Source organism: Bacillus sp. AFS037270, from assembly GCF_002585305.1.
The window spans coordinates 1-57671 of the sequence record NZ_NUNF01000010.1; the positions used below are offsets into that span (position 1 = coordinate 1).

A 57671-nucleotide genomic window follows, 5' to 3' on the forward strand; every position below is an offset into this window, starting at 1 on the left:
TTTATAGAGTCTGTTTTTTTTATTTCTTCTTTTAAAAACAAGGAGCCCCACTCACGAATGAGTAGGGCACATGTAAACAAGTAAATCAAATGGTAAACAAAGTGTATCACATAATAACGAAATGTCCTAATTTGAATGGGAGGCTGAAAAGCTTGCTCGTTTTATTTACTACCTTTATCGAACCAATCAAATGCCATGTGAAAAAGGGAACCTAACAAAATCAGGATACCCCCAGACACAAGCAGAAAATACAATTTTCTTATTCATTTTACTTCTCGGATGAATATTAATACACATTACGATGATAATTTGTCACCAGAGGGATAAAATCATGTCCACTTGTAACAGGTTCTTTTGTTTTTATACATAAAACCAGTTTATGTTAATGTCCCTATAATAATTAGGGAAAAATAAAAGGAAACATTACATACTAGAAGGAGATAAGGATGACAGAACTATCGAGAAACAAACAGAAAAAATTATCAAAAACTAATGTTTTAAAACGTGTTATTGCTATTTTTATCGGGGCTGTTTTGATGGCGACAGGATTAGAGATTTTCCTTGTCCCGAACAATGTTATAGACGGGGGGGTAACTGGTATATCCATTATGCTTTCCCATATTTCTGGATTACCTTTAGGATTATTTATTTTCATTCTCAACTTACCGTTTTTTTATTTAGGTTATAAGCAAATTGGAAAAACATTTGCGATATCATCAGTCTTCGGTATTATTGTTCTTTCTATTTTCACATCGCTCTTTTATCCCATCCCAGCTTTTACAGATGACATTCTTCTAGCTACAATTTTTGGGGGAATAATTTTGGGAGTTGGGGTAGGACTAGTTATTCGTTATGGCGGAGCCTTGGACGGAACTGAAATACTTGCGATATTAATTAATAAAAAAGTACCTTTTTCTGTTGGTGAAATCATAATGTTTTTTAACCTTTTTATTTTAGGTGCAGCAGGATTTGTTTTCACATGGGATAGAGCAATGTACTCCATACTTGCCTATATAATTGCGTTTAAAACAATAGATGTAGTTGTTCTAGGTTTGGAACAATCAAAATCCGCATGGATTTTTAGCAATAAGAATAAAGAAATAGGAGATGCTATACTTGCTAGGTTGGGGCGTGGTGTAACCTACATGAATGGTGAAGGTGCATATTCAGGAGATGACACAAAGGTGATTTTTTGCGTCATAACACGTCTAGAAGAAGCAGAACTTAAGAATATCGTTGACGAAATTGATACGACTGCCTTTTTGGCTATAGCTGATATAGCAGAAGTAAGAGGTGGAAGAAATAAAAAGAAAGACATACATTAATTAGGCTGAGAATACTTTTCGATATATTTATTAGGTATTAGATATTTTGTATTTAAAGATATACATCAGCAACATGTTTGTGAATAAATGTACTTAAACTCCCTCAGTTTAATACATTTTTCTCTCGAATACTAGCTATCGGGGTGCTTTACTTTAATAAACGATGATCGTCTAAATGGCGGTCATTTTTTTTATGGTCCCTAGACAAAACATTCGATTATGTAGACAAACTGTTTGGTAAACGGAAGAGAGACGAATGAGTATGGATCAATAGATTAATGGGGGTACCATATTACAAACGAAGGGGATTTCTTTTAACGTCATGTGCCTGATGATGGACGTCTATGGGTGGAATCCAGAACCTTGACGAATTACAACTACTGATTTTACTCGGTTCAATTAAGGGTATCACTATGTCTAAATCTAGCAAATGTAACGTGCTAAAATCGTTGAGAAAACCAGTCGTATCAAGGGTTGGAGGCGTACGGGTCTTAAGAGCAAGTATATGACGTAAGTGATGTAACCAAAGCTTATCAGCTTTAGTAACATCTATAGATATTCACGGTAAGATTATTTGAGAAGACTGCTCTAAGCAGGATTCAACTGAACGGTAGTGAAGTTTATTGCAACGTTTATTGCTGCAGAACGGGTTGAGTATGTAATATCTCTTTTGGTTGATGAAAGTATATGTGCAGTCTATAATATCTTTCTCTCAATAATGACAGTAATCATTCACAGCTTGCTACCACGTAGTACTAACTCATCCATAGCCATATTTCATCGTATTTTCATACCCCTTTTTGAACCTAAGTTATGACACCTTCTATACCTTGATAAATACAGACTCTACAATTACGAACCAAAACTTAAAAGTTATGAACCAAATTATTTTTCGATAAAATTAATAAGACTTTAAAATATTTATTTTAATGTATAGAGAAAATTATTATCTGAAATGCACAGAAATGGTAGTTCAATAAAAAAAATCGGGGGCAATATGGAAAACCAAAAGCAATGTAAAATATGTAAACAGTTCAAACCTTTCAGCGAGTTCAATGGAAATGCTAGTTGCAAGGATGGACATTCGTATACATGTAGAGAGTGTATACCAGTAACAGTGTTTAGAGAAGGTTCAGGACCATTCGGACATGTTAAATTACTGTATAAAAAGGGTACGGAATATTACTTATTGGGAGAAGTTAATGGATGCAGGATTGATAAAACTTTTCCTTATAAAAATAACGGGGCGTATTATGCTTGTGAAGAATATTATAAGTTAGAATCAGATTCTAAATTTGGAGTAGGTAAATGGAAGCAATGTGGTTTCTGCGAAAAATACAAACCAATTACAGAGTTCGAAGAAGATGATGAACAAAATGACGGGTATTCACGTATTTGCAATCAGTGCGAAGAAGTGGAAACGGAAAATCGAAAAAAATATAATGAAAAAATCGCAAGGGAAGGTCTTTATTGTACTTATTTTACTTATTACAGAGATGCAGAAGGTACGGGATGGCATAATGTAAACGTAAAAGCTGATGGCACCGTATTAAGAAATAGTGCAATAGTTAAGCAATCCAGAAACAAACAGACCCCCATCAGTTCTAGTCAATCGAAAAGAGGTTTTTTAAGGCAAATAATGGACATATTCAAGGAACGCTAAGAATAGGGGCTACCCTATCATGAACAAAGCCCTGATGCCATATCGACTCTTGCCTAGTGTAATGCACACATGTTCGTCAAATCCCGAACCCAGACTAGATACACATAGGGCTAAGACTGAGGAAAACGGATCATAAAAACCGTCACTAAATATCTCTTAGTCTATAATTTCTTTGGTAAAGCTTACAATGTTCGTCTATATATACCTAGAATAATTAATGAACGTTTACAAATTGAAATTAGTAAGTTTATAGACTTTAAAACAAAACGTTTTAAACCGTTCATTATTGTGTACTTTTATAGACGATACCGTTGGTATAGAACCGATAATAATCGATATAGAAAACTAATTAGTTGTAGCCACATTATCATAAGTAAAGGATGGATTGTTTTTCGCTGTTCGCTTGATATTGTCTGTATATTTAAATCAAATTTTTATATAATTTTATAAAAAGTAAAGTAATTGTGATAAGGACTGATATTGATGGTAATTCTTCCTCAAAAAGTCACACTTCAGTGGTCACCAACTAATAAAAAACACTTCCAATCAATTGGATATCGATATACTAAAATGTTTGACTATTTAACAGTTGATGTAGAGGATTTACCTCATCAAACTAGAAGTTATGTTAAAGTAATTTGTGATTACTGCAAAAAAAAATATGATATGCAATATCGGCATTATATTTCTCGTGTTGTGCAAGGTCTTATCAAAAAGTGTGCGTGTAGAAGTTGTATGTACATTAAAACTAAAGAGATTCTTTTAATTAAACAAAATAAAGGTACTTTGGAAGAAAACGAAGTTGGTTACTACTCTTTTAGGGAAAATAGATTAAAAGAGATTGACTTATACATAAAACAATATCGAACTGTGGATGGAATGAGCAAAAATAATGAGGGACAAAAAATCCTCGATAGAATGAATTACTATAGAGACGATATTGTTGAATTTATTCAGGAGTTAGGATACAGCTGGGAATCCATAAGTGAGAAGCCTAAACTTAAACCTATAGCCGAGAGAGAAAGAAAAGACTGGTCTGAATACTATAATAATTTTTCAATTTTAGAACAGGACATTAATCTCTTTATAAAAAAACATGGGCATTTTCCTACCAAATTAGAATTTAAGGAAGAATTAGGGATTGAACAAAAGGTATTAGATAAACATGGTGGTATCAATAATATAAAAAAATTAATGGACTACAATGATAGTAGCCAATTTAGGGACGATAATGGTTGGTACAATTCTTCTTCGTATGAATATATGGTAGCGCAGTTTCTAATACATAATGACATTCACTACAAAAGAGAACAAAAGCCTTTTCCATGTGAAGGTAATTTTAGAAGTGATTTTACCTTTTATCCAGAGGAAGGTAAGGAGATCCATGTTGAAGTTTGGGGTGGATACCTTACTGGAAAAAACGGACGAACATATAAAGAAACAAAAAAACTCAAGATTGATCTTTATAATAAATACAGTGATAAAATGGAACTGATATCAATAGAACCTGAAACATTTAAATGTAACTATGATAAAATTCAAGAAAACCTTAAATTGATTTTTCAGCCAATAGCAGATAAAAGGTTAAAAAGTATCGAAAAAGAAATATTTATTCCTACGGCTATAATGACGGATGAAGAAATTTTGGATGAATTTAAGTCATATATAAAGAATGATGTTATTCCTTTTACACATGATCTAAGATATCAGCTGTATATAGAAATTATAAAACGTAATGGTAATTACCAGACATTTCTTCTTCAAAATGGATATAAGCCATTAGTTATGCGGCAAGGATATACAAAAGAAATGATTTTTGAGGCATTTAAGAAGATACTCAATAAAAGAGGAGATATTAAAATATCTTATTTACAAAAGGAATTTAGTGGCATGGCTGCTTATTTATATAGAAAAAGGGAATATGCATTTGAAGATTTAAAAAAGGAATTCCTTGAGAAAGTAGAAAACAATTTGATTATAATAGATACAAATATTGAATAAGGATTTAAAAATCTAAAATTGATGAAAATAGTACTTCTATGAGCCACATCCCCCTAATTTGTCTTTAACACGCAAGATTATTTTGTATAGAATGGATACCAATATAAAGAGTAATGAGCCACCCTATCATAAGAGGACGGGGGCGTTCAAAAAGCATTATGCCTGGTGATGGACGAACATGTACGTCAATTCTCGAATCCTTGAGGAGGCGAACGTAGTAACGCCACTCCGTCTCATCGAAAGCAGTCAATATACATAGCCAAATTCGTTCTAAAAATTTTACGGTAATCGTAAACTTTGGGGGTCTATGCATAACCGTCCATAGTTGATATAATGTATGCCAACAGTTAATCGTGCGAATGAACTTTTTCGTCTTTAGCAATCGAAAGTAAGAAAACGTTGAATGGACGGCATATCTCGTACATAATTTCGTAATGGAATTTTTAGCACGACTCAAAATCGTGTTCCTTCTGGAATGTCGGTTTGAAACCAATCAAATAGAAGCAGAGCGGATTACGGCAACAGAGACAATGAGAAGAGCGGATATGAAACGAACCACATTCTATAAATTAATGAAGGAATTCGAAGAGCAAAAGAAACAGGCGAACTGATGATGACGGTTCGCTTTTCGTTTTGATTTAAATCAGCTTACTTACCCTTTAGTTTCCATTAAATTTACAGTTAGATTCTGATAGTATTGTGTTGAGGTGTTAATATGTTTATATCGCCAATGCTACTGAAAAAATCGGATCAACCGTTCGATTCCGATGATTACATTACGGAACTGAAATTGGATGGTATCCGTTTAATATATTCTGTTGATGAGGCAGGAAAAGCACGTTTGTATTCATGACACAATAACGAAATCACATCGAAATTCCCCGAACTTCACAATTTAGACATTCCGCCAGGTACCGTGCTTGATGGTGAACTAATCGTTAGTAATAAATATGGTAAACCTGACTTTGAAGCCGTAATGAGTAGGTTTATGAGTTCTAAGGATAAGACACCAGTTACCTTCGTAACCTTTGACGTGATCCAGCACAAAGGTAAACGGATCACAAACCTACCTTTACTTGAACGTAAAGAAGTACTTGCAGAGATAGTCACTGAGGATAATACGTTGATAGCTAAGACGCAGTTCGTTGAGGGTCACGGTGAAGCTTATTTTAACGCTATTAAGGAGCAAGCCCTCGAAGGTATCGTATTAAAACGTAAGGACTCACGTTATGAAGTCGGCAAACGCTCAAATTCATGGCTAAAGGTAATTAACTATCAATATTTAGATGTCTTTGTCGTTGGGTATCGTAAGCAGCCAAAGGATTTCGGTTTCCTATTAGCATTCGAAGATGGACGTTATGCAGGTGTAATGGAACTAGGTGTTTCTGTGTCTGCACGAAGGTACGTTTATGGAATGTCGATAATCCGTGAAGAAAATGATTTTGCGTTTATTGAGCCGATTAAGTGTCGTGTCAAATATCGTAATTTAACAAAGGCGGACTTATTACGTTTTCCGAGTTTTGTTGAGTGGATTTAGCGTCCACTCTTTTTTATTACGTTAATATTGTATTTTAGCGGCTTTTCTTCCTAATATATACCGTGTTATAATGAAACGGTCGAAAGTTCGGCAAATGACCGTATCAGTGCCAGTTCCAAAATGCGTTCATATAGCGGTTTGTAGCTGTTCAGAGCATACGCCTTCTAAGCGTACGGTCGGGAGTTCGAATCTCTCCTGGGACGCCATTTTCTTGTACCATGTCTAAACTACATACCAAACACTCAAACTCACCAACGTGGTGAGTTTTTTTTGTATTCTAAATATGCTACACTATTTTTCAATACACTTAGAAGGACGGATTATATGAAAAAACGGGAACAAGTGAAACGAAAAGATAATATAATCTACTTTCCCGGACTCGACAAACGATTAACAGACAAAGGTCTGGAAAGCCTAGAAAAGAAAAAATTTCATGAAGCGATTCCCCTATTAGAAGAGGCAAGGGAGCTCGATCCAGATAATGAAAACATCTTAATCGGGCTTGTCCTTGCCTATTTTGAAGCAGGTGCATTTAAAAAAGCAAAGGTACTCGCAAATGAGATGCTGTTAAAAGGAATCGGCGACTATTTTCAGATGGTCGACTTGTATCTGACGGTCCTTATCCAGCTGCACGAATATCGGGAAATTGTGGCAACCATTGAAGCGCTCTTAGATGAAAAGGAAATCCCACCTGAGAAACATGACCATTTTTTAACAATCTTGCAATTTAGCCGCCGGATGGCAGAAGGTCGTGAACAGCAAGATAATGAACAGGAAGAAGACTCTGAGGTTTCGGCCTTAAATCTACTTGAAATCGATGATATTAACGAACAAATGATCATAGTAGCGAATCTGGCCGACAAAAACATCCGTCCCTATCTAGATGAAATCACAAACTATTTAAAATTCGAGGCGGGACATCCATTTATAAAAACGCTTGTTTTAAATCTATTAAAGGAACAAGAAATAAATCGAGAACTAATAGTAAAGAAATTTGCGATCGAAAAAAAGGTCATTCCAATAAAGCTCCCTGAAGTCAGAGAGCAGCCCAAAATGCTAGCAGTAAAGGCATTACTAGCAGAGCATTTAGAAAGTAACAATCCTGGTCTATATGAAAATGCTCTAAGTATCGTAGAGAGAACATTTTTAATTAGTTATCCATTTGAACTCGAGCCGAATTCCGCAGAAGCCTGGGCCGCAGCTTATGATATGCTCGTGCAAGAATATTTAGGAATGGACGCGGAAATTAGCAAAATAGCACGAAATTACGGAGCTGAACCGGTTGAAATTGAAAATGCTAGAGTGCAAATAGAGACAATTGAGAAAAATTCTTATCCTAATATTTAGGTCTTGCTGTTGAAAGAAGGCGAACCTATGTTATAATGTAGGGGTTGCATTGTGTAAAAAACTATATTTTACATTTAAAAAATAGGGAAATGACTTGATAGACAAGACATTTTTCGACTCGACTCAAATTCGTTATCGAATGAAAAGAGAATAGATTTGTTGGAGGGAAAAAAAGGTATGACAACAAAATGGGAAAAATTAGAAGGAAACCGCGGTGTCCTTACTGTAGAAGTAAGCGCTGAAGAGGTAAACAAAGGCCTAGACGCGGCATTCCAAAAAGTGGTTAAGCAAGTAAACGTTCCAGGCTTCCGTAAAGGAAAAATGCCTCGTGGCATGTTCGAAAAACGTTTCGGTGTAGAAGCTCTTTATCAAGATGCATTAGATATCCTTCTTCCAGAAGCATACGGCAATGCGATTGACGAAACAGGAATCGAGCCAATCGACCGTCCTGATATCGACATTGAGCAAATGGAAAAAGGTAAAGAACTTATTTTCAAAGCAACTGTACAAGTGAAGCCAGAAGTTAAATTAGGTGAGTACAAAGGCTTAGAAGTAGAAGAAATCGATACTACTGTAACTGATGAAGATGTTGCGAACGAATTAAAAACAATGCAAGAGCGTCAAGCTGAGCTTGTTGTTAAAGAAGACAGTGCAGCTGTAAATGGTGATACCGTTGTTCTTGACTTTGAAGGATTCGTTGATGGCGAAGCATTCGAAGGCGGAAAAGCTGAAAACCATTCATTAGAACTTGGTTCAGGTTCTTTCATCCCAGGATTTGAAGAACAATTAGTAGGCGTAAAAGCTGGCGAATCTAAAGATGTGGAAGTAACATTCCCTGAAGAATACCATGCTGCTGAGCTTGCTGGTAAACCTGCAGTATTCAAAGTGACTGTTCACGAAATCAAAGGAAAAGAACTTCCTGAATTAGATGACGAGTTTGCTAAAGATGTAGACGATGAAGTTGAAACTTTAGATGCATTAAAAGAAAAAATCAAAACTCGTTTAGAAGACAGCAAGAAGCATGAAGCAGAACATAACCTACGTGATACTTTAGTGGAAAAAGCTGCTGAAAATGCTGAAGTTGAAATTCCTGAAGTAATGGTTACGACTGAAGTAAACCGCATGCTTCAAGAGTTCGAACAACGCCTGCAAATGCAAGGTATGAACCTTGACCTTTACTTCCAATTCTCAGGTCAAGACGAAAATGCCTTACGTGAACAAATGAAGGAAGATGCTGGAAAGCGTGTGAAAATGAACTTAACGCTTGAAGCAATCGCTAAAGCTGAAAACCTTGAAGTAACAGAAGAAGATGTGAACGCAGAACTTGAAAGAATGGCTGGCATGTACAATATGCCTGTTGATACTATTAAACAAGCTCTTGGCGGCCTTGATGGTATTAAAGCAGATCTTCAACTTCAAAAAGCAGTTAACTTCTTAGTTGAAAATAAAAAATAATTAAAAGTTGGACAAGGCGCGATATTTATCGTGCCTTGTTTTATACATTTTTTCAATTACATATTATAATAAAGACAGGGAAACCTTTTTAATGTTTCCGCTACTAATAATTTTAACTTTTTTACAATGGGCAGGAAAAAACGCAATCCATAGCGAATAAATATTTCCATAGCATTTTAAGATTTATTTTTTAAATTTATGGTTATGATTAATGAGTACATATTTTTTTTAAAACGAATTCCACAAACAAAAACGAGAAAAAGAAAACATAATCGTTAAAGCGTTTTATTTCCAGTCCAATAGTCAAATGTGTTACAATGCAAAATACATACCATTAAAAGAGAGAAAAAACTCGGACTTGTTTGTGTAATTCACGAGCTTCAATAGGGTTTTAACACGTGTTAAGGGGTGAAAGAATTGTTTAAATTTAATGATGAAAAAGGACAGTTAAAGTGTTCCTTCTGTGGCAAAACACAGGATCAAGTTCGTAAATTAGTTGCCGGGCCGGGAGTATATATATGTGATGAATGCATCGAGCTTTGCACGGAAATTGTTGAAGAAGAACTTGGAACAGAAGAAGAAGTAGAATTCAAAGACGTACCAAAACCAAAAGAAATCTGTGAGATTTTGAATGAGTACGTTATTGGTCAGGATCAGGCCAAGAAATCGTTGTCTGTGGCGGTTTACAATCACTACAAGCGTATCAATTCTAATAGCAAAATTGATGATGTTGAGCTTTCAAAAAGTAATATCTGTATGATTGGGCCGACTGGTTCGGGTAAGACGTTATTGGCGCAAACATTAGCACGTATCTTAAATGTACCATTTGCGATTGCCGATGCTACTTCACTTACTGAGGCTGGTTACGTTGGTGAAGACGTTGAAAATATTCTTTTAAAATTAATCCAAGCAGCAGATTACGATGTAGAGAAGGCCGAAAAAGGCATTATTTACATCGATGAAATCGATAAAATTGCCCGTAAATCGGAGAATCCATCGATTACTAGAGATGTTTCCGGTGAAGGCGTTCAGCAAGCTCTATTAAAAATTCTTGAAGGTACCGTTGCAAGCGTTCCTCCTCAAGGTGGAAGAAAGCATCCGCATCAAGAATTTATCCAAATCGATACGACGAACATCTTATTTATTTGCGGTGGAGCATTTGACGGAATTGAACCAATTATTAAACGCCGTTTAGGCCAAAAGGTTATTGGCTTCGGTTCAGATGTCAAGCAAGTAGATATTGGCTCAAAAGAACTTCTCTCCAAAGTATTACCTGAAGACTTGCTTCGTTTTGGATTAATTCCAGAATTTATTGGCCGTCTTCCTGTTATTGCAAGCCTTGAGCAGTTAGACGAGGCTGCATTAATTGAAATCTTAACAAAACCAAAAAATGCACTTGTGAAGCAATATCAAAAAATGCTTGAAATCGATGATGTGGAGCTTGAATTTGAAGAAGATGCTCTAACTGAAATCGCGAAAAAAGCAATTGAGCGGAAGACGGGTGCCCGTGGTTTACGTTCGATTATTGAAGGGATTATGTTGGATGTCATGTTCGACCTTCCTTCACGCGAGGATATCACGAAGTGTATTATTACAAAAGAAACCGTTGTTGATAACAGTGTTCCGAAGCTAGTATTAGAGGATGGAACTGTTGTGGTAGAAGAAAAATCTGCATAAGTGATTAAGGCCTGGCTTTTAAAGCTAGGTCTTTTTTTGTGGATTTATCCCATTAAATGGAAAATTAGCCAATTGTGTCTTAAAATGAGCCAAAGATCATTAATTATGAGCCAATTCCCTAGAAAAATAGGCCAATCCCCATGAAAAATCAGCCAATAGCCTCAAAAAATCGGCCAAAGGCATCAAAAATAAAGATAGATCCCTTCCCCAGAAACGATTTGTTTTTACATTGTTGGTTTATTCCGCCAGTCTAAAGGAAATACTTCTTACTATAGATGAGTACTAGTTGTAGGAGGGAAAAATATGAGTTGGACGGGGATTGCCTTATTTATACAGCTGTTTTTCGGTATTATTATAGGGCTGTATTTTTGGAATTTACTGAGGAGCCAGCGTACCCAAAAAGTCTCCATTGATCGGGAATCCCGTAAAGAGATGGAACAGCTTCGCAAAATGAGATCGATATCCTTAACAGAACCGTTATCTGAAAAAGTTCGTCCTACCAGCTTTAATGATATTGTAGGCCAGGAAGATGGAATAAAATCATTAAAAGCAGCATTATGCGGGCCAAACCCGCAGCATGTGATTATTTATGGACCTCCCGGGGTCGGAAAAACAGCAGCTGCCCGCCTTGTCCTCGAGGAAGCCAAAAGGAATAAAAAATCACCATTTAAACAACAATCCGTTTTTATTGAGTTAGATGCGACAACCGCTCGATTTGATGAAAGAGGAATTGCGGATCCGCTAATCGGTTCGGTTCACGACCCGATTTATCAAGGTGCCGGGGCAATGGGACAAGCAGGGATTCCCCAGCCAAAGCAGGGGGCTGTCACAAATGCCCATGGTGGAGTGCTGTTTATTGACGAAATTGGTGAATTACATCCGATTCAAATGAACAAACTGTTAAAAGTTTTAGAGGATCGTAAAGTTTTTCTTGAAAGTGCTTATTATCATGAAGAAAATACGCAGATTCCAACCCACATCCATGATATTTTTAAAAATGGCCTTCCAGCCGACTTTCGTTTAATCGGGGCCACTACGAGAACGCCAAGTGAAATTCCACCAGCGATTCGCTCGCGTTGTATGGAAGTATTCTTCCGTGATTTAAATCAGGAAGAAATTGTCACCGTTGCAAAAAAAGCAGCTGATAAAGTGAATATGGAAATAAGTGAGAAGGGTGTAGACACCTTATCTACATATGCAAGAAACGGCCGGGAAACGGTCAATATGATCCAAATTGCAGCAGGACTTGCGATAACAGAAGATCGAAGCTTTATTAAGGACGAAGATATCGAGTGGGTCATTCATTCTAGTCAAATGACGCCAAGGATGGAAAGAAAAATAAATGATATGTCCCATATTGGACTGGTTAATGGCTTAGCGGTTTATGGACCCAATTCCGGTGCACTGCTAGAAATTGAAGTAACCGTCATTCCGGCAAAGGAAAAGGGTTCAATTAATATTACTGGAATTGTTGAAGAGGAAAGTATCGGTGGGCAGGGTAAATCGATTCGCCGTAAGAGTATGGCGCGCGGCTCCATCGAAAACGTTATTACCGTCTTACGTTCAATGGGTGTACCGGCAAATGATTATGATATTCATGTGAATTTTCCAGGCGGGGTACCAATCGATGGTCCTTCGGCGGGAATTGCGATGGCTACGGGAATTTATTCCGCTATTTACAAAATTCCGATTGACAATACGGTGGCCATGACAGGAGAAATTAGTATTCATGGTAATGTAAAGCCAATCGGCGGTGTGTATCCTAAAGTAAAGGCAGCCTTAAAAGCCGGGGCTAAAACCGTTATTATACCAGAAGAAAATATGCAAATGATTCTAAATGAAATTCAAGGAATCAACATTGTCCCAGTTACCCACCTTCAACAGGTGTTTGATCTTGCCTTGGTTAACTCATATCCAATAAATGAGGCCATACCAGCATCGATCGAATTATCGAAAAAAGAATCCATTTAGAATAAAAGCTTCGGTTTGGAAGTAAAATCAAACCGAAGTTTTTTTATGAGAAAGAAAACCGTTGTGTTTGGGGAAAATAATTATAGTGAAAAACAAACAAGGTACACTCTCTAAAAATAGACACGAAAAACCAAATGAGATAGAATTGTACAACAAAGACTATTCTGCTAGCAGTAGAAAAATAAGGAATTTGCATGTGGAGGTGCAGTATGATGGCGGAACAGAATGAATTGATCGTCCCCCTCCTGCCGCTTCGAGGATTGCTCGTCTATCCGACAATGGTCCTTCATTTGGATGTAGGCCGTGAGAGATCTGTGCAGGCACTCGAAAAAGCAATGGTAGATGACCATCTGATTTTTTTAACAACTCAAAAGGATGTCTCAATAGATGAACCTGCGGAAGAGGATTTATACAAATTGGGAACCTTGACAAAGGTTAAACAAATGTTAAAGCTTCCTAATGGTACGATTCGCGTATTAGTGGAAGGCTTAAATAGAGCAGAGGTTGTTTCTTTTTATGATGAAGATGACTATTACTCCGTTAGTATCGTTACCTATGAGGACCCAGATACAAAGGATGTAGAAGATCAAGCCCTGATGAGAACGATGCTTGATTATTTCGAGCAATACATAAAATTATCAAAAAAGATTTCTGCTGAAACATTTGCGACCGTTGCTGATATTGAGGAACCAGGGCGAATGGCTGATCTGATTGCATCACATTTGCCAATCAAGTTAAAAGAAAAACAAGAAATTCTCGAGATGATCGATATCAAACAGCGGGTGAACCGCGTGATTGATACCATTCATAATGAGAAAGAAGTCCTTAATCTTGAGAAAAAAATTGGCCAGCGTGTAAAACGTTCAATGGAAAGGACGCAAAAAGAATACTATCTTCGTGAACAAATGAAGGCTATCCAAAAGGAATTAGGCGATAAAGAAGGAAAAACCGGCGAAATTGCCGACCTCACCAAGAAAATTGAAGAAGCAGGAATGCCAGAGCATGCCAAAAAAGCAGCCTTGAAAGAACTAGACCGTTATGAGAAGGTACCGGCCAGTTCTGCTGAAAGTGCAGTTATTCGTAACTATATTGACTGGCTGATTGCCCTGCCATGGTCCAAAACGACGGATGATGATATCGATATCCTTCGTGCTGAAAAGATTTTAAATGAAGACCATTATGGACTAGAAAAGGTAAAAGAGCGTGTGCTTGAATATTTAGCGGTGCAAAAATTGACCAATTCTATTAAAGGTCCTATCCTTTGTCTTGCCGGACCTCCTGGGGTTGGTAAAACCAGTTTGGCCCGCTCGATTGCCACCTCTCTTAATAGGCATTTTGTCCGTGTTTCGCTTGGCGGTGTTCGTGATGAATCCGAAATCCGCGGTCATCGCAGAACCTATGTTGGGGCGATGCCAGGTCGGATTATCCAAGGAATGAAAAAAGCAGGCACGACCAATCCGGTCTTTTTACTCGATGAAATTGATAAAATGTCGAGCGATTTTAGGGGTGATCCATCAAGTGCGATGCTTGAGGTATTAGATCCTGAACAAAATCATAATTTTAGCGATCACTATATAGAAGAAACCTATGATTTATCAAAGGTTATGTTTATTGCTACAGCTAATAATCTTTCCACTGTACCTGGCCCGCTGTTAGACCGGATGGAGATCATTACAATTGAAGGTTATACGGAAATTGAAAAAGTTCACATCTGCCGTGATCATTTGCTGCCAAAGCAAATTAAAGAAAATGGCCTTTCCAAAGGGATTCTCCAAATGCGAGATGATGCAATCCTGAAAGTCGTTCGCTACTTTACTCGTGAAGCTGGTGTTCGTAGCCTCGAACGTCAAATGGCAACGATTTGCAGAAAAACAGCAAAGATCATCGTGGCTGGCGAGAAAAAGCGGGTTATCATTACGGAGAAGAACGTGGAAGAGTTCTTAGGCAAACCAAGATTCCACTACGGCATGGCAGAAGCTGAAGATCAAGTGGGAGTAGCAACAGGCTTGGCGTATACGACAGTTGGCGGTGATACCCTGCAAATTGAGGTTTCTTTATCACCAGGTAAAGGAAAACTGGTATTAACGGGTAAGCTTGGTGATGTCATGAAAGAATCGGCTCAAGCGGCTTTTAGTTATATTCGTTCCAAAGCAAATGAGCTTGGAATCGCGGAAGACTTCCATGAAAAATACGATATTCATATCCATGTCCCAGAGGGAGCGGTTCCTAAAGATGGACCATCTGCCGGGATTACCATGGCAACAGCCCTTGTGTCGGCATTAACTGGTAAACCGATCCGCCGTGAAGTAGGGATGACGGGTGAAATTACCTTAAGAGGCCGAGTCCTTCCGATCGGCGGCTTGAAGGAAAAATCGCTTAGCGCCCATCGTGCCGGACTAAAGACAGTTATCATTCCTAAAGATAATGTCAAAGATATTGATGATATTCCTGAAAGTGTTCGGGCCGATTTGGAATTTTTCCCTGTTTCCCATGTGGATGAAGTATTGAAGCGTGCCCTTTTAGAAGGTGGCGCTCGATGAAGGTTGTTAGTTCTGATATAGTAATTAGTGCTGTTAAACCGGAACAATATCCGGAAACTGAGCTGCCGGAGTTTGCGCTTGCAGGCCGCTCTAATGTGGGAAAGTCCTCATTTATTAATAAGATGCTGAATCGAAAAGGTTTGGCACGGATTTCTTCTAAACCGGGTAAAACGCAGACATTGAACTTTTACCTGATTAATGAAATTTTGCATTTTGTCGATGTACCGGGTTATGGGTATGCGAAGGTTTCAAAGACCGAGCGGGCCGCGTGGGGAAAGATGATTGAAACCTACTTTACGACACGGGAACAGCTTCGGGCGGTTGTTTTAATCGTTGACTTGCGCCATCCGCCAACCACTGATGATGTGATGATGTATGATTTTCTTAAACATTACGAGATCCCCTGCATCATTATCGCGACGAAGGCGGATAAAATCCCTAAAGGGAAATGGCAGAAACATTTAAAAGTAACACGCGAGACATTAGAACTAGATCAAAACGACCATATCCTTGTTTTTTCCTCGGAAACAGGCGAGGGCAAGGATCAAGCCTGGTCGATTTTGCAAAGTTATATGTAAGAAAGAAAATAACCGCCTAGGCAGTTCTATCTGCATAAAGCGGTTATTTTTTCTTTTTTAGTAAAAAATAAATACCAACAACAATTAAAAGGGCAGGCCAAAATTTCCAGACTAAATTCATCCCGTTTTGCAGCAGGCCAAAATAGCCGGCAATTTTATCATAAAACAGTAAAAGAACCGCTATAATGAGAAAAAGGAGGGCTTGAAACAGGCCTGTGTTTGTTTTTTGAAATCGAAGAAAGAAGCCTACAGATATAATTAAAATTAACATGCCAATCGTGTTCGTCGGCCAAAAGGCTAGATGTCCTGAAAGGTGAAAATGCAGGCCAAATCCAGTCATAATAACTCCAGGGAGAATCGCATCATATTCGTGTGCAGAGTACCCCTGACCTAAAAAAGCGGCACCGACAATAATAAGCAGTGTCGGCCATGTATAAAATTGTTGAAAAAGAGTAAAGCCTGTCTGCTGTAGTAGAAAATACGCCCCAAATCCGATTAGGATAATCCCAGGGAAAATTCGTTGGTTTTTCATTAAAAACACCACCACTTCCAGTAAGGTTCACTTGAATCTATTCTATTTTTTTGGTACTGTACATAGGGAAGTATATTAGAAATCCTATTTATTTTCATACTTAAGAATATGTAAAGGAATCTATGCTAAAGTCTTATTATAAGGCTCGTAATCAAGCGAGTTTATTTTATATTAGCATATTGTGTCATTTTATGTTCACATTTTCGAGCAAAATTCGAAATTGCTCGTGATATAATTATACTAGATAATACTGTAAACTCTTTGGGGGTGTAATAAACAAATGCATATAGTCGTCGTCGGTCTTAACTATAAAACTGCCCCTGTTGAAATCCGTGAGCGGTTGACCTTTAATGAAACCGATCTTGTGGATGCGATAAAACAATTAAATTCAAAAAAGAGCATCCTAGAAAATATCATCTTGTCTACATGTAATCGTACAGAAATTTATGCGGTCGTGGATCAGCTTCATACAGGCCGTTATTATATAAAAGAATTTCTGTCTGAATGGTTCGGAATCGAGCAAGCGGAATTTTCACCGTTCCTCTTTGTTTATGAGGATGAGGGTGCAGTAGACCACTTATTCAATGTAACATGTGGACTAAATTCCATGGTTCTCGGAGAAACTCAAATTCTCGGACAGGTACGAACAAGCTTTTTGTTAGCACAACAGGAGGAAACCATAGGCTCCGTGTTTAAACACCTCTTTAAACAAGCCGTTACGCTTGCAAAACGAGCACATTCTGAAACAGATATTGGCGCCAATGCTGTTTCTGTCAGCTATGCAGCGGTTGAACTAGCGAAGAAGATTTTTGGTTCGCTTGAGAATAAGCATGTCTTAATCTTTGGCGCTGGAAAAATGGGTGAACTGGCTGCTCAGAACTTACACGGCAACGGTGTGAAACAGGTAACCGTGATTAATCGTACGTATGAAAAAGCACAAGCACTTGCAAGCCGTTTTGACGGTGAGGCAAAAAATATTACTGAATTAGAGAAATCACTGGTAAAGGCTGATATCCTAATCAGTTCAACAGGTGCTAAGGATTTGGTTATTTCAAAAGAGTTAATCGCAAAAGTCGAGAAAAAGCGGAAAGGGAAACCGCTGTTTATGGTCGATATTGCGGTACCTCGTGATTTAGACCCAAGAATAGCTGAACTTGATAATGTTTTTTTATACGATATTGACGATTTAGAAGGCATTGTTGAAGCAAACTTGCAGGAGCGTCAAAAAGCCGCAGCGAAAATCAGGCTCATGATCGAAAAGGAAATTGTCGATTTTAAACAGTGGCTAGGCACGCTTGGAGTGGTCCCTGTTATCTCTGCACTTCGTGAAAAAGCACTGGCGATTCAAGCAGAAACGATGGTTAGTCTTGAACGGAAACTGCCAAACCTAAGCGAACATGATATTAAAGTCCTAAATAAACATACAAAGAGCATCATTAATCAGCTCTTAAAGGATCCTATTTTACAAGCAAAAGAATTGGCGGCAAGACCAGATGCAGATCAGACAATGGAATTGTTTATGAAGATCTTTAATATTGAAGGGCTTGTTCAGGAACAACATTCGAGAGCAGCTAAAACGAATAAAATGCCGGTTGGAGAAGTTCAGGCTTCTTTTCAGTCATAAGGGGTTGTTGCTATGTTTAACACTCTTTTGACAAGGCTTCACGAATTTACAGTTGTTCTATATGCCTTCAGTGTGTTGTTATATTTTTTCGACTTCATTCACCATAACCGGAAGGCAAACCGTATTGCTTTCTGGTTACTTGCATTTGTATGGATATTGCAAACCGTCTTTCTCTCTTTATATATGATAACTACAGGCAGGTTCCCTGTACTAACCATTTTTGAGGGACTCTATTTTTATGCCTGGGTTTTAGTAACATTGTCGATTATTATCAATCACTTATTACGGGTCGATTTTATCGTTTTTTTTACTAATATACTTGGATTTACCGTCATGGCCATCCATACTTTTGTGCCGATGCAATACCATTCACATACTCTTGCAACTAAGCTTGTATCTGAACTGCTGTTAATTCACATTACGATGGCGATTCTTTCTTACGGAGCCTTTTCTCTATCATTTGTATTTTCATCTTTATATTTACTTCAATACGATTTATTGAAACGGAAAAAATGGGGAACACGCCTAATCCGGCTTGCTGACTTGGAGAAACTTGAAAAATTATCATACATATTCGCTGTTATTGGCGTTCCGATGCTGCTTCTCAGTCTAATTTTAGGTCTCCAGTGGGCATTTCTTAAGGTTCCGGGAATGCCGTGGTACGATATGAAAATTATTGGTTCATTCCTGTTACTTTCAGCCTATAGTATTTATTTATACCTGCGGATTGTAAAAAATCTCTCTGGCAGACAATTAGCCATTTGGAATACAGCGTCCTTTTTAATTGTCCTAATAAACTTTTTCTTATTTGGTCGATTATCATCATTTCATTTATGGTATGCATAACTTAGGAGGCAATCATGAGAAAAATTATTGTTGGTTCTAGACGAAGCAAATTGGCGTTAACACAAACGAATTGGGTAATTGACCAGCTTAAAAAGCTAAATCCCAATTTTGAATTTGAGGTCAAAGAAATTGTGACCAAAGGTGATAAGATTCAAGATGTAACCCTTTCAAAGGTTGGCGGAAAAGGATTATTTGTTAAAGAAATCGAACAGGCTATGCTTGATAAAGAGATTGATATGGCTGTCCATAGTATGAAAGATATGCCGGCAGTCCTTCCTGAAGGATTAACGATCGGCTGCATTCCATTCCGTGAAGATCACCGTGACGCATTGATTTCGAAGGGCCATGTGAAATTGAATGACTTAAAGCCAGGTGCCATCATCGGTACAAGCAGTCTTCGCCGCAGCTCCCAGCTTTTAGCTCAGCGTCCTGATTTAGAGATTAAATGGATTCGCGGAAATGTGGATACGAGATTAGAAAAATTAGAATCAGGTGAATACGATGCCATTATTCTAGCTGCTGCAGGTCTATCCCGTCTTGGCTGGGCGAAGGAAGTCGTAACGGAATTTATTGATGCTGATATTTGTGTTCCTGCAGTGGGTCAAGGGGCATTATCCATTGAATGCCGTGAGGACGATAAGGAGCTGCTAGAGCTGTTTGAAAAATTCACTTGTAAAAAAACAGAAAAAGCCGTTCGTGCTGAACGGGCGTTCCTTCACAAAATGGAGGGCGGCTGCCAGGTGCCGATTGCCGGCTTTGCACAAGTAAACGAAAATGATGAAGTAATCTTAAATGTTTTAGTCGGCTCACCAGAAGGTCAAGAGATTTTCAGAGAAGAACTTCGCGGACAAAATCCGGAAGAGCTCGGAATGCAGGCTGCTGATTTATTAATTAAAAAAGGAGCCAAGGACCTGATTGATCGAGTTAAGCGGGAGCTTGAAGGTCGTGAGTAAAACTTGCGCTTTGCTTGATAAAAAGGTTCTTGTTCCTAGAGGACGAGGTCAAGCAAAATCATTCTCAAAGCTAGTCGAGAGGTATGGAGGGATTCCTGTTGAAATCCCTCTAATTGCCTTTCGACCGATTGAAAAAAATCAACGTCTTCAAGTATGTTTGGAGGCCATTGGTACATATGACTGGATTATCTTTACGAGCAATGTCACGGTCGAAACTTTTTTTTCTTTTTGCGATAGTGATGCAGCTGGATTGCCTAAAATTGCGGTAATCGGGAAGAAAACGGCCGAGGTCTTGCTGGAAAGGGGGATTCACCCGGCATTTGTCCCTTCGGCCTATGTTGCCGAGGAGTTTGTCGAGGAGTTTTTACCTCTAGTTGATGCCCCAGCCAAGATTTTGCTCCCAAAAGGCAACTTGGCTCGGAAGTATATTGCCAATTCGTTAACGGCGGCAGGGGCACAAGTCGATGAAGTGGTTATTTATGAGACGTATTTGCCTGAGGAAAGCCGTTTGAAGCTGGCCCAGATGCTTTCAGAAAATGAACTGGATATCCTCACCTTTACTAGTCCTTCGACGGTTGATCACCTCATGGAGGTCGTGAAGGAGTACGGTTTGGAGGAGCAGTTGAAAAAATGTATAATCGGCTGTATTGGACCCGTTACGGAAAAACAGCTGCTTGAGTATGGTTTAACGGTGCATGCGTCACCGGAGCGGTATACCGTGAAGGATATGATGGAGAGCACGATTGGTTATCTTGAGAATGAAGGTTGATGATGGGTATCCGCCAGTAAAAAGTAGACGTGCGCCAGTAAAATTGAGCTATGCGTCAGATATCGTGGTTTATCCGCCAGGAATTGTTTGCTATCCGCCAGTAAATAGACGCCATTCGCCAGATAACTGAGCGTATCCGCCACTAAACGAAAGTTATCCGCCAGTAACAAACTTAAATTAAAATATTTGGAGGTAAAAATAGAATGGAACTTCAATTTCAACGTCACCGCCGACTACGGACAAGTGCTAATATGCGTGCGCTTGTAAGAGAAAATCACATTAGACCAGAAGACTTCATTTATCCGTTATTTATATATGAAGGCGAAAATATCCGTAAAGAAGTCTCATCTATGCCGGGAGTATTCCAAGTATCAATGGACAATCTTCAAGCAGAAATGGAAGACATCGTTGCACACGGTATCAAGTCTGTATTACTATTCGGAATCCCAACCACAAAAGATGCCTGCGGAACGCAAGCCTTTCATGACCATGGGATCGTTCAAATCGCAACCCGTTACATAAAAGAACATTTTCCAGAAATCATCATCGTTGCAGATACCTGTCTCTGTGAATATACCGACCATGGACATTGCGGAATGGTTGAAGGAGACAAAATCCTTAACGACCAATCCCTTGATTTACTCGTAAAAACAGCTGTCGCCCAAGCAAAAGCAGGTGCTGACATTATTGCCCCTTCAAACATGATGGACGGGTTTGTTGCTGCAATTCGCGCGGGATTAGATGAGGCAGGATTTACTGAGATTCCAATCATGTCTTATGCCGTTAAATATGCGTCCGCATTCTACGGACCGTTCCGTGAAGCTGCCGAGGGTGCACCACAGTTCGGTGACCGGAAAACTTACCAAATGGACCCAGCAAACCGCCTTGAAGCTTTCAGAGAAGCAGAATCCGATGTGGCAGAAGGCGCAGACTTCTTAATCGTGAAGCCTGGTATGCCATACCTAGACATCGTCCGGGATGTAAAAAACAACTTTAATCTGCCTGTTGTTATCTATAACGTAAGCGGTGAGTATGCCATGATTAAAGCTGCCGCGCAAAATGGCTGGATTGACGAGAAAAATACAGTAATGGAAATGCTGGTTGGCATGAAGCGTGCTGGCGCTGACCTAATCATCACATATCATGCAAAAGATGCATGCCGCTGGTTAAAAGAAGCGGAATAAACAACACTTGAAATGAGGGAAAAGAATGCGTTCGTATACCAAATCGATTGAAGCATTTAAAGAAGCCCAAAATCTAATGCCTGGCGGTGTGAACAGCCCGGTTCGTGCCTTTAAATCCGTTAATATGAGCCCGATCTTTATGGAAAGAGGCAAAGGGTCAAAAATATATGATATAGACGGCAATGAATATATCGATTATGTACTATCGTGGGGTCCGCTGATTTTAGGGCATTCCAATGATCGTGTCGTCGAGGCCTTGAAAAAAACAGCTGAATTCGGGACAAGCTTTGGTGCCCCAACTGAGTTAGAAACAAAATTAGCACAACTTGTAATTGAGCGCGTGCCGTCGATTGAAGTAGTCAGAATGGTCAACTCCGGAACGGAAGCGACAATGAGTGCACTTCGATTAGCACGAGGCTATACAGGCCGCAACAAAATTTTAAAATTCGAAGGCTGCTACCATGGCCATGGCGACTCCTTATTAATTAAAGCAGGTTCAGGTGTCGCTACATTAGGGCTGCCTGACAGCCCAGGTGTTCCTGAAGGGATTGCTAAAAATACGATTACGGTTCCTTATAATGATCTTGAAAGTGTTAAATATGCATTTGAGCAATTTGGCGATGATATTGCATGTATTATCGTGGAGCCAGTGGCTGGAAACATGGGTCTTGTTCCGCCACTTCCAGGCTTCTTAGAAGGTCTTCGTGAGCTGACAACAGCCAATGGTTCGTTACTCATTTTTGATGAAGTTATGACCGGTTTCCGTGTCGGCTACAACTGTGCACAAGGCTATTTTAATATAACGCCTGACATTACCTGTCTTGGAAAAGTCATCGGCGGCGGACTTCCTGTTGGTGCTTACGGTGGTAAAGCTGAAATCATGCAGCAAATCGCTCCAAGCGGCCCAATTTACCAGGCAGGGACACTCTCAGGTAACCCGCTTGCAATGACGGCAGGTCTTGAAACATTAAGCCAATTAACACCTGAGCACTATCAAGAGTTTATCCGCAAAGGTGATCTGCTGCAAAAAGGTTTTGAAGCAGCGGCTGAAAAGTATGATATTCCAATTAGTTTTAACCGTGCAGGTTCGATGATTGGTTTCTTCTTCACGAACGAAGCTGTCATTAACTATGAAAAAGCAAAGACATCTAATTTAGACTTCTTTGCGGCCTATTATCGCGAAATGGCTAATCAAGGGGTATTCTTACCACCATCTCAGTTTGAAGGCTTATTCCTATCCGTAGAGCACTCTGATGAGGATATTGAAAAAACGATTCAAGCAGCTGAAGTTGCTTTCTCGAAACTTAAATAATAACTGTTTTTGCACCCGCTTTGTTAAGAGTGGGTGTATTTTTTTTTTTTTTTTTCATAATTGGGTGTAAGTGGAAAATTATCCAATAAGCAAAGAAAATGAGACAATCATGTTCAAAAATGAGCCAAACCCGCCGAAAAATGAGCCAATTATCACCTAAAACGAGCCAATCTAACTGAAAAATCAGCCAAACAGAATAAAGAGCCCATCAAAAACATTTCTTTTTGCAAGTCAGAATACCATTTTTATCATAAAAAATTGTCCTCCCACATAGAGTTTAAGTGACATAGTGATTTTGCGTGGAGGATACGAAAGGAGGAGTCGCTTTGTCCCAAGAGAATCAATCGTGTCTGCGATTTTCCTTGGAGGAGTCATTGTGGTTTAGAAAAGGACAGGAAGTCGAGGAACTCATTTCGATTTCCCTAGACCCGGACATCACCATCCAGGAAAACGATCAGTACGTAACCATACGTGGTTCGCTCCAACTAACTGGCGAATATAAAAGTTACGAAGCAAGCGAAGTGAGTGAAGAGGAAGGGGTTACCTCCCAAAAATTTGTCGAGAGAGTAGCTGAACTGGAAGAGGCGGGATCCTGTGAATTTTCGCACAGATTCCCAGTCGATATCACGATTCCGAATAATCGGATTCAAAGCATCTATGATATTGACGTCCTTGTAGAATCATTTGATTATTCCATCCCAGAGCGCAGCTGCATCAAGCTTTCCGCCGAGTTAACGATTAGTGGCTTATATGGGAATGAACAAGTTGAACAGCAGCAGCAAGAGGAAGAGCAAGAGTTTGAAGTGCTTCACCGTTATGAAGAGGAAGAAGTGGAAGTAGAACAACCTGCCGTCCATAGCAGCTTTGAAAACAACTTCTTGTTTGAAGCCGAAGCAAGGAAACCGCAGGAAGAAGAAGAACCAGTTGAAATCTTACCGAATTTCCCTACCTTCAATTATCATCCTCAGGTCGAGGAAGAAGAGGAGGAAGAGACAGAAGAGTATTCTCCTGCATGGAATTTGCAGGAGGCTAGGAGTGAAGGGAGCCATCCTGAAGCGGTTGAAACGACCGCAGAAGTTATTGTAGTGAAAGATCACGCTCCACAGCACCATGAAGAAATTATTGTTGCAGAAGTGGAAATTTCTGAGGAAAGTTCATCTTCTTCTTCAGAAGAGCCGCCAAAAGCAGTGAAAAAGAAGAAGGTTGCTAAGAAGAAAAGTATGACGTTGACAGAGTTCTTTGCCCGTAAGGATGAAAGAACAGGCCAAACGAAATTAAAGGTTTGCATTGTTCAAAAAGGGGATACGGTTGCTAGCTTAGCAGACCGCTATGATGTATCCGTTCCGAACCTACTCCGTGTCAATAATCTTGATTTAAATCAAGATGTATCTGTTGGTCAGGTTCTTTATATTCCAGGGACACTGGCAAAAAATTAGAGGATGAACAAAAAGATGAGCGGGTTTTTTTCCAACCTGCTCAGCTTATTTTTCTTAAAGTTTTACTAATCTTCGCCTTTCATTGAAAGAGAGATGACATCTCATGAGCGAAATGAATCGGTTAGGATCCATAGCACCAATTTTACAAAATTATCTTGTCGAGCCTTATTTTGTTGAAGACTACGGGATTGTTCAAAAGGTTTATTCTAATAAGGGCACCTTTGCACTGAAAAAAATCCCTCCTACAACAGGGACAGATTTCATCCGTCATGTTCACCTGCTATATCAAAAAGGCTTCAACCGCATCGTCCCCATCTATCCAACCATGGATGGCAGGTATGCGGTTTTACATGAGAATAATCTTTATTATTTAATGCCGTGGATGCCCAATGATCAAAAAGAAAACCGTGATCAGCAAAATTTCGAGTTATTTAGAGAGTTAGCTAGACTTCATACCCTGTCTGCGAAGGAAGTAACGGTCAACAAAGAAGAACGTACTGAGCACTACGAAACCACCATTCAGCAGCTTGAAAAGCACCAGGAATTCCTTGATGGCTTCATGGATGAATGTGAAAAGAAGACCTATATGTCACCGTTTCAGTTGTTGTATTGCTTATACTATAACGAAATCAGCCAGGCGCTCCGGTTTTCGAAAGCCAAATTCGAGGAATGGTATGAAACGACGAAAGAAGACGAAAAGGCACGAATGGTGATTACTCACGGGAAATTATCTCCCGAACATTTTCTCTACGATGACCGGGGGTACGGTTTTTTTATTAATTTTGAAAATGCCCGTTATGGGTCCCCCATCCATGATCTGCTCCCATATTTATCAAGGGCCTTAAACACAAGACCAAAGCGGAGTGATACCGCGATTGACTGGGTGTATCATTACTTTAAGTATTTCCCTTATAAAGAGGATGAAAAGTTATTATTCAACAGCTATTTAGCCTTACCCGTTCCGATCATGCAAGTGGTCGATAGCTATTACAAGAAACAAGGAAGAAAGAATGAAATGAAGTTTGTTCGAAAACTGCAGGAGAAGTATTGGCACTTGAAAAATTCAGAGTATGTTGTGATGCGGATGACCGAAATCGAGAACCAACGAAAGCAGGCAAAAGAAGGAGCCCAGCAGCAGTCATAACCTGCATGATGGGCTCCTTAAATTATGTCAAAATAGAGGGAAACAGCAATCACAAGAAAAATGGTTAACAGCAATACATCGAGAATGGTTGGTAAAAACAGTGTGCGGATAAATTGAAAGATGCTGAAGGGAACAATCAATTGTGCGGCAATCCTGCGTGAAGTGATAAACCAGGGACGGTATTTATATTTGTGGAAATTGTTTCGTTTCACGTTTCGAACCTCCCCAACAAGATAAAACTTTTATTTATGTATATTCCAAAAGCCTATAGAAGTTCTCTTCATCTTTACATAGTGTATAAAAAATAAAAAAATTGGTCATCCTGATTGACGTCACTCCCCTTTTTTGGGTAGTATAACAATATAATTTAAAATGAGAGCTACGACAGGGAAGAGTACAATGCACTCCTGCTTTAAGAGAGGGAAATCATTAGCTGGAAGATTTCCTATGCAGAACATTGGAAAGTCGCCCATGAGCTTCTTCTGCGAACGGAGAAATCCTAGTAGTTGAAGACGGATAAAATCCGTTATCTAAGTTAAGAGCCAATCGTGTTTTTGGATTGGAAAAAAGGTGGTACCGCGAAGCAAACTCCATTCGTCCTTTTATGACGAAGGGGTTTTTTGTATTTAACGGAATTTTGAAGGAGGAAACAAACAAAATGGAAACAAAGGAATTAACAATGCCGACCAAGTACGATCCGCAAACAATTGAAAAAGGTCGATATGAATGGTGGCTGAATGGGAAGTTTTTTGAAGCAAAGGATGACGAAAACAAACAGCCGTACACAATCGTTATCCCGCCGCCAAACGTTACTGGAAAGCTTCACTTAGGTCATGCCTGGGATACAACCTTACAAGATATCCTTACACGGATGAAACGTATGCAGGGTTATGATGTTTTATGGCTGCCTGGTATGGACCATGCGGGTATTGCGACCCAAGCAAAGGTAGAAGAAAAACTTCGTAACGAGGGCAAAAGCCGCTATGATTTAGGCCGTGAAAAATTCGTTGAAGAAACATGGAAGTGGAAAGAAGAATATGCTTCCCACATCCGTCAGCAATGGTCGAAATTAGGTTTAGGCCTTGATTATAGCCGTGAGCGTTTCACCCTTGATGAGGGCTTATCTGATGCAGTTAAAGAAGTATTTGTCACCCTTTATAAAAAGGGTCTAATCTACCGCGGTGAGTACATTATTAACTGGGATCCTTCAACTAAAACTGCATTGTCAGATATCGAAGTAATCTACAAAGATGTTCAGGGTGCGTTTTATCATATGAATTATCCATTAGCAGATGGCTCTGGTCAGATTGAAGTAGCCACAACCCGTCCAGAAACAATGCTCGGTGATACCGCTGTTGCCGTTCACCCAGAAGATGAACGTTACAAGCATTTAATTGGCAAAACCGTTATCCTACCAATCGTTGGCCGTGAAATTCCGATTGTTGGCGATGATTATGTGGATATGGAATTTGGTTCAGGGGCTGTAAAAATTACACCTGCCCACGATCCAAATGACTTTGAAGTGGGGAACCGCCACAACTTAGAGCGTGTCCTTGTCATGAACGAAGATGGTTCTATGAATGAAAAAGCTGGAAAATACCAAGGCTTAGATCGTTTCGAATGCCGCAAGCAAATTGTTAAGGACTTACAAGAGCAGGGTGTTCTCTTCAAAATCGAGGAGCACATGCATTCTGTCGGTCACTCTGAACGCAGCGGTGCTGTTGTTGAACCATATCTTTCAACTCAATGGTTCGTTAAAATGCAGCCATTAGCAGACGAAGCGATTGCCTTGCAAAACAAAGAAAACAAAGTAAATTTCGTTCCAGATCGTTTTGAAAAAACGTACCTGCGCTGGATGGAAAATATCCGCGACTGGTGTATCTCTAGACAGCTTTGGTGGGGCCATCGTATTCCAGCTTGGTACCACAAACAAACAGGTGAAGTTTATGTTGGAACGGAAGCACCTGCAGATGCTGAAAACTGGGAACAGGATAAAGACGTGTTAGATACATGGTTCAGCTCCGCACTATGGCCGTTCTCCACAATGGGCTGGCCAAACACTGAAGCGGCTGATTTTAAGCGTTACTTCCCAACCGACGCTCTAGTAACTGGTTACGATATTATCTTCTTCTGGGTATCCCGGATGATTTTCCAAAGTATCGAGTTCACAGGAGATCGTCCATTCAAAGATGTTCTTATTCATGGACTCGTACGTGACGAGCAGGGCCGTAAGATGAGTAAGTCACTTGGTAACGGTGTAGATCCAATGGATGTTATCGAAAAGTATGGTGCAGATGCCTTACGCTACTTCTTATCGACAGGAAGTTCACCAGGCCAGGATTTACGTTTTAGCTTTGAAAAAGTTGAGTCCACTTGGAATTTTGCCAATAAGATTTGGAACGCTTCCCGCTTTGCATTAATGAACATGGATGGCTTAACATATGACGAAATTGATTTCAGCGGTGAAAAATCTGTTGCAGATAAGTGGATTTTAACTCGTTTAAATGAAACGATTGAGCATGTGACAAGACTTTCTGAGCGTTATGAATTCGGTGAAGTTGGCCGTGCACTATACAACTTTATCTGGGATGACTTCTGTGATTGGTACATTGAAATGGCGAAGCTTCCTTTATATGGTGAAGATGAAGCAGCTAAGAAAACAACGCGTTCGATCCTTGCTTATGTGTTAGACAACACAATGCGTTTGTTGCACCCATTCATGCCATTTATCACTGAAGAAATTTGGCAGAACCTCCCACATGCTGGTGAATCCATCACAACAGCAGCATGGCCGGTTGTAAAACCAGAGCTAACGGATGATCAAGCTGCTCAAGAAATGAAGCTGCTTGTAGAAATGATTCGCTCTGTACGTAATATTCGTGCTGAAGTAAATACACCATTAAGCAAGAAGATTAAAATGATTGTAAAAGCAAAAGATGAATCCGTTCTGAAAGCAGTAGAAAGCAACCGCAGCTATATCGAGCGTTTTTGTAATCCAGAAGAATTGCAAATGGGTGTAGATATCGAAGTACCTGAAAAAGCAATGACTGCTGTAGTTACAGGCTTAGAAATCATCCTGCCGCTTGAAGGACTCATTAATATTGACGAAGAAATTGCTCGTCTAAATAAAGAATTAGACCGATTAAATAAAGAAGTAGACCGCGTTCAGAAGAAATTAGGCAACGAAGGCTTTATGAAAAAAGCCCCTGAAAGTGTTGTGGCAGAGGAACGTGCGAAAGAGAAAGATTATCTAGAAAAAAGAGACACGGTCGAAGCGCGTATTAAAGAGCTAAGAGGATAACAAATTTGCCGAGACGAATTCAACACTGGGTTCGTCTCGCTTACATAAAAGGGGTGTACCAAAATTGTTTACTACTTATCAAGAAGCCCTCGACTGGATTCATGGGAGACTAAGACTAGGGATTAAACCAGGCTTAACACGGATGGAATGGATGATGGACAAGCTTGGCTCACCGGAAAAGAAAATTAAGGCCGTCCATGTGGGCGGGACCAATGGAAAAGGTTCTACCGTTACCTTTTTACGATCGATTCTCCAAGCGGCTGGTTACTCTGTTGGAACGTTTACTTCACCATATATTGAACAATTTAATGAACGAATTAGTGTCAATGGAAAACCAATTAGTGATGCTGAAATATTAGAACTTACTAATATTATCAAGCCGCTCGCAGATGAATTAGAGGGAACGGAACTAGGAGGACCTACTGAGTTCGAAGTGATTACGGCGATGGCTTTTTATTATTTCGCCAATGCAAGCAAGCTCGACATCGTTATTTTTGAAGTTGGTTTAGGCGGGCGCTTTGATTCCACGAATATCATCCACCCGTTAGCTTCGATTATTACCAACATTGGTTTAGATCATACAAATATCCTTGGTGATACCTATGAGGAGATTGCTTTTGAAAAAGCTGGGATTATCAAAAATAACACACCGATCTTTACGGCTGTGAAACATCCTGGTGCCTTAAAGGTGATTGAGGAAGTGGCAGAAAAGAAGTCTGCCCCTATCTTCAGATTCAATAAAGAATTTCAGATTTCCGGACATGAATCGATTGCCAGAGGTGAAGTTTTCGCCTTAAAATCGAAATCTCTATCTTTGGAGGAGCTCGAAATTAGTATGATCGGACAGCACCAGACGGAAAATGCCGCTCTTGCTGTTCTAGCCACTGACTATGTAAACCAAGCAGGTTTTCAAGTAACCGAACAAGCGATTCGAAAAGGGCTAAAAGAAGCGTATTGGCCAGGACGATTGGAAATCCTTTCAGAAAATCCGCTGGTGATTATTGATGGGGCACATAATCAGGAAGGAATCACTGCCTTAGTTCATGAACTGTCTAGCAGATACAGTGACCGACATATTCAGATCGTATTTGCAGCATTAAGGGATAAAAAACTGGATGAAATGATCGCGATGCTAGATGGAATTGCCAACCAAATTACCTTTGTCAGTTTTGATTTTCATCGCGCTGCCAAGGCGGAGGAATTATATCAAATTAGTCATTCAGAAAAAAAACTGGCAGCAAATGATTGGAAGTCATATTTGTTTGAGAAGATAAATAGCCTTGGATCAGACGAAATGTTAGTTGTTACGGGTTCTCTTTATTTTATTTCAGAAGCAAAACCATTTATTTGCGAAAAGATCGGAAAATATCCAAATAAATGAAAATATTAAGAGGGTGACCAAATTCTTTGGTCACCTATTTTTTTTACAATATACAATCTATTGAAAAGCATATATCATACTGTTAAACTGAAAATGAAATTAACTATCAAAATTATACAAAAAACTACAAAATATTTAAACTTCATAGCTTGTAATATACTAGAAATTAAAGGACGACGTATATGAATGAAAAGGGAATGACTTTAATAGAAATACTCGCCTCAATTGTTATCCTCTCTATTATTATTTTGTCAATGTTAACTATGATAGTTCAATCCTCCCGTTCTAATGCTATTTCAAAAAATATGATGAGTGCAACATATGTGGCCGAATCTACTATGGAAGAGTTAAACCGAACAGTTGCACTATCCACCGACTTAGTAAATTTTCCAAGTGAATTAAATAAGTTAACCAAATCTGATGGAACTCCAAAATACACTATGTTAAGTAACTTAAATGGCCAAGCTTTCTTTGAAACAACTGTCCCAGGTTATTATGTTTATATTGAAGCAAATTCTTCTTCAGGGAGCACTTTAGTAAAAGTGAAAGCAAAGGTTTATAAGGATAATTCCAAAGCAAAAATTGAAGCTCAAATGGAGATGCTGCAAGCATGGAAAAAACTGTAGATTTAACAATACAAAACAGTGAAAAAGGTGTTACGTTAATTGAACTTTTAGCTGCTCTTTCTCTTCTATCAATCATTTTGCTCTTAGCTAGTTCTGTTCATCTACTTGGACTAAAACAGTCAAGCAGTCAAACTTCAGAGATTCAAAATCAATCAAACGTCCGGCTGGCAATGAATATTATCACTAGAGAAATTCGCAAGGCTTCAACTGTAAGTTTTATAAATATTGATGATACGGATCTATCAAATGATCAGTTAAAGATCAATGGAGTCGACATTTATAAGTTGGAGAATAAAAACATTACGAAAAACGCTAATCCACTAATTACAAATATTCAAACGTTTACTCTTAAAAAGGTTAAAGATGACATGTATACCATTACTATTGCTAATATACCTTCTAATAATCTTCCACAAACAACACTTTCGAGCACGGTCTATATAAGAAAATAGGTGAAAAGATGAAAAGATTTTTTCTTCATATTAAATCATTAAATAATGAAAAAGGTGTAGCCTTAATTGTTGTTCTTTTAGTCCTGGTTGTTATTTCCATATTGGGAATTAGCTTAATTGGTCTTGCATCAACGAACCTTAAAATGAGCAGTGGTGACCGGGATACTCAATCTGCCTATTATATTGCTGAGTCGGGTGTTACTTATCGAATGAATATGATTGAGCCAAAGCTTAAAGAAGCTTATGGCCAGTCAGTGACTGGGGCTGATTTTTTTACAAGGGTAAATAATGCAATGGAAGTCGGAACGGTAAAAGAATATAAGGATTTTGAACAAACTTCAGGCGGTCAGCCTGTCGCCACCACAACCATTGAACAAATCCCTAGCAGTACGCCAATTTCATATAGTTATGACTATAAAGTAACTTCTATTGGTAAGATTAACAATCGGACAAGAAAAGTAGTTAAGGTATTTCACGTGTCCTGGAAACCACGGACAAGCGTAACGATACCGGCCGATACTGTCTTGTTTGTGAAAGATAGTCTAATCTTAAAAAACGTTCCGGTTGACGGATCGATTGGTACATCTGGCACAATGAGTGAGGTAACGCTAAATGGTAGCAAAGCAATTGTCTCGGGGAATATTTATACAAATGTAAGTACACCATTAAACATCCCTGATTTTCCGGTCTTTACGATAACAAATACAAACAATTATTCAATGACAACCACAGAACAAACATTAACCCTGAACAGTGATATCGCATTTAATTCCCTAACAGTTAACAGTGGTCAAACTTTAACCATTGATGTTGGAAGTTATAATATAAATTTAGTGTTAAACAACTTAAATGTTTACGGGAAAATTAAAGTTGTTGGAACAGGTAAACTTTCATTCTATGTAAAGAATATTAATATGGGAGCAGGAAGTATAATCGGTACAGAAGGAAATATCCTAGGAACCGACTCTAATATTGAAAAAATATATGTATTTTTAGAAGGTACGGCAGTGAATATTGGCGGGAAAATCTATGGATCCATGTATGCGAAAAACTCGGATATCGTGATTGATCCGGCAAAAGGAAAAGGCGTGCTTGGACATATTATTACCGGAGGATTTAATATAAGTTATCTGAGTAATGATAATACAGTTCCTAAAATGATCTTCGCACCCAATGCAAGTGTCTCTATAAATACTTCCTTTTCAGGTTCGATTATAGCTAGAACACTGACATCAAGTGGTAATGATGACAACTTTATATTTAAATTTGTCCAAATTAATTATGATAATTCTCCACTCTTTGTTGATAATGGTACCGGGCTTTCACCTGTAAAGGAAATGATAACAACTGAACCAACCAGAGAAAGTAATTAAAAAATTGAAATAGTATATTAAAGCCTCAATTATTGCTAATAGGTATTTTGGATTAGTCCCTTTAGCGATGATTGGGTTTTTTTCTTGTAAAAAAATATTACCAAGCTTCTTTCTTACTATGAAAAAATATAATACAATATTTAAAAGGTGTTTTTTTGTCAAAATTATGCATAAATAGTCGAAAGATCTTTAAAATTTAGAAATTAGTCCGTTGTTTTAATAGATAAATAGTCTAATAAAGAAAGGAATTCCATTTATGCTTTCATTTTTATGGGCCTTTGGTGCTACTTTGGCTTTACTTTTAATTCTTACAGTTTTACGGATTGGTTTCTCCTTTATAGGAAAGCTTAGTGTTGCTCTAACGGGTTTTATGCTGGCACTTGGAGGACTAACCACTGTTAATTCCCTCCCATTATGGCAGTCAGGGTTAATAATACTTCTATTGGCTTTAATTGCTGCCTATGTTATGGATACTCGGTTTGGGGCTGTTATATATAGTAAAGAAATAAAGTCATTCGATCTAGAAGCTGATGAAGAATTCGAGTATGTTGAATCAAATCCTAGGGTATTAGAAATGCCAGCTGAATTAGAATTATTAGACTTAAATACAGACAGAAAAGAATTACCTTCATTAACAGATATTGAAGAAAATCAGGTGCAAATAGTACAAGAACATTCAAAACAAGAATTAGAAGAAATTAGCCTTGAATTAGAGGCAGATGACCTTTTTGTGCTTAATGTAATAGAACAAGCTGAAAAAACAGAAATAACTGAGGATGATTTACCTAAAGAAGGCTATTTAGCAGATATTGAAAACTTACTACAAGAGGAATCAGCTGAAATGATCAGCACTGAGGATGAAGGCTGGCTTGAGGAAATAAATGATTTAGAAGTTTTAAGAGAAGACAAAGACATTATTGTTGAAGAAGACAAAGATGAACATTTCCTAGAAGATTTATTTCTTGCGGCTGAGGAAGCTGCGGCTGGGACAGAAGAACCTAAAAAGGACAAAGATACGGAGAGGGAAGTCAAATTACAAAAGTAGTTTGATAGATTGGGGGCAAAGAGATGAAAAGTTACACTCAGTTTTTTAAATTATTGTTTGTCCTTTTTTTTAGTACTGCCTTTATCTATAGTACCTCTCACTTTGGAGCAAAGGCATATGAACAATTGGCTAATCTTAATGGGAAATATTTAGAGGGAACTAAGATTGGTAACATAGATGTATCGGGGAAAACAGCTGCAGAGGCAGCCAGTTTATTAGAGAAACAGTACCTCGATTGGCTGAAAAACACAAAATTTACTTTTCAATTTAGTGATAAGACTGTTCCATTAGATTTGAACCTTTTTTACTTAGATAAAGAAACAACCATCAATTCAATTAAAGATGGGCAGTCCAACTCTGTCACTTTTTCAATCGATCTTATGCAACTTGAGGAGCAAGTAAGTATTCTTTTCCCAGAGCTTAACAGTAAAGAAGTTGATTTTACAAAACTAAAAACAAATTCAGAATCGTCAGCATCCACACTTCAGAATGGTGAACAAACTTTCAACCTATCAAAGGACTTCATGCTGGTAAATGCAGCGGATCAGGATGTTGTTATTAGTGAAGCTGTTCTTAACTTAAATGAGGTATCTGATGGACTTCAAGTTATAGTTGAAAAAAATCCAGAGGTTAAGATTGCTGAAGGAGCAACGTTTTCTGTTCTAGATTTTGCCAAGAATCAAAAGATAAATGACCCCTCTCTATTAAGTATACTTGGAACGGGGATTTATCAAGCACTACTTCCAACTAATTTTACAATTGTAGACCGAAATATAAGCAGTACACTTCCTAATTATGCAGAATTAGGATTTGAAGCACGCGTCAGTCCCGATAAAAACATGGATTTAATTTTTACTAATCCAAATAAAACAGGCTATACACTAGGACTGACAGTAAAAGACAATCAATTAAGTGTCAGCTTAAAAGGTGAAAAATTACTTTACAACTATAAAATCATTAAAAAGGATGAACAGTCATTAAAACCAAAAACGATTGTTCAATATAGTCCACTTTTAAAATCAGGTAATTCAGTGGTTAAAGCCGTGGGTGCCGATGGCAAATATGTAAAAGTTTACCGGGATGTGTACCAAGGAGAAATGCTGCTAAAGACTGAGTTCATTTCAGAGGATTATTATTCTCCAGCATATCGAGTCGAGATACATGCCTTAACTGGTACAACGCAGGGAACAGCATCGACCGGAAGTCAAACTACAACAACATCAACTCCTTCAACTGAAACTAGTCCTGATGGAAGTCAAACTACTTCAACATCTGGTACTACAACTCAAGATTCAAATGTTGATGACCTTTGGGGGAAGCCGAATGAACAGCCAAAATAAGGTTGATAACAATAGAAAACAATCAAGGAAACGTCTCGGGGAATTGTTAATTGAACAAGGTCTGATTACAAAGGAACAACTTGCTGCGACCTTAGATGACAAAGGGTCTAGTCAGAAACTTGGCGAGGCATTGCTCCAAAAAGGATATATCACGGATCAACAATTAGCTGAGGTGTTAGAAAATCAGCTGGGAATTCCACATGTTAATCTTGTTCAATACCCTTTTGACACCAGCCTTTTTTCCTTGATATCTAAGGATATGGCGAAAAGGAATTTTATTGTCCCGCTAAAAAAAGAGGGAAACAAACTGTTTGTGGCGATGGTCAATCCGATGGATTTTATTGTTATGGATGATTTACGTCTTGCAACGGGATTTCAGATTGAGGCAGGGATCGCTACGAAAGAGGATATCCTCCGCACTATCAACAAGTATTATGAAGATGATGATGGATTTAAGGAACTTTTTGATGACCTAGCGGCAAATGATCGGGCTAGGGATGAAAACGTGACCAACCAGGATTCACCGATTGTTCGGTTGGTTAACCAACTACTTACGAATGCAGTTATTCAAAAAGCCAGTGATATTCATATCGATCCGCAAGAAACAAAAATCGTGATCCGCTACCGTGTCGACGGTGTTCTTAGAGTGGAACGGACATTGCCACGTCAAATGCAAAGCGTATTAACAGCGAGAATTAAAATTATGTCCAATCTGGATATAACGGAACACCGGATACCACAAGATGGCCGGATAAAATTACATCTTGATTTTTATCCTATTGATTTGCGTGTATCGACACTACCCACAGTCTATGGCGAAAAAATTGTTATGCGTTTGTTGGACATGGGGGCAGCCTTAAATGATTTAAATAAGATTGGATTTAATGTCCTTAACTTTAAACGGTTTAGTTCGCTAATTGAACAGCCAACCGGAATTGTATTGATTACCGGGCCAACTGGCTCTGGGAAATCCTCGACCCTTTATGCGGCTTTAAATAAATTAAACAATGAAGAGGTCAATATCATCACAATTGAGGATCCAGTCGAATATCAATTGGAAGGGATTAATCAAATCCAAGTCAATCCTAATGTTGGGATGACATTTGCCGCCGGCCTGCGTTCTATTCTCCGGCAGGATCCGAATATTATCATGGTCGGAGAGATACGTGATAAAGAGACCGCGGAAATTGCCATACGTGCTTCCTTAACCGGGCATTTAGTTCTAAGTACCCTTCATACTAACGATTCTCTTGGAACCATTACCCGTTTGAATGATATGGGTGTAGAGCCGTTTATGATTGCCTCATCTGTTAGCGGTATTGTAGCACAGCGTCTTGTCCGTAAGGTTTGCCGCGATTGCGCAGAGGCACAGGAACCTTCTTTAAGAGAAAAGGAGATCTTCGCCAGACGTGGTTTGAAGATTGATAAGATTATTAGAGGAAAAGGATGTCCTTCTTGTAATATGACGGGTTATAAAGGAAGAATTGCCCTTCACGAGGTACTCGTCATTGACGATATCATGCGTAGAATCATTATGAATGATAATTCGTTTCAAAAAATAAAAGAGCAAGCGGTTAAAAATAAAACCATCTTTCTTATAGACGATGGGTTATTAAAAGTAAAACAAGGTTTGACAACAACAGAAGAAGTATTACGTGTTGCCATTCTAGAGTAGGAGTATGAGACATGACTGAGAGAATCGATAATATTCTTAGGGCCGCAATAGAATTTAAAGCATCTGATATTCATCTAACAGTTGGGGTTCCACCGATTTTTCGTATCAATGGAGATATTAAACGGTATGGAAAAGAGATGCTTCTGCCAGCAGACACCGAGGCAATAGCCAAACAAATTATTCCTGACAACCTTTGGGGTCAATTTAAAGATAAAGGGGAACTTGATTTTTCTTATGGAATTCCAGGAGTTTCCCGCTTCCGTGTGAATGCCTATCATCAACGCAAAAGTGTCTCACTGGCACTAAGGGTTGTTGCATCCAAAACGCCAACCCTCGAAGATTTAGATCTGCCGGAAATCATTCCTAAGCTTGTCGAAAAGCCACAAGGACTTATTCTAGTTACTGGACCTACAGGAAGCGGTAAGTCGACAACGCTAGCATCCATGATTGATTATATGAATCGGACAATGAGGAAACATATTATAACCCTAGAAGACCCAATAGAATACCTTCATAAACATGGGAATTCCATTATTGATCAGCGTGAAGTTGGTTTTGATACCCAAAATTATGCGAGTGGTTTAAAAGCTGCTCTCCGTCAGGATCCAGACGTTATCCTTGTGGGGGAAATGCGTGACTTAGAAACAATTGGTATTGCGATCACAGCAGCGGAAACGGGGCACCTTGTTTTTGGTACCCTTCATACCTCCAGCGCACCGGCAACCATTAACCGTATTATTGATGTCTTCCCGCCGGCACAGCAGCCGCAAATCCGTGTTCAGCTAGCGTCCGTCTTGGTAGGGGTTATTTCTCAACGGCTTTTTCCTACAGTTGATAATAAAGGCCGTAGGGCAGCCACCGAGATATTAGTGAATAACCCTGCGATTGCGAACTTGATTCGAAATGAAAAGATTCATCAAATTCAAAGTACAATGCAAACTTCGCGTGCACAAGGAATGCATACCTTAGAAATGAGTATTAGAGACTTGCTTGACCGTAATATCATTCAGAAAGAAGCTGCAACCAAATATCTACAAGAAAAGATGATGATGGATGCCTAGATTTAAATATTCCGGACGAGACAAACGCGGGAAAAAGCAGGGTGTTATTACGGCAGCCTCCCGACGCGAGGCCATGGTGAAGCTAAAAGATAATGGCGTTAGGGTAATTGAAATCACCGAAGTTCCAGAGACATTAATGACAATGGAACTAACTCTTGGAAATCCCGTTAAGATGCAGGATTTTGTTATTTACCTACGGCAATTTGCCACATTGTTGAAGGCCGGGGTTACCATTGTAGAGGCGACAGCGGTTCTTGCTGCTCAAACAGAGAGTAAAGGGTTAAAACGCGCATTACTAGATGTTGAACAGGAATTACGTGAAGGAAATCCTTTTTCTAACGCTGTTTCAAAGCATCCGAAAATCTTTAATTCCATGTTTGTTAATATGGTCAAGGCTGGTGAGGTCAGTGGAAACATGGATGGGACACTTGAACGCTTGGCTGAGGATTTTGAAAAGCAGCACCATACGAGGGAAAAAGTTAAATCTGCACTAATGTATCCAGCCGTCATCGGTGTCATTGCTATTTTGGCTGTCATTTTCTTATTAGTTGGAGTAGTTCCAAAGTTTGTAACCATGTTTTCTGATATGGATCTAGAGCTACCTGCTATTACTAAATTCGTGCTATCGGTTAGTGAATTTATGCAATCCTTTTGGTGGTTTCTTGTCATCGTTTGTGTTGCAATATATCTATCTTTTGTGTTTATTAAAAAAAATAAAAAGGCAAAATACTATTTGGATTTTGTATTTTTAAAAATGCCGATTTTCGGGAAAATGTTGCAAAAGGCCCAGTTAGCACGAATGATGAGGACACTTAGCACTTTGTTTTCCAGCTCTGTGCCAATTTTGCAGGCCATGTCGATAGTTGAAAAGGTTGTTGAAAATGAGGTGATCTCAAAAGTTATCCGTGATTCCCGTAACTCGCTTGAGAAGGGGAGATCGATGACTGAGCCAATGATTGCTCATTGGGCCTTTCCTCCCTTAGTAACGCAAATGATTACGATCGGTGAGGGGACTGGGGCTTTAGATGCGATGTTATCGAAAATTGCTGAGTTCTATGAAAAAGAGGTTGATGCTGGGACAGACCGACTAAAGTCCTTGATAGAACCGATAATGATAGTCTTTTTGGCAGGGGTTGTTGGGGTGATTGTCATGTCGATTATGATGCCAATGTTCTCGATGTATGACCAAATGAGTTAATAATCACAAATTTTCGACATTTTGCTACAAATATCCATAATTTGAGACACAAAATGATGAAAATATCTTTTCCAATGATGTCATTTATTGTATACTCATAGAGAAATATTACTAGGTTCATAGAACCAGAAGGAGCAGGAAAATGGTACAAGCTTTAAAAGCAAAAATGAAAGATCAAAAAGGTTTTACACTAATTGAATTGTTGGCTGTAATTGTTATTTTGGGTATTATTGCGGCAATCGCAATCCCAGCAATTGGAAATGTAATTGCAAAGAGTAAAGATGATGCAAAAGTTGCAGAGGCAACTCAAATTCTTGAAGCTGCAAAATTAGCTTATACTGATCTCGATCTTAATGGTACAGCTCCTACAGGGGTTACATTTAATAAAACAGGAACACCTGCAACTTTAACCTCTGTTACTTGGACACAAACTTCTTCTGGAGGTCCACTAGATAAGTATCTATCAAAGGTTAAAGATAAAGATTTTACTGTTACTTACGATATTAATACTAACGTCTACTCTATTACAGGCCATGAGGCAGCAGATACTACAACTATTGAAACTATAGCAGGAACATTAACGGAAGAAAACCTAGCAACATTATCTAGAAAGTAATATGATATTTATTAATAGTTATATCTTCATAATTGGTTTAATTTTAGGTTCTTTTTTTAATGTTGTAGGTCTAAGATTACCATTAAAACAATCAATTATTTCACCCAGATCTGCATGTCCAACTTGCGGACATCAGTTAACACCATTTGAACTAATTCCGGTTTTATCATATATGCTTCAAAAAGGGAAATGCCGCGGCTGTCAGTCGCGGATTTCTCCTATCTATCCGACTTTTGAACTATTAACCGGCCTCCTCTTTACACTAGCACCATACGTTGTTGGATGGTCTGGAGAATTAATAGTCGCCTTGACGTTTATCTCAATGTTTATAATAATCACCGTGTCTGATATTCATTATATGATCATCCCTGATAAAATTTTAATTTGGTTTGCAGGGATTTTTTTATTGGAACGATTCATGTGGCCATTAACCCCCTGGTGGGACAGCCTCATAGGTGTTGTTACAGGATTTCTGCTACTCCTCATCATAGCTGTGGTCAGTAAAGGCGGTATGGGTTTTGGTGATGTTAAACTATATGCCTTAATCGGTTTTGTAATTGGTTTTAAATTAGTGTTATTATCATTCTTCTTTGCAACATTATTCGGCGCAGTTATTGGCGGCTTAGCGCTCCTATTTAGAATCGTAAAAAAGCGTCAGCCTATCCCATTTGGCCCATTTATAGCAGCCGGAACACTAACAGCCTATTTCTGGGGTTGGGATCTTATTGACTTTTACTTTAATCATTTACTAAGGATATTTTACTAAGGGGCTCAACTTATGGTATTTTCCCTCTTTTTACCTAAAAACAGAATAATCAATCTGTTAATAAATGACCTTGCAGTTCGCTTTTTGGAATTGAAACAAGAGAATCCGCCGACACTACATAGATGGTTTGAGCGCTTCTTGCCGCCTGGGATCATTACGGACGGAAAGATTTTTGATATGGATTCTCTATCGAACATTCTCGAGGAATGTATTGACGAATGGAAAATCAAGAGACGTTCTATTCGTTTTATTGTTCCAGATCCGCTTGTCATTATCCGAAAGGTCACGATCCCAGCCGATGTTCAAGATGATGAAATAAAGGGGTATCTATATTTAGAGCTCGGTTCTAGTATCCATTTACCATTTGAAGAACCTGTATTCGATTATTACTCACTTCTGGAAAATGGGAAAACGAAGGATTTATTATTATTTGCTGCACCAGAGCATAATGTGATGGAATACGTCGATTTGCTTAGCCGTTTAAAAATGAATCCTGTCGCGGCCGACATTTCCCCGTTATCCTTGTACCGTTTGTATCATAAACTAGAACGGGCCGAAGCAGATGAAGTTTTATTCACTGTTCAGTTTGATTTAACTAGTGTGAACTTATGTATTTTTGATGAATCAGTCCCGTTGGTGATGCGGCAGTTCTCCTTGCCGTTTGATATGGATCAGTGGGAAATCTCTCGAGATACATTAGGATTAATGGTTTGTAAGTTTAAAGGAGAACCTGAAGAACTGGTTATCCAATTTGAAGATATCTTTAAAGAGATGAATAAGTTATTAGATTTTTACCGTTATTCACACAATAATAATGATAAGCCGGATATTTCAAAGTTTCTCTTAAATGGCGACCATCCGATGTTAATGGCCATATATGATGAAATGAAAGAAAGATACGATATTCCAGTAGATTTCATTACGATTGACAATGAAGCGATAAGTAAACATCCGAGCATCCCGACCAATTTTTTATTACCATTAGGTCTTGCTTTAAAAGAGGTGCAATAATGCTAGTAGAAATTAACCTGCTTCCTCAAAAAGAACCTAAGAAATTTAACATCGTTTATCTATTTACTATTGCTGCTGTCTTAATCTTGATCGGCGGCGTTTATTTTTGGGAGATTAAATCTGTTAAGAGCGATGTCGAATCAGTAGATCAGCAAATGACAATGACTAAAAAAATTACGGAAAAAGAACAACAAAGTGCGCAAACGAATGAAGCCTCTACATCCGTTGATTTATTAAAATCGGCTGTAGATTGGGCAGATGCCTATCCGATTCAAACCATCCCGGTAATGAGACATCTTAATTCACTCCTGCCGGAACGTGGATTCATCCAGTCCTTTGCGTTTTCAGAGACTGGAACGGTAACCATTAGTGTGCAATTTGACACCACTCGTGAAGCAGCCTACTTTTTAGAATACCTAAAAGAATCGGACTTGATTGAAGATGCAAGTCTTAATTCATTAAACGCAAATGATTCTGAGGAAACTACCGATAGTGCAGCCCAGTCAACCAGCCAGAATGCTGCAACTGGTACAACTGGACAAACCACTGCTAGTACGACTAACACGGCTTCAACTGCACAGAGTACTACTACTGCAAACACAAATAGTCAAAGTACGACTACGAGTGGACAGACTAATCAGACTAATACAGCGGGCACGACAACTAACCTAAGCAACTCAAACTCGACAAATACAGGTGTTGCTGCAAATGGAACGTCTAAAAGCACAACGAAGCCTGATAATAATATTCTTCCTCGATACGTTGGACAATTTGAAATTACGTTTAATAAAGAGGCAATAAAAGAATTAACGGATAAAAGCAAGGAGGATGAGGAAGGGGTGACTGCTCCTTGAAATTCCGTCTCTCTAAAATAGACAAAATCATCGTAGGCTCAGGTGCTTTTTTAATTGTCATCATGATTGTTTATTTTCAGTTCTTCTCGCTCAGTCCATTAAAGTCTGATTTAAGCATCAAACAACAGGGACTTAAGACTGAACAAAAGTTATTAGATGTAGTTACTAAGAAAAAAACAGAAACGGCTGATTCTGAACCGGAAGATACAGTTGAACTTCAGAAAAAGGTACCTGTTCAGCCACTTCAAGAACAGTTCATCCTCGATTTAGAAAAAGCCGAAACGGTTTCTGATAGTGAGATCAAAACGATGAGCTTTTCTAAAGATGCAGATGTAACCGTGGCAACAGATCAAGCAAATTCACAAACTGCTGTAACAGGTCAAACCAGCACTGCAACGCAAACAACTCAGGATACGTCCAGTCCAGCTGCAACAAACCAAACTGGAACTACGCAAGCTGGAACCCAGCAGCAATCTACAACGGCGACAAACGGTTTAAAAAAGCTAACTGTACAGTTACAGGTAGAATCACCAACCTATAAGGATCTGGAAAAATTCATTGAAACATTAGAGTCGCTTACAAGAATTGTTGCGGTGGAAGCGATCAATTATACAGGCGGACAAGAGGTTACAAGTCTCGAAACAGAAACGCAGTCTCTAACATATTCACTTACTGTGTCAGCTTTTTATATGCCAAGTCTTACTGATTTACAAGCAGATCTTCCAAAAATGGATGCTCCAGCACCAGCTGGCAAGGACAACCCGTTAAGCAAGTTCCCTGAAACAGCAGCCACACAACCTTAGTTTTCATCTTGCCGAACCAACAAACAATTTGACGAAAGACTACCATAACAAGACGACAAAAGTCTTGTTATTTTTTTTTGTCTGTATGTTAGGATGAACCCAATGACCCTTCGGAAGAGAGAGGAGTACAAGCAGTGGACAAGCCTAACAAAGGCAATACAATCAAGATTAAATTAAATGGAGAAACCAAAACCTTTGAGGAAGAACCAAAGAAAATCGACCGCGAGCCACACATCGAACCTATTCCAAGAGTGATAGAAATAGATTCGAATAAACTAGAAAATGATGGATTCTTAGAAACAGCCGCCACCCAGGAATCTGTCGATGAAAGCTTTGACTGGATCATTCCGGAATCCTCCGATCAAGATATAGAGGAATTTACGATTGCAGGCGATAAAAAAACAAAAAAGCCGAGCCTCCCCAAAATATCATCCTTTTCAACCAATCCAAAAAAGAAAAAGGATCGTAACATCGTCACGATTGTCACTTCCGCTGCCTTTGCTATCCTAATAGGTACAACAATTGGATTTGTTATGTTGAAACTAGTGATCACAGGACCATCGGATAAGACGGGAACGCAAACAATACCAACAGTGGTCGAAGAAAACGGAAATACGACAGCTGACAATACTGAGGAAAAATCATCGGACGCTATTACCTTAGACCAAATGACAACCTATGTAATCCAAGGCGGTGTATTCTCTTCAAAGGATGGTGCGAAGGAAACATCAACCGAGGTAACTTCAAAAGGTGTTCCATCCCAGCTGGTTGAAATCAGTGGTAAGCAATATTTATTCCTTGGGGTAGCGGATTCCATTGAAACAGCCAAATCACTTGGCAATCAATATAAAGCAGATGGTGTCGGAGATGTTTTTGCGAAGCCACTGTTACTTGATGAGAAACAAGTATCCGGTCTAAATGATAAAGAGAAAAGCTTCCTAAAGAATGTACCTTCTATCTATGAAACGTTATCACTAGCAACCTCAACGGCTCTATTGAATAATGAACTTTCTAAGGAATCGACTAAGGCTATTACAGGTCTTGGGGATCAATTAAAGACGAGCGGGCTAAAGAATGCAAAGGTAACGAAGTTAAAAACAGAATTAACGACCGCTGCTGATAAGCTAGATACTTATCAAAAATCCAAAAATAAAAAGAGCCTAAGTCAAGCTCAGCAGCATCTATTAAACTTTTTAAGTGCCTATTATTCATTGTAGTCGACAACAGTTGATATTTTCCGGGAAATAAGTCCTGCCATTTTGGTGGGGCTTATTTCTTGTGTGCCGAAATATTATTTTTTTGCATAATTTGACAATAATCTTCAAAATTTAATGATATTAAAATTGTTTGCTTCTATAATTTCTGATAGGATTAACATGTATCTCCCTATACAAAATGTCAAAAGGTAAGGTGATTGAATGCAAAACCTCATTTTAGCCTCTTCTTCTCCACGGCGAAAAGAACTTCTAGAAAATCTCCACTTATCATTCGCGATCTCAAGCAGTGATGTTGATGAAAGCTTTGATCCTGCACTCTCCCCAGAGGAAGTAGTTATGGAGTTAGCCGAGCGTAAAGCACAGGTCGTTTTTCGGAAGAATCAAGAAGCCTTTGTGATTGGCTCGGACACAGTTGTGGTTGTAGATAATCAAATTTTAGGAAAGCCAGCAGACGAAGCAGAAGCCATTAGTATGTTAAAAAGGTTATCAGGACGTCAGCACGAAGTTTTTACAGGTGTTGCCATTGTAACTCCAACGGGTTCAACAAAATTTTATGAAAGAACAGAAGTATGGTTTTGGGAGTTAACAGACGAAGACATTAACGCCTATGTGCAAAGTGGTGAACCGTTTGATAAAGCAGGTGCATACGGGATTCAGCAGCTTGGAAGCATGCTAGTCAAAAAAATAAATGGAGACTATTTTGCGGTTGTCGGCCTGCCTGTCGCAAGGACCATAAGGGAATTGAAAAAGGCGGGATACACTTTGCCATATTAGAAAAAGACTCCCACTAAAAGGGGAGGAAATTAAATGTCCACAAATACATTAATGATTCGTGATTTTCCGCAGGATGAAAGACCAAGAGAGCGTTTTATTAACCATGGACCGCAAAGCCTATCCAATCATGAATTGATTGCGATCCTTCTTCGCACCGGAACAAAAGATGAATCGGTCCTGCAATTATCCAATCGCCTTTTAACGCACTTTGATGGTCTGCGCATGTTAAAAGGAGCGACGTTAGAAGAAATGACGGAAATCAAAGGGATTGGTGCAGCTAAAGCGATTCAGATTCTTGCAGCGGTTGAGATCGGCAGAAGAATAGCCAATCTCAATTACACAGATCGCTATGTGATACGCTCACCGGAAGACGGGGCGAAGTATGTCATGAACGATATGCGCTTCTTGACGCAAGAACATTTCGTCTGTTTGTTTTTAAATACGAAAAATCAAGTCATCCATAAACAAACCGTCTTTATCGGCAGCTTAAATGCCTCGATCGTGCACCCGCGGGAGGTGTTCCGCGAAGCATTAAAGCGTTCGGCTGCCTCAATCATTGCACTGCATAATCATCCCTCCGGTGACCCCACGCCGAGCCGTGAAGACATCGAGGTCACGAAGCGTCTTGTCGAGTGCGGAAAGATCATTGGCATCGATTTGCTCGATCATCTGATTATCGGTGAAAACAAGTTTGTGAGTTTAAAGGAAAAAGGATATTTATAACACTAGGATATTATTTGACGTTAGGATATAATATTGGGTATGATTTTTAGGACTGTTTTTTAAAGTAACCATGTAAATAGTACGATAAAAGACATGATAATTAAGGTGATTACCTGCCTATAGAATTTGTGCATTTAGTAACAGAAAGGGAGATACAACAGTATGTTTGGAATTAGACCTAGAGATCTTGGAATTGACTTGGGAACCGCCAATACCCTCGTCTATGTAAAAGGAAAAGGCATTGTATTACGTGAGCCATCAGTAGTAGCCATGCAGACCGATACAAAAAGTATCGTAGCAGTTGGGAACGACGCAAAAAATATGATTGGACGGACACCGGGGAACGTTGTTGCCATGAGGCCGATGAAGGATGGCGTGATCGCGGATTTCGAAACGACCGCTGCGATGATGAAGTACCACATCCGTCAAGCACAGAAAAGTAATAATCTTTTTTCCGGTAAGCCATATGTCATGGTCTGCGTGCCATCAGGCATTACTGCCGTAGAAGAAAGAGCCGTTATTGATGCAACAAGACAAGCCGGGGCAAAGGATGCCTATACGATTGAAGAGCCATTTGCTGCGGCCATTGGTGCGAACCTGCCTGTTTGGGAGCCAACCGGAAGCATGGTGGTCGACATTGGCGGAGGGACGACGGAAGTCGCGATTATCTCTTTAGGAGGAATCGTAACGAGCCAATCCATTCGTGTTGCTGGTGATGAAATGGACGAGTCGATTATTTCATATATCCGCAAAAATTATAATTTGATGATTGGGGAACGCACCTCAGAACAAATTAAAATGGAAATCGGCTCTGCAGGAACTCCAGAAGGAATCGACAATATGGAGATTCGCGGTCGTGATCTCTTAACAGGTCTGCCAAAAACAATTGAAATTACAGCAAAAGAAATAGCGTCCGCTCTTAATGATACCGTTTATGCGATCGTAGAAGCGGTAAAAAGTACGTTAGAAAAAACGCCGCCTGAACTTGCTGCCGATATTATGGACCGTGGCATTGTTCTAACAGGCGGGGGTGCGCTTCTTCGCAATTTGGACAGTGTCATTAGTGAAGAAACAAAAATGCCTGTTTTGATTGCCGAAAATCCACTTGATTGCGTAGCCATCGGAACAGGGAAGGCTCTTGACCATATCCATCTGTTTAAAAACAGAGCAAAGGAAACTCGTTAAGCAAGAACTTTTTAAAGACTAATACTTTCTTATCTATATAGAAAAAATGAGGTGTATAATCATGCCACAGTTCTTTATGAATAAACGACTGATTATTTTGCTTGTCAGCATTATTGTTCTCGTGGCATTGATTGGGTTTTCTTTAAGGGAGAGAAGCAAACTATCCTGGCCGGAGCAATTTGTCAAAGATACAACCGGCTGGGTTCAATCCTTGGTTTCTAAGCCTACTAACTACGTTGCAGGCTTTTTTGAAAATCTCCAGGACCTTACCAATACATACGAAGAGAATAAAGAATTAAAATCACGAGTTGAAAATCTTGCCAGCCTTGAAGCACAGGTTCAGGAGCTGAAGAATGACAATAAAGAATTACGTGATGTTCTCGGTGAAAAGAAGACCCTGAGAGATTATGAACCACTTCCAGCTACTGTGATTGGAAGAAACCCTGATCGTTGGCATGAAATGATTATAATCGACAAAGGTAAATTAAGTGGTGTTAAAAAAAATATGGCAGTTGTAACAGCTAATGGCCTGATTGGAAAAGTAAAGAGTGTGACTCAATTTAGCTCGACCGTTCAGCTGTTGAGTTCAATGGATCCGAAGAACCGAATTTCGGCGATTGTTCAAGGGAAAACCAATGTATATGGACTTGTAGAAGGCTATGACAGCGAGAAAAAATTACTTCAGGTCAAGGCCATCCCTTCTGGTGCGGACATTCAAAAAGGCCAGACCGTGATCACCTCTGGATTAGGGGATGTATTTCCAAAAGGGTTAATGATCGGGAAAGTGGTCGAAGTAAAACAGGACCAATATGGATTAAACCTAACGGCCTTGGTAAAACCAGGGGCTGATTTTTATGATATTAAAACGGTCATCGTGACGAAAAGAGTTATGGCTCAAGCTGCTGATACAACAACAGGAACGGGGGAGTAATCGTGAAAAGATTCCTTCTCCCTCTTTTGTTTCTGCTTTTATTTATTTTGGAAAGCTTATATGTTCAATATGTCCCAGAGGATCTTTTCGGTCAAAGCAAAATAATCGCTCCTCACTTTCTGTTTGCCGCTTTATTATTTCTGACTATTTTTGTAAGCAAAAAACAAGGGATTATTTATGCAGCCGTCTTTGGGCTTTTGTATGATATTGTCTATATTGAAATTATTGGAATTTACCTTTTCCTTTTTCCGTTTGTTGCCTATCTTGCTTCCAAAATCTTGGATATCCTGCAAAATAATTTTATTGTTGCGATTCTCATAACGATCGTAGGGATTGCTTTATTAGAAGTGGGCGTATATGAAATGGACCATTTGATCCATGTGACGGACATCGATTTTAAGAGCTATATTAATTTGCGGTTTTACCCAACGCTTATCTTAAATGCGCTATTCGTGCTCATTACGGTATATCCATTAAAAAGGTTGTTTGAAAAACATATGAATGCAATGCGGGCTGATTAGTCTTAAACTAGATTTCTTTTTAAAAGAGGAGAATGGACCTCTCGTGTCGAATTTCTATTAAATGTCTGTATATTTTGATTTGGAATAGGACCATAGGACTCCTATTCCTAAATTGTTTTCTTATTATGAGGTGAAAAAATCTCCATGAAAAAGCGGCAAAATGTTACAATAAAGGGTACGAAGGAAGGCCTTGTCCTTCATCTTGACGATACATGTTCCTATGAGGAACTAAAAAAGGAACTGGATCAAAAGCTATCAGCAAACTCCCGGACACAGGACGAACGCAATTTAATTTCTGTAAAAGTAAACGTGGGCAACCGCTATTTATCCTTAGAGCAGCATGAAGAGTTAAAAGAGTTAATTCTCCAAAAAAGAAACTTGGTTGTTGATGATATTGTTTCGAATGTTATGACGCTCGAAGAAGCAAAACAGCAAAAGACTAAAAATGAGGTAATGACTGTTTCTAAAATTATTCGATCAGGGCAAGTGCTGGAAGCCCCTGGTGATTTATTATTGATCGGTGATGTTAACCCTGGTGGAACCCTCATTGCTGGTGGGAATATTTTTGTAATGGGATCATTAAAAGGTGTTGCACATGCTGGCTGCTTTGGCAATGAGGAAGCAGTGATTGCTGCGTCTAGTATGAAACCATCTCAGCTCCGGATAAGTGATCAAATTAATCGCGCACCCGATCATGCTGAAAACAATGAACCGCGGGAAATGGAATGTGCTTACATAAATGAGGACCGGAAAATCATTGTTGATAGATTACAAGTTTTAGTTCAATTAAGGCCTAATTTAAACAGATTCGAAGGGGGACATTAAGGTGGGAGAGGCAATCGTAATTACATCCGGTAAGGGCGGAGTGGGAAAAACCACGACTTCTGCTAATATTGGGACTTCTTTGGCCCTTCAAGGAAAAAAGGTATGCTTAGTAGATACAGACATCGGTCTTCGAAATTTGGATGTAGTAATGGGTTTAGAAAACAGGATTATTTATGACCTGGTGGATGTTGTAGAAAAAAGATGTAAAATCCATCAAGCCTTGGTCAAGGATAAACGTTTTGACGGCTTATTATATTTACTTCCGGCTGCTCAAACTGTTGATAAATCAGCAGTAACACCGGAACAAATGAAAGAATTAATGATCGAATTAAAGCAAGACTATGATTATATTATTATTGATTGCCCAGCCGGGATTGAACAGGGCTTTCAAAATGCAGTAGCTGGTGCCGATAAAGCGATTGTTGTGACAACGCCTGAGGTATCTGCCGTTCGTGATGCCGACCGGATAATCGGTCTTTTAGAAAAACAGAATAATATGGAAGCGCCTAAATTAGTGGTCAACCGGATTCGCAATCATATGATGAAGACTGGGGATATGCTTGATATTGATGAAATCACCCAGCATTTATCGATTGAGTTGGTTGGCATTGTTGCCGATGATGAAGAGGTTATTAAAGCCTCGAATCACGGCGAACCGATTGCATTAAATCCAAATAGCAAGGCATCGATTGCCTACCGGAATATTGCCAGAAGAATTCTTGGTGAATCGATTCCGCTTCAGCCCCTTGAGGATGCAAACAAAGGTGTTTTTACTAAACTTAAAAAGTTTTTTGGCGTAAGATAATTTTAGAGCCTGTCCGCGTTTAATTGCGGACAGGCTTTTTAATGTTTGTCATACTCGTCCTTCCTCGTACATAAACTTGTACAAAAAAGTAGGAAAAGGGTTGATGGGGTATGGCGCGGTCTACACCGGAAGAAATACGGCGGCGAATCGCCAAAAGAAAAAAAGAACAAGGTAACAATTCTAATTTAAATTCAAATTCTAAAAGTCCTGAACGCCAAATTACTTGGCCTGGTGATGATGAGCATTATGATTTTAAGTACACGAGTCCTTCCGTGGATGGAGGCGATGATGAGGGGCATCCACTCTTTAAAAAAGAAGTGTTCTTTTTCAAAATCTTGGCCTCAGCGCTTCTTTTCTTAGCCGTTGCCATTTTATTCCGTAATCATACAGTAAAACTGGAGCCGGCTAGGGACTTTATTACAGGTCAAATGGACAAGGACTTTAAGTTTGCCGTGGTATCTAATTGGTATGAGGAGAAGTTCGGCAAACCATTAGCACTGCTGCCTTTTACAGACGAAAAAACCTCTGATCAAAAAACGGTGGCAGAGAATCAGAATTTATCAGTACCAGCAATGGGAAAAATTCTTGAAAACTTTCAAAAAAATGGTCAGGGGATCATGATTGAAACGGGAAAAGGTGCCGCGGTTCAAGCGATTAATGACGGCTTGGTTACTTTTGCAGGTGTAAAAGAAGGGATTGGCAAAACCGTCATCATCCAGCACTCTGATAAATCTGAAACATGGTACGGGAATTTGGACGACGTTAAGGTGAAATTGTATGAGTACGTCGATAAGAGAACCGTAGTTGGAACAGTGTCTGCCTCTACTGGGGAAGATAAGACAAAAGGCCAATACTATTTTGCCATTAAAAAAGACGATAATTTTATCGATCCGATTCAGGTGATCCGCTTTGAATAGGACTATTACACTTCTAAGACTGGTTTCAATCCATCCGTTGTTGTGGATTGTGATTGCATTATCGATTGCTACAGCCCATTTCCTTGAAGTCTCGCTGCTGCTAGGGATTATTTTTATACATGAAATGGGGCATGCTGCTGCGGCTTCTTTTTTTTCCTGGAGGATCAAAAAAATCTCCCTGCTTCCGTTTGGCGGGGTAGCTGAAATGGATGAGCACGGTAACCGTCCGTTAAAGGAAGAGATGATTGTGGTGCTTGCCGGGCCGCTGCAGCATGTCTGGATGGTAGGGCTCGCTTACGTCTTATTTTCACTTCAGCTGATCCCAGAAGATTTATTTCACCTTTTTATCAATTATAATGTGATGATCTTGGTTTTTAACCTATTCCCAGTTTGGCCGCTTGATGGGGGGAAGCTGGTATTTTTACTGCTCTCATTAAAGGATTCTTTTCCAAGGGCCCATCAGCTGACATTACTGATTTCTCTTTGCTGTTTGAGCTTGTTTTCTATGATTATTATAGTAACAGCTCCTTTGCATTTGAATGTTTGGGTTGTGATCTTCTTCTTGTTTTTCTCGCTTTACCATGAATGGAAGCAGCGCCGCTATATCTTTATGAGGTTTTTACTTGAGCGTTATTACGGGAAAAAGGCCACCCTTGATAACCTGAAGCCCATCCAGGCGAATGAAGAGGATTTGTTAATCCATGTCCTCGAAAAATTTCAGCGTGGCTGCAAGCATCCGATTATTGTCGAGGCAGACGGCCGAGAAACCGGAACACTCGATGAGAACGAGCTCCTACATGCTTATTTTTCGGAAAAGCGGTTGACCGATAAAATCAGCGACCTTCTTTTTTCCTACTAATAGGGTATAATAAGAAAAGTGAGAGAAGCGCCCGGATGACGAGCGCTTCTTCTGTGATTTTAAGAAAGCTTGTAAAGTGAGGACGCCTCAAGTGGAAACATTAATTATCAACTACCATTCACGGGAAAAGCGATTTGCTTATCTAAGAGATAACCGTGTTGAAAATATTGTCATTGACCGACCTGAACATCGCTCGCTGGTTGGCAATATTTATTGGGGGACCGTTACAAAGGTACTGCCCGGTATGAACGCAGCTTTCATCGATATCGGCGAGGAGAAAAATGCTTATTTAAACCGAAATGCGCTCCCATCATATGTTCAATCAACAGAAAAACAAAAAAACGTCACCTCCTTCGTCCATCAAGGTGAAAAAATGCTCGTACAGGTCGAGAAGGATGCAACAGGCACCAAAGGCCCAAAAGTTAACGGAATCATTGAGATCGATGGAAATCACCTCGTTTATATGCCACAGGGACGATATGTGGCGGTATCTAAGAAAATTGCCAATGAATCGAAGAAAACGGCATTGCGGCAAATCGGAAGCAAATTAAAAACGGAAGAAGAAGGGATGATCTTCCGGACCTCGGCGATTTATAGTTCAGAAGAGGAGATCGCCGCTGAACTACATACTCTAAGAGAACAATATCAAGAACTATTACAAAAAGCCTCAGCCTTAAAAAAGCCCGGTTTACTTTTTCAAAAGGACACCTTTATTGAAATGATCAGCACCCAAGCGGCAAGGATGAAAACAGGCGAAATCATTGTTGATGATATCTCTCTAAAAAAATTACTAGAATCAGTAAACGATCACGTTACCCTCACTTATTACAACGGTAAGGAAAATATTTTTTCTAGCAGCAAAGTGGAGCATGAAATTGATAAAGCCCTAAAGAGGATTGTTTGGCTTGATCATGGGGCCTACCTTATCTTTGATGAGACCGAAGCGTTAACGATTATCGATGTTAACACAGGAAAATTTTCCGGTAAGGTGGACTACCAGGAAACGGTCCTCAAAACCAATCAACTCGCAGCAAAAGAAATCGTCAGACAGCTTCGTCTCCGTGATATTGGCGGAATTGTTTTGATCGATTTTATTGATATGATCCGGGAAGAGGACAAGCAAACCATTCTCGGTACAGTGGAATTGGCATTAAGTAAGGATGAGAAAAGAACGAAAATCATTGGGTTTACAGAACTTGGCATTCTCCAGTTGACAAGGAAAAAGACAAAGGTTGCCTTATCAGAAGCACTAAAGGTTAAATGTCCGGTCTGCGAGGGCACAGGCCGCATTCTTAGTCCAGAAACGGTTGCCTTCCGGCTTGAGAGAGAGCTGTTAGACCACCGGAACGCCGATTTTGAGGCAATCCTTATAGAGACAAATCCAGAGGTAAAAGAGGCACTCCTCGGGACAAATGAGGCCCACAGAGAGGTTTTAGAAGAACTTCTCCATCTTAAACTATATTTTACGCTACAGCCTTCTTTACCTTATTTTTATCAACTAAAGCAGTTTGGAGCTGTGGAGGAACTCTCTCAAAAAGAACTTCACTGACCTATGAAGTACCCAAAATGGTATTGACATATTCAATTAAACTGTGTTAGTATCTTAATGTTATGTTTGTAGCGCACCCGTGCTACAACCGCACAGTGCAGGTAGTAAGCCTTTTGCTTTACGCATAAGCGCCTGTATTTGGCGAGTCTGAGTTTATAAGGAGGTGCAGTTCATGTACGCAATTATCGAAACTGGCGGTAAGCAATTGAAAGTCGAAGAAGGCCAAGCTATCTACATTGAAAAATTAGATGTTGAAGCTGGTGAAACAGTTACTTTTGACAAGGTTCTTTTCGTTGGCGGTGAAACTGTGAAAGTTGGCAGCCCTGTTGTTGCTGGCGCTACAGTTACAGCTAAAGTTGAAAAGCAAGGTCGTCAAAAGAAAATCATCGTTTTCAAGTATAAAGCGAAGAAAAACAACCGTAAGAAACAAGGTCATCGTCAACCTTACACTAAAGTAGTCATCGAAAAAATCAACGCGTAAGGTGTTGGAAAATAGATGATTAACATTACGATTTATCGTACTGAGTCCGGCACGATTCAATCGTTTAAAATAAGCGGTCATGCTTTTTTTGCCAATCGGGGACAAGACATTGTCTGTGCAGGTGCATCTGCAGTTTCCGTTGGTGCAATTAATGCAGTGCATGCTATAACAGGTATCACTCCAGAGATTGAACAAGGAGATGGCTTTCTCCGCTGTGTAATTCCGGAAAATATTCCGGAAGTCATAAATGAGAAAGTTCAACTTCTTCTTGAGGGGATGGCTGTTTCATTACGAACGATAGAAGAAGAGTACGGAGAGCACATTAAAATAACCTTCAAAAAGCAGGAGGTGGAATGAAATGTTATTAAAATTAGATCTTCAATTGTTTGCATCTAAAAAGGGAGTAGGTTCTACAAAGAACGGACGTGACTCCATCGCAAAGCGCCTTGGTGCTAAGCGTGCAGACGGTCAATTTGTAACTGGTGGTTCTATCCTTTACCGTCAACGCGGTACAAAGATTTACCCAGGTGAAAACGTTGGCCGCGGTGGTGATGACACTCTTTTTGCAAAAATCGACGGCGTTGTTAAATTCGAACGTTTAGGTCGTGACCGCAAACAAGTAAGTGTATACCCAGCAGCTGCTCAAGAAGCGTAAGAAATACATCAGAAAACTCTAACCTGATTGGTTAGAGTTTTCTTTTTGTATAGGCTGTGTTAAAGGTTATGGTTGATTATTAGCATGTTGATTGATTGGAGCGGAAATCAACCGTCAAATTAACACAGCCTTTATATAAAAGATCCTCATCCATAATCTTCTTTGAAAGCTCTTTTTGCCTCTAAAAAAACTTTTCTTATACAAAAAAGTCTACTCATGTATGTTTTTTTGATATACTAACAGGAAACAGTGTCAACACTTAAATGTGGGAGTGTACATATGGGGAAAGAATGGGATATCGTGGAGGTGCTAAGGCACTCACGACATGATTGGTTAAATAAGCTGCAGCTGATAAAGGGAAATCTCGATCTTAATCGGATTGACCGGGCCAAACAAGTCATTGACGAAATCGTGATCGAGGCCCAGCATGAAACAAAATTATCAAATTTACATATGCCGTTATTTGCTGCGCTGCTCTTAAAATCTAACTGGGAAAATCCTTCCTTTAGATTGGAATATGAGGTGCTGTTTGATCCAGAAGCCTCAAAAATCAATGATTTGGCTGTGACTAATTGGACAACTACCTTTTTTGGAAGTTTGAATCAAGCGATTGAGCCATATCAAGAGAATAATCTATCGATTACAATTGAACCGCAATCAGACGGTGTTCGTTTCTTTTTTGATTTTAGCGGGATAATAAGTAACAGAGAACTGATGGAGATCTTCCTATCGGATAAAACGGTGGATTTGTCCGTCAAGGAATTTACAGAAACCGAACTCTCCCTCGAGTTATTTATGCCAATGCTGAAAAATAACTCGCTGTAATATCAGTTAATTTTATTGTGCAAGACTGGAGGAATTAGATGTTTGTCGATCAAGTTAAAATATATGTAAAAGGCGGAGACGGCGGAAATGGGATGGTTGCCTTTCGCCGTGAAAAATATGTACCAAATGGTGGACCGGCCGGCGGAGATGGCGGTAAAGGAGCAAATGTTGTCTTTGAGGTCAATGAGGGTTTACGGACCTTAATGGATTTCCGTTATAAGCGTCATTTCAAAGCAGAGCGTGGAGAACATGGCATGTCCAAGGGAATGCACGGCAGAGGCGCTCATGATATGATCGTCAAGGTTCCGCCTGGAACGGTGGTTATCGATGCTGAAACAAAAGAGGTCATCGCTGATTTAGTAGAACATGGTCAACAGGCCATCATTGCTAAGGGCGGCCGCGGCGGGCGGGGAAACACTCGGTTTGCTACCCCGCAAAATCCTGCTCCGGAGATTGCTGAGAATGGTGAGCCTGGGCAAGAGCGCGATGTTATTCTTGAATTAAAACTGCTTGCTGATGTTGGTCTTGTTGGATTCCCAAGTGTAGGGAAGTCGACATTATTATCGGTTGTGTCATCGGCAAAACCAAAGATTGCTGAATATCACTTCACAACGATCGTACCTAATCTTGGTATGGTAGAAACAGAAGATGGCCGAAGCTTTGTTATGGCCGACCTGCCGGGATTAATTGAAGGCGCAAGTGAAGGCGTGGGACTTGGTCATCAGTTTTTACGGCATATTGAGAGGACAAGGGTAATTGTCCACGTCATTGATATGGCCGCAACGGAAGGAAGAGATCCATTCGAGGATTTTGTGACCATTAACAAAGAGTTAAAAGAATATAACCTTAGATTGACCGAGCGCCCGCAAATCATTGTTGCAAATAAAATGGATATGCCGGATGCAGAGGAACACTTGGAAATGTTTAAAGAGCAGTTAGAAGAGGATTATCCAATTTTCCCTATTTCGGCCCTAACTCGAAAAGGTCTGCGTGACCTATTATTTGCGATTGCCGATAAAATTGAGCAGACACCAGAATTCCCTCTTGAGCATGAAGAGGAAGATGTAACTGGCGTACATCGTGTATTATATAAACATGAAGCAGATCCGGATGCCTTTACCATTACAAGAGACCCTGACGGCTCATATGTACTTTCAGGTGATAAGCTCGAACGATTATTTAAGATGACCGACTTTTCAAGAGAAGAATCGGTTCGCCGTTTTGCCCGTCAGCTGCGCGGTTTTGGTGTTGATGATGCCCTAAGACAAAGAGGAGCAAAAGATGGGGATATTGTGAAGCTGTTAGAGTTCGAATTTGAGTTTATTGAGTAGTTTTCCGTAAAAGAACGAGGTAGAGTTTAAATGGATAATTTTGATAAAAAGTTTTACTTGGTCCGTGAGGATGTTTTGCCGGAAGCGATGAAGAAAACGATTGAAGTGAAAGAAATGCTTGAAAGAGGCAAAGCAGATTCGATTGCGGATGCCGTTTTAAAAGCGGACCTAAGCAGAAGCGCCTTTTATAAATATAGGGACACTGTTTTTCCTTTTTCTACAATTCAGAAGGAAAAGATCATTTCCCTTTTCTTTCATTTGGAAGACCGTTCAGGCACGTTGTCTAACTTGTTAAGCGTCGTTGCCTTATCAGGATGTAATGTGCTGACGATACACCAAACGATTCCGCTTCAGGGCAGGGCCAATGTGACATTGTCATTAAATACTTCGAATATCACAACAAAGCTGGACGATCTACTAACGGAACTAAGAAAACTTGAATTTGTAGAAAAAGTGGAAGTGCTGGGAACAGGTGCGTAGTGGACAAGGTCCGCTATGGGCCGGGTCTTTAGCCTTCCTTTTTAAAAATACAGAGGAGTGGGGAAAGTCATGAAGGTTGGTTATTTGGGGCCAAAAGCAACATTTACAGAATTAGCTGTAAGTAAAGTTTTTAAAGGATTCGATTTGGAACCGTATAATACAATTCCAGAAAGTATCGATGCCATCGTAGATCATAA

Annotated in this window: 53 protein-coding genes, 1 pseudogene and 2 other annotated features (1 of these 56 running past the window's edge); of the genes and pseudogenes, 52 read left to right on the forward strand and 2 right to left on the reverse strand. The window is 39.4% G+C overall.

What is annotated here, in order from left to right:
- Positions 1 to 446 precede the first annotated feature (446 nt).
- The 11 genes and pseudogenes from COD92_RS04100 to yihA all read left to right on the forward strand — a co-directional run bounded on the left by COD92_RS04100 (position 447) and on the right by yihA (position 16094).
- On the forward strand, positions 447 to 1325 hold the full coding sequence (locus COD92_RS04100) for a YitT family protein (protein WP_098529807.1): 879 nt from the start codon (positions 447 to 449) through the stop codon (positions 1323 to 1325).
- Between the two features lie 997 nt (positions 1326 to 2322).
- Positions 2323 to 2988 carry a hypothetical protein gene (locus tag COD92_RS04105; protein WP_098529808.1) on the forward strand — a complete coding sequence of 222 codons (666 nt, stop codon included), beginning with the start codon at positions 2323 to 2325 and terminating at the stop codon, positions 2986 to 2988.
- 483 nt (positions 2989 to 3471) lie between these two features.
- Positions 3472 to 4989, forward strand: coding sequence for a hypothetical protein (locus COD92_RS04110; RefSeq protein ID WP_098529809.1), 1518 nt, complete (start codon positions 3472 to 3474; stop codon positions 4987 to 4989).
- A gap of 434 nt (positions 4990 to 5423) precedes the next feature.
- Positions 5424 to 5600 carry a hypothetical protein gene (locus COD92_RS31790; RefSeq protein ID WP_218014454.1) on the forward strand — a complete coding sequence of 59 codons (177 nt, stop codon included), beginning with the start codon at positions 5424 to 5426 and terminating at the stop codon, positions 5598 to 5600.
- A gap of 104 nt (positions 5601 to 5704) precedes the next feature.
- Positions 5705 to 6526 (forward strand): annotated as a pseudogene (locus tag COD92_RS04115) (ATP-dependent DNA ligase).
- Positions 6527 to 6850: 324 nt separating this feature from the next.
- Complete coding sequence (locus COD92_RS04125) at positions 6851 to 7873, forward strand: tetratricopeptide repeat protein (RefSeq protein WP_098529810.1); 1023 nt, start codon at positions 6851 to 6853, stop codon at positions 7871 to 7873.
- 177 nt (positions 7874 to 8050) lie between these two features.
- On the forward strand, positions 8051 to 9328 hold the full coding sequence (tig, locus tag COD92_RS04130; protein WP_098530108.1) for a trigger factor: 1278 nt from the start codon (positions 8051 to 8053) through the stop codon (positions 9326 to 9328).
- Positions 9329 to 9745: 417 nt separating this feature from the next.
- Entirely contained in the window at positions 9746 to 11005 is a 1260-nt protein-coding gene (gene clpX / locus COD92_RS04135; RefSeq protein ID WP_098529811.1) for an ATP-dependent protease ATP-binding subunit ClpX, read from the forward strand.
- 303 nt (positions 11006 to 11308) lie between these two features.
- Positions 11309 to 12976: an ATP-dependent protease LonB gene (gene lonB, locus COD92_RS04140; RefSeq protein WP_098529812.1), complete on the forward strand. Its 1668-nt coding sequence runs from the start codon at positions 11309 to 11311 to the stop codon at positions 12974 to 12976.
- 212 nt (positions 12977 to 13188) lie between these two features.
- The gene (gene lon / locus COD92_RS04145) at positions 13189 to 15516 is read left to right on the forward strand and encodes an endopeptidase La (RefSeq protein WP_098530109.1); all 2328 of its coding nucleotides are present in this window, start codon (positions 13189 to 13191) and stop codon (positions 15514 to 15516) included.
- Positions 15513 to 16094, forward strand: a complete 582-nt coding sequence (yihA, locus tag COD92_RS04150) for a ribosome biogenesis GTP-binding protein YihA/YsxC (protein ID WP_098529813.1) — start codon at positions 15513 to 15515, stop codon at positions 16092 to 16094. The genes lon and yihA overlap by 4 nt, the downstream gene beginning before the upstream one ends.
- 43 nt (positions 16095 to 16137) lie before the next feature.
- On the opposite strand, the gene COD92_RS04155 is transcribed toward yihA, so the two are convergent.
- A complete protein-coding gene (locus COD92_RS04155) occupies positions 16138 to 16626 on the reverse strand; it encodes a LiaI-LiaF-like domain-containing protein (RefSeq protein WP_098529814.1) in 489 nt (162 codons plus the stop codon).
- Between the two features lie 280 nt (positions 16627 to 16906).
- Between COD92_RS04155 and hemA the strand changes: the two genes are divergently transcribed.
- The 8 genes from hemA to ysxE all read left to right on the forward strand — a co-directional run bounded on the left by hemA (position 16907) and on the right by ysxE (position 25894).
- Positions 16907 to 18250, forward strand: a complete 1344-nt coding sequence (gene hemA, locus COD92_RS04160) for a glutamyl-tRNA reductase (protein WP_098529815.1) — start codon at positions 16907 to 16909, stop codon at positions 18248 to 18250.
- Positions 18251 to 18262: 12 nt separating this feature from the next.
- A complete protein-coding gene (locus COD92_RS04165) occupies positions 18263 to 19096 on the forward strand; it encodes a cytochrome C assembly family protein (RefSeq protein ID WP_098529816.1) in 834 nt (277 codons plus the stop codon).
- Between the two features lie 14 nt (positions 19097 to 19110).
- Positions 19111 to 20049 (forward strand): hydroxymethylbilane synthase, encoded by a 939-nt coding sequence (hemC, locus tag COD92_RS04170; RefSeq protein ID WP_098529817.1) that lies wholly within the window; start codon positions 19111 to 19113, stop codon positions 20047 to 20049.
- Positions 20042 to 20818, forward strand: coding sequence for a uroporphyrinogen-III synthase (locus tag COD92_RS04175; RefSeq protein WP_098529818.1), 777 nt, complete (start codon positions 20042 to 20044; stop codon positions 20816 to 20818). Before hemC ends, COD92_RS04175 begins: the two co-directional genes overlap by 8 nt.
- A 203-nt stretch (positions 20819 to 21021) precedes the next feature.
- Entirely contained in the window at positions 21022 to 22002 is a 981-nt protein-coding gene (gene hemB, locus COD92_RS04180; RefSeq protein WP_098529819.1) for a porphobilinogen synthase, read from the forward strand.
- 25 nt (positions 22003 to 22027) lie between these two features.
- Positions 22028 to 23314 carry a glutamate-1-semialdehyde 2,1-aminomutase gene (gene hemL / locus COD92_RS04185; protein ID WP_098529820.1) on the forward strand — a complete coding sequence of 429 codons (1287 nt, stop codon included), beginning with the start codon at positions 22028 to 22030 and terminating at the stop codon, positions 23312 to 23314.
- Between the two features lie 299 nt (positions 23315 to 23613).
- A complete protein-coding gene (gene spoVID, locus COD92_RS04190) occupies positions 23614 to 24750 on the forward strand; it encodes a stage VI sporulation protein D (protein ID WP_255286625.1) in 1137 nt (378 codons plus the stop codon).
- A gap of 103 nt (positions 24751 to 24853) precedes the next feature.
- The gene (ysxE, locus tag COD92_RS04195) at positions 24854 to 25894 is read left to right on the forward strand and encodes a spore coat protein YsxE (RefSeq protein WP_098529822.1); all 1041 of its coding nucleotides are present in this window, start codon (positions 24854 to 24856) and stop codon (positions 25892 to 25894) included.
- Positions 25895 to 25911: 17 nt separating this feature from the next.
- Here the strand turns inward: ysxE and COD92_RS04200 are convergent, their stop codons facing one another.
- Positions 25912 to 26106, reverse strand: a complete 195-nt coding sequence (locus COD92_RS04200) for a hypothetical protein (RefSeq protein WP_098529823.1) — start codon at positions 26104 to 26106, stop codon at positions 25912 to 25914.
- 160 nt (positions 26107 to 26266) lie between these two features.
- Positions 26267 to 26499: a binding site (T-box leader), on the forward strand.
- Between the two features lie 53 nt (positions 26500 to 26552).
- Here COD92_RS04200 and COD92_RS04205 point away from each other — a divergent pair.
- From COD92_RS04205 to pheA, 33 genes are all read left to right on the forward strand, one after another.
- Complete coding sequence (locus tag COD92_RS04205; protein WP_098530110.1) at positions 26553 to 29195, forward strand: valine--tRNA ligase; 2643 nt, start codon at positions 26553 to 26555, stop codon at positions 29193 to 29195.
- Between the two features lie 64 nt (positions 29196 to 29259).
- A complete protein-coding gene (locus COD92_RS04210) occupies positions 29260 to 30576 on the forward strand; it encodes a bifunctional folylpolyglutamate synthase/dihydrofolate synthase (RefSeq protein WP_098529824.1) in 1317 nt (438 codons plus the stop codon).
- Between the two features lie 182 nt (positions 30577 to 30758).
- Entirely contained in the window at positions 30759 to 31202 is a 444-nt protein-coding gene (locus COD92_RS04215) for a prepilin-type N-terminal cleavage/methylation domain-containing protein (protein WP_098529825.1), read from the forward strand.
- Complete coding sequence (locus COD92_RS04220) at positions 31187 to 31654, forward strand: prepilin-type N-terminal cleavage/methylation domain-containing protein (RefSeq protein WP_098529826.1); 468 nt, start codon at positions 31187 to 31189, stop codon at positions 31652 to 31654. Before COD92_RS04215 ends, COD92_RS04220 begins: the two co-directional genes overlap by 16 nt.
- Positions 31655 to 31662: 8 nt before the next feature.
- Positions 31663 to 33027, forward strand: a complete 1365-nt coding sequence (locus COD92_RS04225) for a PilX N-terminal domain-containing pilus assembly protein (RefSeq protein ID WP_098529827.1) — start codon at positions 31663 to 31665, stop codon at positions 33025 to 33027.
- A 256-nt stretch (positions 33028 to 33283) separates the two neighbouring features.
- Positions 33284 to 34072, forward strand: coding sequence for a hypothetical protein (locus COD92_RS04230; protein ID WP_098529828.1), 789 nt, complete (start codon positions 33284 to 33286; stop codon positions 34070 to 34072).
- Between the two features lie 23 nt (positions 34073 to 34095).
- Complete coding sequence (locus COD92_RS04235; RefSeq protein ID WP_098529829.1) at positions 34096 to 35412, forward strand: VanW family protein; 1317 nt, start codon at positions 34096 to 34098, stop codon at positions 35410 to 35412.
- Complete coding sequence (locus COD92_RS04240) at positions 35396 to 37087, forward strand: GspE/PulE family protein (RefSeq protein WP_098529830.1); 1692 nt, start codon at positions 35396 to 35398, stop codon at positions 37085 to 37087. The genes COD92_RS04235 and COD92_RS04240 overlap by 17 nt, the downstream gene beginning before the upstream one ends.
- Before the next feature lie 11 nt (positions 37088 to 37098).
- Complete coding sequence (locus COD92_RS04245) at positions 37099 to 38148, forward strand: type IV pilus twitching motility protein PilT (RefSeq protein WP_098529831.1); 1050 nt, start codon at positions 37099 to 37101, stop codon at positions 38146 to 38148.
- Positions 38141 to 39346 (forward strand): type II secretion system F family protein, encoded by a 1206-nt coding sequence (locus tag COD92_RS04250; RefSeq protein WP_098529832.1) that lies wholly within the window; start codon positions 38141 to 38143, stop codon positions 39344 to 39346. The genes COD92_RS04245 and COD92_RS04250 overlap by 8 nt, the downstream gene beginning before the upstream one ends.
- Positions 39347 to 39488: 142 nt before the next feature.
- The gene (locus COD92_RS33165) at positions 39489 to 39962 is read left to right on the forward strand and encodes a type II secretion system protein (RefSeq protein ID WP_098529833.1); all 474 of its coding nucleotides are present in this window, start codon (positions 39489 to 39491) and stop codon (positions 39960 to 39962) included.
- Between the two features lies 1 nt (position 39963).
- Positions 39964 to 40728 (forward strand): prepilin peptidase, encoded by a 765-nt coding sequence (locus COD92_RS04260; protein WP_098995905.1) that lies wholly within the window; start codon positions 39964 to 39966, stop codon positions 40726 to 40728.
- A 12-nt stretch (positions 40729 to 40740) separates the two neighbouring features.
- On the forward strand, positions 40741 to 41739 hold the full coding sequence (pilM, locus tag COD92_RS04265; protein WP_098995906.1) for a type IV pilus biogenesis protein PilM: 999 nt from the start codon (positions 40741 to 40743) through the stop codon (positions 41737 to 41739).
- The gene (locus tag COD92_RS04270) at positions 41739 to 42593 is read left to right on the forward strand and encodes a PilN domain-containing protein (RefSeq protein WP_098529835.1); all 855 of its coding nucleotides are present in this window, start codon (positions 41739 to 41741) and stop codon (positions 42591 to 42593) included. Before pilM ends, COD92_RS04270 begins: the two co-directional genes overlap by 1 nt.
- The gene (gene pilO / locus COD92_RS04275) at positions 42590 to 43396 is read left to right on the forward strand and encodes a type 4a pilus biogenesis protein PilO (protein WP_098529836.1); all 807 of its coding nucleotides are present in this window, start codon (positions 42590 to 42592) and stop codon (positions 43394 to 43396) included. The genes COD92_RS04270 and pilO overlap by 4 nt, the downstream gene beginning before the upstream one ends.
- A 134-nt stretch (positions 43397 to 43530) precedes the next feature.
- Positions 43531 to 44613, forward strand: a complete 1083-nt coding sequence (locus COD92_RS04280) for an SPOR domain-containing protein (RefSeq protein WP_098529837.1) — start codon at positions 43531 to 43533, stop codon at positions 44611 to 44613.
- 201 nt (positions 44614 to 44814) lie between these two features.
- Complete coding sequence (locus COD92_RS04285; RefSeq protein ID WP_098529838.1) at positions 44815 to 45387, forward strand: Maf family protein; 573 nt, start codon at positions 44815 to 44817, stop codon at positions 45385 to 45387.
- Between the two features lie 33 nt (positions 45388 to 45420).
- Positions 45421 to 46110 (forward strand): RadC family protein, encoded by a 690-nt coding sequence (radC, locus tag COD92_RS04290; protein WP_098529839.1) that lies wholly within the window; start codon positions 45421 to 45423, stop codon positions 46108 to 46110.
- 162 nt (positions 46111 to 46272) lie between these two features.
- Positions 46273 to 47295 carry a rod shape-determining protein gene (locus tag COD92_RS04295; RefSeq protein ID WP_098529840.1) on the forward strand — a complete coding sequence of 341 codons (1023 nt, stop codon included), beginning with the start codon at positions 46273 to 46275 and terminating at the stop codon, positions 47293 to 47295.
- A 61-nt stretch (positions 47296 to 47356) separates the two neighbouring features.
- Positions 47357 to 48226: a rod shape-determining protein MreC gene (gene mreC, locus COD92_RS04300; protein WP_098529841.1), complete on the forward strand. Its 870-nt coding sequence runs from the start codon at positions 47357 to 47359 to the stop codon at positions 48224 to 48226.
- Between the two features lie 2 nt (positions 48227 to 48228).
- Positions 48229 to 48747, forward strand: coding sequence for a rod shape-determining protein MreD (mreD, locus tag COD92_RS04305; RefSeq protein WP_098529842.1), 519 nt, complete (start codon positions 48229 to 48231; stop codon positions 48745 to 48747).
- 144 nt (positions 48748 to 48891) lie between these two features.
- Positions 48892 to 49572: a septum site-determining protein MinC gene (gene minC, locus COD92_RS04310; RefSeq protein WP_098529843.1), complete on the forward strand. Its 681-nt coding sequence runs from the start codon at positions 48892 to 48894 to the stop codon at positions 49570 to 49572.
- Between the two features lies 1 nt (position 49573).
- Complete coding sequence (minD, locus tag COD92_RS04315) at positions 49574 to 50377, forward strand: septum site-determining protein MinD (RefSeq protein ID WP_098529844.1); 804 nt, start codon at positions 49574 to 49576, stop codon at positions 50375 to 50377.
- 110 nt (positions 50378 to 50487) lie between these two features.
- A complete protein-coding gene (locus COD92_RS33570) occupies positions 50488 to 51294 on the forward strand; it encodes a M23 family metallopeptidase (RefSeq protein ID WP_098529845.1) in 807 nt (268 codons plus the stop codon).
- On the forward strand, positions 51287 to 52153 hold the full coding sequence (locus tag COD92_RS04325; protein WP_098529846.1) for a M50 family metallopeptidase: 867 nt from the start codon (positions 51287 to 51289) through the stop codon (positions 52151 to 52153). The genes COD92_RS33570 and COD92_RS04325 overlap by 8 nt, the downstream gene beginning before the upstream one ends.
- 91 nt (positions 52154 to 52244) lie before the next feature.
- Positions 52245 to 53702 (forward strand): Rne/Rng family ribonuclease, encoded by a 1458-nt coding sequence (locus tag COD92_RS04330; protein WP_098529847.1) that lies wholly within the window; start codon positions 52245 to 52247, stop codon positions 53700 to 53702.
- A 76-nt stretch (positions 53703 to 53778) separates the two neighbouring features.
- Positions 53779 to 53861 (forward strand) — a sequence feature (ribosomal protein L21 leader region).
- A gap of 13 nt (positions 53862 to 53874) precedes the next feature.
- Complete coding sequence (gene rplU, locus COD92_RS04335; RefSeq protein ID WP_098529848.1) at positions 53875 to 54183, forward strand: 50S ribosomal protein L21; 309 nt, start codon at positions 53875 to 53877, stop codon at positions 54181 to 54183.
- Positions 54184 to 54198: 15 nt separating this feature from the next.
- The gene (locus COD92_RS04340; protein ID WP_098529849.1) at positions 54199 to 54540 is read left to right on the forward strand and encodes a ribosomal-processing cysteine protease Prp; all 342 of its coding nucleotides are present in this window, start codon (positions 54199 to 54201) and stop codon (positions 54538 to 54540) included.
- Between the two features lies 1 nt (position 54541).
- Complete coding sequence (gene rpmA, locus COD92_RS04345; protein WP_098529850.1) at positions 54542 to 54838, forward strand: 50S ribosomal protein L27; 297 nt, start codon at positions 54542 to 54544, stop codon at positions 54836 to 54838.
- Positions 54839 to 55117: 279 nt separating this feature from the next.
- Positions 55118 to 55663, forward strand: coding sequence for a Spo0B C-terminal domain-containing protein (locus tag COD92_RS04350; protein WP_098529851.1), 546 nt, complete (start codon positions 55118 to 55120; stop codon positions 55661 to 55663).
- A 38-nt stretch (positions 55664 to 55701) separates the two neighbouring features.
- Positions 55702 to 56994: a GTPase ObgE gene (gene obgE, locus COD92_RS04355; RefSeq protein WP_098529852.1), complete on the forward strand. Its 1293-nt coding sequence runs from the start codon at positions 55702 to 55704 to the stop codon at positions 56992 to 56994.
- Positions 56995 to 57024: 30 nt separating this feature from the next.
- Positions 57025 to 57474, forward strand: coding sequence for an ACT domain-containing protein (locus COD92_RS04360; protein ID WP_098529853.1), 450 nt, complete (start codon positions 57025 to 57027; stop codon positions 57472 to 57474).
- 69 nt (positions 57475 to 57543) lie between these two features.
- Positions 57544 to 57671, forward strand: partial view of a prephenate dehydratase gene (gene pheA / locus COD92_RS04365; protein WP_098529854.1) — the start only. The gene runs 727 nt beyond the window's last position; the window shows 128 of its 855 coding nt (coding positions 1–128); the start codon lies at positions 57544 to 57546; its stop codon lies off the right edge, out of view.

Excerpts from the sequence above, each read along its gene's own strand:
- COD92_RS04225 (WP_098529827.1), top strand. The coding sequence starts at position 31,663 with ATGAAAAGATTTTTTCTTCATATTAAATCATTAAATAATGAAAAAGGT.
- COD92_RS04110 (WP_098529809.1), top strand. The coding sequence starts at position 3,472 with ATGGTAATTCTTCCTCAAAAAGTCACACTTCAGTGGTCACCAACTAAT.
- COD92_RS04155 (WP_098529814.1), bottom strand. The coding sequence starts at position 16,626 with ATGAAAAACCAACGAATTTTCCCTGGGATTATCCTAATCGGATTTGGG.
- COD92_RS04205 (WP_098530110.1), top strand. The coding sequence starts at position 26,553 with ATGGAAACAAAGGAATTAACAATGCCGACCAAGTACGATCCGCAAACA.
- COD92_RS04230 (WP_098529828.1), top strand. The coding sequence starts at position 33,284 with ATGCTTTCATTTTTATGGGCCTTTGGTGCTACTTTGGCTTTACTTTTA.
- lonB (WP_098529812.1), top strand. The coding sequence starts at position 11,309 with ATGAGTTGGACGGGGATTGCCTTATTTATACAGCTGTTTTTCGGTATT.
- COD92_RS33165 (WP_098529833.1), top strand. The coding sequence starts at position 39,489 with ATGGTACAAGCTTTAAAAGCAAAAATGAAAGATCAAAAAGGTTTTACA.
- hemL (WP_098529820.1), top strand. The coding sequence starts at position 22,028 with ATGCGTTCGTATACCAAATCGATTGAAGCATTTAAAGAAGCCCAAAAT.
- COD92_RS04260 (WP_098995905.1), top strand. The coding sequence starts at position 39,964 with ATGATATTTATTAATAGTTATATCTTCATAATTGGTTTAATTTTAGGT.
- hemA (WP_098529815.1), top strand. The coding sequence starts at position 16,907 with ATGCATATAGTCGTCGTCGGTCTTAACTATAAAACTGCCCCTGTTGAA.
- COD92_RS33570 (WP_098529845.1), top strand. The coding sequence starts at position 50,488 with ATGGCGCGGTCTACACCGGAAGAAATACGGCGGCGAATCGCCAAAAGA.
- COD92_RS04125 (WP_098529810.1), top strand. The coding sequence starts at position 6,851 with ATGAAAAAACGGGAACAAGTGAAACGAAAAGATAATATAATCTACTTT.
- COD92_RS04100 (WP_098529807.1), top strand. The coding sequence starts at position 447 with ATGACAGAACTATCGAGAAACAAACAGAAAAAATTATCAAAAACTAAT.
- COD92_RS04250 (WP_098529832.1), top strand. The coding sequence starts at position 38,141 with ATGCCTAGATTTAAATATTCCGGACGAGACAAACGCGGGAAAAAGCAG.
- COD92_RS04240 (WP_098529830.1), top strand. The coding sequence starts at position 35,396 with ATGAACAGCCAAAATAAGGTTGATAACAATAGAAAACAATCAAGGAAA.
- COD92_RS04360 (WP_098529853.1), top strand. The coding sequence starts at position 57,025 with ATGGATAATTTTGATAAAAAGTTTTACTTGGTCCGTGAGGATGTTTTG.
- COD92_RS04340 (WP_098529849.1), top strand. The coding sequence starts at position 54,199 with ATGATTAACATTACGATTTATCGTACTGAGTCCGGCACGATTCAATCG.
- lon (WP_098530109.1), top strand. The coding sequence starts at position 13,189 with ATGGCGGAACAGAATGAATTGATCGTCCCCCTCCTGCCGCTTCGAGGA.
- rpmA (WP_098529850.1), top strand. The coding sequence starts at position 54,542 with ATGTTATTAAAATTAGATCTTCAATTGTTTGCATCTAAAAAGGGAGTA.
- hemB (WP_098529819.1), top strand. The coding sequence starts at position 21,022 with ATGGAACTTCAATTTCAACGTCACCGCCGACTACGGACAAGTGCTAAT.
- mreC (WP_098529841.1), top strand. The coding sequence starts at position 47,357 with ATGCCACAGTTCTTTATGAATAAACGACTGATTATTTTGCTTGTCAGC.
- COD92_RS04105 (WP_098529808.1), top strand. The coding sequence starts at position 2,323 with ATGGAAAACCAAAAGCAATGTAAAATATGTAAACAGTTCAAACCTTTC.
- COD92_RS04165 (WP_098529816.1), top strand. The coding sequence starts at position 18,263 with ATGTTTAACACTCTTTTGACAAGGCTTCACGAATTTACAGTTGTTCTA.
- COD92_RS04245 (WP_098529831.1), top strand. The coding sequence starts at position 37,099 with ATGACTGAGAGAATCGATAATATTCTTAGGGCCGCAATAGAATTTAAA.
- tig (WP_098530108.1), top strand. The coding sequence starts at position 8,051 with ATGACAACAAAATGGGAAAAATTAGAAGGAAACCGCGGTGTCCTTACT.
- COD92_RS04235 (WP_098529829.1), top strand. The coding sequence starts at position 34,096 with ATGAAAAGTTACACTCAGTTTTTTAAATTATTGTTTGTCCTTTTTTTT.
- COD92_RS04270 (WP_098529835.1), top strand. The coding sequence starts at position 41,739 with ATGCTAGTAGAAATTAACCTGCTTCCTCAAAAAGAACCTAAGAAATTT.
- COD92_RS04220 (WP_098529826.1), top strand. The coding sequence starts at position 31,187 with ATGGAAAAAACTGTAGATTTAACAATACAAAACAGTGAAAAAGGTGTT.
- COD92_RS04350 (WP_098529851.1), top strand. The coding sequence starts at position 55,118 with ATGGGGAAAGAATGGGATATCGTGGAGGTGCTAAGGCACTCACGACAT.
- COD92_RS04215 (WP_098529825.1), top strand. The coding sequence starts at position 30,759 with ATGAATGAAAAGGGAATGACTTTAATAGAAATACTCGCCTCAATTGTT.
- hemC (WP_098529817.1), top strand. The coding sequence starts at position 19,111 with ATGAGAAAAATTATTGTTGGTTCTAGACGAAGCAAATTGGCGTTAACA.
- pilM (WP_098995906.1), top strand. The coding sequence starts at position 40,741 with ATGGTATTTTCCCTCTTTTTACCTAAAAACAGAATAATCAATCTGTTA.
- COD92_RS04295 (WP_098529840.1), top strand. The coding sequence starts at position 46,273 with ATGTTTGGAATTAGACCTAGAGATCTTGGAATTGACTTGGGAACCGCC.
- minC (WP_098529843.1), top strand. The coding sequence starts at position 48,892 with ATGAAAAAGCGGCAAAATGTTACAATAAAGGGTACGAAGGAAGGCCTT.
- radC (WP_098529839.1), top strand. The coding sequence starts at position 45,421 with ATGTCCACAAATACATTAATGATTCGTGATTTTCCGCAGGATGAAAGA.
- rplU (WP_098529848.1), top strand. The coding sequence starts at position 53,875 with ATGTACGCAATTATCGAAACTGGCGGTAAGCAATTGAAAGTCGAAGAA.
- COD92_RS04285 (WP_098529838.1), top strand. The coding sequence starts at position 44,815 with ATGCAAAACCTCATTTTAGCCTCTTCTTCTCCACGGCGAAAAGAACTT.
- ysxE (WP_098529822.1), top strand. The coding sequence starts at position 24,854 with ATGAGCGAAATGAATCGGTTAGGATCCATAGCACCAATTTTACAAAAT.
- COD92_RS31790 (WP_218014454.1), top strand. The coding sequence starts at position 5,424 with ATGGAATTTTTAGCACGACTCAAAATCGTGTTCCTTCTGGAATGTCGG.
- yihA (WP_098529813.1), top strand. The coding sequence starts at position 15,513 with ATGAAGGTTGTTAGTTCTGATATAGTAATTAGTGCTGTTAAACCGGAA.
- obgE (WP_098529852.1), top strand. The coding sequence starts at position 55,702 with ATGTTTGTCGATCAAGTTAAAATATATGTAAAAGGCGGAGACGGCGGA.